This is a genomic window from Salmonella sp. NW645 (genome assembly GCF_051703725.1).
Classification (GTDB): Bacteria; Pseudomonadota; Gammaproteobacteria; order Enterobacterales; family Enterobacteriaceae; genus Salmonella; species Salmonella enterica.
Genome location: NZ_JAMMKR010000001.1, coordinates 1 through 56404, shown reverse-complemented (window position 1 = coordinate 56404; position 56404 = coordinate 1). Strand labels below are relative to the sequence as shown.

At 49.9% G+C, this 56404-nt stretch carries 58 protein-coding genes and 3 pseudogenes; 36 read left to right on the top strand and 25 right to left on the bottom strand.

What is annotated here, in order from left to right; genetic code table 11:
* Positions 1–231 precede the first annotated feature (231 nt).
* Both NA389_RS00305 and NA389_RS00300 read right to left on the bottom strand, forming a co-directional pair.
* Complete coding sequence (locus NA389_RS00305) at positions 232–1212, bottom strand: NAD(P)H-dependent flavin oxidoreductase (protein ID WP_000876799.1); 981 nt, start codon at positions 1210–1212, stop codon at positions 232–234.
* A 173-nt stretch (positions 1213–1385) separates the two neighbouring features.
* Positions 1386–2294 carry a LysR family transcriptional regulator gene (locus tag NA389_RS00300; RefSeq protein ID WP_001176637.1) on the bottom strand — a complete coding sequence of 303 codons (909 nt, stop codon included), beginning with the start codon at positions 2292–2294 and terminating at the stop codon, positions 1386–1388.
* Between the two features lie 387 nt (positions 2295–2681).
* On the opposite strand from NA389_RS00300, the gene NA389_RS00295 reads away from it, so the two are divergent.
* A complete protein-coding gene (locus tag NA389_RS00295; protein WP_001276022.1) occupies positions 2682–2870 on the top strand; it encodes a DUF29 family protein in 189 nt (62 codons plus the stop codon).
* A gap of 275 nt (positions 2871–3145) precedes the next feature.
* On the opposite strand, the gene NA389_RS00290 is transcribed toward NA389_RS00295, so the two are convergent.
* From NA389_RS00290 to NA389_RS00280, 3 genes and pseudogenes are all read right to left on the bottom strand, one after another.
* Positions 3146–3478, bottom strand: a complete 333-nt coding sequence (locus tag NA389_RS00290; protein ID WP_000253078.1) for a DUF1493 family protein — start codon at positions 3476–3478, stop codon at positions 3146–3148.
* A pseudogene (locus tag NA389_RS00285) lies at positions 3472–3570 on the bottom strand (STM2901 family protein); the annotation flags it as partial. The pseudogene NA389_RS00285 and the gene NA389_RS00290, both read right to left, overlap by 7 nt.
* Positions 3564–3683, bottom strand: a pseudogene (locus NA389_RS00280) (type II secretion system protein GspD); the annotation flags it as partial. The pseudogenes NA389_RS00285 and NA389_RS00280, both read right to left, overlap by 7 nt.
* A gap of 151 nt (positions 3684–3834) precedes the next feature.
* On the opposite strand from NA389_RS00280, the gene NA389_RS00275 reads away from it, so the two are divergent.
* The 3 genes and pseudogenes from NA389_RS00275 to NA389_RS00265 all read left to right on the top strand — a co-directional run.
* Positions 3835–4083 carry a type II toxin-antitoxin system Phd/YefM family antitoxin gene (locus tag NA389_RS00275; RefSeq protein ID WP_000885424.1) on the top strand — a complete coding sequence of 83 codons (249 nt, stop codon included), beginning with the start codon at positions 3835–3837 and terminating at the stop codon, positions 4081–4083.
* Positions 4073–4357, top strand: a complete 285-nt coding sequence (locus NA389_RS00270) for a type II toxin-antitoxin system RelE family toxin (RefSeq protein ID WP_000221344.1) — start codon at positions 4073–4075, stop codon at positions 4355–4357. Before NA389_RS00275 ends, NA389_RS00270 begins: the two co-directional genes overlap by 11 nt.
* A 118-nt stretch (positions 4358–4475) precedes the next feature.
* A pseudogene (locus NA389_RS00265) lies at positions 4476–4757 on the top strand (RidA family protein); the annotation flags it as partial.
* Positions 4758–4808: 51 nt separating this feature from the next.
* On the opposite strand, the gene NA389_RS00260 reads toward NA389_RS00265, so the two are convergent.
* Both NA389_RS00260 and NA389_RS00255 read right to left on the bottom strand, forming a co-directional pair.
* Positions 4809–5888 carry an S-adenosylmethionine:tRNA ribosyltransferase-isomerase gene (locus NA389_RS00260; RefSeq protein WP_000954692.1) on the bottom strand — a complete coding sequence of 360 codons (1080 nt, stop codon included), beginning with the start codon at positions 5886–5888 and terminating at the stop codon, positions 4809–4811.
* A 192-nt stretch (positions 5889–6080) separates the two neighbouring features.
* The gene (locus NA389_RS00255) at positions 6081–6569 is read right to left on the bottom strand and encodes a MarR family winged helix-turn-helix transcriptional regulator (RefSeq protein ID WP_001293645.1); all 489 of its coding nucleotides are present in this window, start codon (positions 6567–6569) and stop codon (positions 6081–6083) included.
* Between the two features lie 44 nt (positions 6570–6613).
* On the opposite strand from NA389_RS00255, the gene NA389_RS00250 reads away from it, so the two are divergent.
* The 5 genes from NA389_RS00250 (at position 6614) to NA389_RS00230 (ending at position 13442) form a co-directional block, all read left to right on the top strand.
* Positions 6614–8122 carry an FAD-dependent oxidoreductase gene (locus NA389_RS00250; protein WP_000199418.1) on the top strand — a complete coding sequence of 503 codons (1509 nt, stop codon included), beginning with the start codon at positions 6614–6616 and terminating at the stop codon, positions 8120–8122.
* Positions 8112–9353, top strand: a complete 1242-nt coding sequence (locus tag NA389_RS00245; protein WP_001095740.1) for an MFS transporter — start codon at positions 8112–8114, stop codon at positions 9351–9353. The genes NA389_RS00250 and NA389_RS00245 overlap by 11 nt, the downstream gene beginning before the upstream one ends.
* Before the next feature lie 69 nt (positions 9354–9422).
* Positions 9423–10979 carry a PhoPQ-activated pathogenicity-related family protein gene (locus NA389_RS00240; RefSeq protein WP_000476907.1) on the top strand — a complete coding sequence of 519 codons (1557 nt, stop codon included), beginning with the start codon at positions 9423–9425 and terminating at the stop codon, positions 10977–10979.
* Positions 10980–11155: 176 nt separating this feature from the next.
* Positions 11156–12442 carry an MFS transporter gene (locus tag NA389_RS00235; RefSeq protein WP_000824240.1) on the top strand — a complete coding sequence of 429 codons (1287 nt, stop codon included), beginning with the start codon at positions 11156–11158 and terminating at the stop codon, positions 12440–12442.
* On the top strand, positions 12417–13442 hold the full coding sequence (locus tag NA389_RS00230; RefSeq protein WP_000864934.1) for a zinc-binding alcohol dehydrogenase family protein: 1026 nt from the start codon (positions 12417–12419) through the stop codon (positions 13440–13442). The genes NA389_RS00235 and NA389_RS00230 overlap by 26 nt, the downstream gene beginning before the upstream one ends.
* Positions 13443–13500: 58 nt before the next feature.
* Here the strand turns inward: NA389_RS00230 and NA389_RS00225 are convergent, their stop codons facing one another.
* Entirely contained in the window at positions 13501–14292 is a 792-nt protein-coding gene (locus NA389_RS00225) for a FadR/GntR family transcriptional regulator (RefSeq protein WP_000388417.1), read from the bottom strand.
* A gap of 45 nt (positions 14293–14337) precedes the next feature.
* Positions 14338–15429 carry a choloylglycine hydrolase family protein gene (locus tag NA389_RS00220; RefSeq protein WP_000976505.1) on the bottom strand — a complete coding sequence of 364 codons (1092 nt, stop codon included), beginning with the start codon at positions 15427–15429 and terminating at the stop codon, positions 14338–14340.
* Between the two features lie 417 nt (positions 15430–15846).
* Here NA389_RS00220 and NA389_RS00215 point away from each other — a divergent pair, with 417 nt between their 5' ends.
* From NA389_RS00215 to hypA, 9 genes are read left to right on the top strand one after another with little or no spacing between them, the layout of a single operon-like run.
* Positions 15847–16950 (top strand): hydrogenase small subunit, encoded by a 1104-nt coding sequence (locus NA389_RS00215; RefSeq protein ID WP_001194450.1) that lies wholly within the window; start codon positions 15847–15849, stop codon positions 16948–16950.
* Positions 16951–16952: 2 nt separating this feature from the next.
* A complete protein-coding gene (locus NA389_RS00210; RefSeq protein WP_000331201.1) occupies positions 16953–18755 on the top strand; it encodes a nickel-dependent hydrogenase large subunit in 1803 nt (600 codons plus the stop codon).
* Entirely contained in the window at positions 18706–19449 is a 744-nt protein-coding gene (gene cybH / locus NA389_RS00205; protein WP_000924455.1) for a Ni/Fe-hydrogenase, b-type cytochrome subunit, read from the top strand. The genes NA389_RS00210 and cybH overlap by 50 nt, the downstream gene beginning before the upstream one ends.
* A gap of 5 nt (positions 19450–19454) precedes the next feature.
* Positions 19455–20063 carry a HyaD/HybD family hydrogenase maturation endopeptidase gene (hybD, locus tag NA389_RS00200; RefSeq protein WP_000852658.1) on the top strand — a complete coding sequence of 203 codons (609 nt, stop codon included), beginning with the start codon at positions 19455–19457 and terminating at the stop codon, positions 20061–20063.
* Complete coding sequence (gene hypC, locus NA389_RS00195; protein WP_000334904.1) at positions 20063–20362, top strand: HypC/HybG/HupF family hydrogenase formation chaperone; 300 nt, start codon at positions 20063–20065, stop codon at positions 20360–20362. Before hybD ends, hypC begins: the two co-directional genes overlap by 1 nt.
* On the top strand, positions 20359–20769 hold the full coding sequence (locus NA389_RS00190) for a hydrogenase (RefSeq protein ID WP_000155977.1): 411 nt from the start codon (positions 20359–20361) through the stop codon (positions 20767–20769). The genes hypC and NA389_RS00190 overlap by 4 nt, the downstream gene beginning before the upstream one ends.
* Positions 20770–20786: 17 nt before the next feature.
* Positions 20787–21848, top strand: a complete 1062-nt coding sequence (locus tag NA389_RS00185) for a hydrogenase expression/formation C-terminal domain-containing protein (RefSeq protein ID WP_001016749.1) — start codon at positions 20787–20789, stop codon at positions 21846–21848.
* The gene (locus NA389_RS00180) at positions 21836–22723 is read left to right on the top strand and encodes a hypothetical protein (protein WP_001189395.1); all 888 of its coding nucleotides are present in this window, start codon (positions 21836–21838) and stop codon (positions 22721–22723) included. The genes NA389_RS00185 and NA389_RS00180 overlap by 13 nt, the downstream gene beginning before the upstream one ends.
* Positions 22724–22735: 12 nt before the next feature.
* Positions 22736–23077, top strand: a complete 342-nt coding sequence (gene hypA / locus NA389_RS00175; protein WP_000544772.1) for a hydrogenase maturation nickel metallochaperone HypA — start codon at positions 22736–22738, stop codon at positions 23075–23077.
* Between the two features lie 140 nt (positions 23078–23217).
* Here the strand turns inward: hypA and ompC are convergent, their stop codons facing one another.
* Positions 23218–24336: a porin OmpC gene (gene ompC / locus NA389_RS00170; RefSeq protein ID WP_000758335.1), complete on the bottom strand. Its 1119-nt coding sequence runs from the start codon at positions 24334–24336 to the stop codon at positions 23218–23220.
* Positions 24337–25032: 696 nt separating this feature from the next.
* On the opposite strand from ompC, the gene NA389_RS00165 reads away from it, so the two are divergent.
* Entirely contained in the window at positions 25033–25575 is a 543-nt protein-coding gene (locus NA389_RS00165) for a YybH family protein (RefSeq protein ID WP_000513120.1), read from the top strand.
* A gap of 55 nt (positions 25576–25630) precedes the next feature.
* On the opposite strand, the gene NA389_RS00160 is transcribed toward NA389_RS00165, so the two are convergent.
* The 4 genes from NA389_RS00160 to sad form a co-directional block, all read right to left on the bottom strand.
* A complete protein-coding gene (locus tag NA389_RS00160; protein ID WP_015405950.1) occupies positions 25631–26545 on the bottom strand; it encodes a bestrophin family protein in 915 nt (304 codons plus the stop codon).
* Between the two features lie 256 nt (positions 26546–26801).
* Positions 26802–27161 carry a DUF4186 domain-containing protein gene (locus tag NA389_RS00155; RefSeq protein WP_000992449.1) on the bottom strand — a complete coding sequence of 120 codons (360 nt, stop codon included), beginning with the start codon at positions 27159–27161 and terminating at the stop codon, positions 26802–26804.
* Positions 27161–28087, bottom strand: coding sequence for a glutaminase B (gene glsB / locus NA389_RS00150; protein ID WP_000090081.1), 927 nt, complete (start codon positions 28085–28087; stop codon positions 27161–27163). Before glsB ends, NA389_RS00155 begins: the two co-directional genes overlap by 1 nt.
* Positions 28088–28159: 72 nt before the next feature.
* Entirely contained in the window at positions 28160–29548 is a 1389-nt protein-coding gene (gene sad, locus NA389_RS00145) for a succinate-semialdehyde dehydrogenase (protein ID WP_000178407.1), read from the bottom strand.
* 102 nt (positions 29549–29650) lie between these two features.
* On the opposite strand from sad, the gene ptrR reads away from it, so the two are divergent.
* Together ptrR and NA389_RS00135 are read left to right on the top strand one after the other, a co-directional pair.
* On the top strand, positions 29651–30523 hold the full coding sequence (ptrR, locus tag NA389_RS00140) for a putrescine utilization regulator PtrR (RefSeq protein WP_000366539.1): 873 nt from the start codon (positions 29651–29653) through the stop codon (positions 30521–30523).
* A gap of 115 nt (positions 30524–30638) precedes the next feature.
* Complete coding sequence (locus NA389_RS00135; protein WP_000154621.1) at positions 30639–31829, top strand: sugar transporter; 1191 nt, start codon at positions 30639–30641, stop codon at positions 31827–31829.
* Between the two features lie 46 nt (positions 31830–31875).
* Here NA389_RS00135 and NA389_RS00130 read toward each other — a convergent pair whose 3' ends face one another.
* Positions 31876–32541: a MarC family NAAT transporter gene (locus NA389_RS00130; RefSeq protein WP_000968968.1), complete on the bottom strand. Its 666-nt coding sequence runs from the start codon at positions 32539–32541 to the stop codon at positions 31876–31878.
* Positions 32542–32799: 258 nt separating this feature from the next.
* Here NA389_RS00130 and marR point away from each other — a divergent pair, with 258 nt between their 5' ends.
* The 3 genes from marR to marB are packed head-to-tail and all read left to right on the top strand — an operon-like array spanning position 32800 to position 33881.
* Entirely contained in the window at positions 32800–33234 is a 435-nt protein-coding gene (marR, locus tag NA389_RS00125; RefSeq protein WP_000843434.1) for a multiple antibiotic resistance transcriptional regulator MarR, read from the top strand.
* A 19-nt stretch (positions 33235–33253) separates the two neighbouring features.
* The gene (gene marA / locus NA389_RS00120) at positions 33254–33637 is read left to right on the top strand and encodes an MDR efflux pump AcrAB transcriptional activator MarA (protein ID WP_000091194.1); all 384 of its coding nucleotides are present in this window, start codon (positions 33254–33256) and stop codon (positions 33635–33637) included.
* A 28-nt stretch (positions 33638–33665) separates the two neighbouring features.
* Entirely contained in the window at positions 33666–33881 is a 216-nt protein-coding gene (marB, locus tag NA389_RS00115; protein WP_000783049.1) for a multiple antibiotic resistance protein MarB, read from the top strand.
* Between the two features lie 117 nt (positions 33882–33998).
* Here the strand turns inward: marB and eamA are convergent, their stop codons facing one another.
* Complete coding sequence (gene eamA / locus NA389_RS00110; protein WP_000987754.1) at positions 33999–34901, bottom strand: O-acetylserine/cysteine exporter; 903 nt, start codon at positions 34899–34901, stop codon at positions 33999–34001.
* A gap of 227 nt (positions 34902–35128) precedes the next feature.
* On the opposite strand from eamA, the gene ydeE reads away from it, so the two are divergent.
* Together ydeE and mgtS are read left to right on the top strand one after the other, a co-directional pair.
* A complete protein-coding gene (gene ydeE / locus NA389_RS00105) occupies positions 35129–36316 on the top strand; it encodes an efflux MFS transporter YdeE (protein ID WP_001068050.1) in 1188 nt (395 codons plus the stop codon).
* A gap of 247 nt (positions 36317–36563) precedes the next feature.
* On the top strand, positions 36564–36659 hold the full coding sequence (mgtS, locus tag NA389_RS00100; protein WP_000901531.1) for a protein MgtS: 96 nt from the start codon (positions 36564–36566) through the stop codon (positions 36657–36659).
* A gap of 347 nt (positions 36660–37006) precedes the next feature.
* On the opposite strand, the gene NA389_RS00095 is transcribed toward mgtS, so the two are convergent.
* Positions 37007–37399 carry a YdeI family stress tolerance OB fold protein gene (locus NA389_RS00095; protein ID WP_000775494.1) on the bottom strand — a complete coding sequence of 131 codons (393 nt, stop codon included), beginning with the start codon at positions 37397–37399 and terminating at the stop codon, positions 37007–37009.
* Positions 37400–37825: 426 nt separating this feature from the next.
* Between NA389_RS00095 and NA389_RS00090 the strand changes: the two genes are divergently transcribed.
* A complete protein-coding gene (locus NA389_RS00090; RefSeq protein WP_001235359.1) occupies positions 37826–38353 on the top strand; it encodes a 2-oxo-tetronate isomerase in 528 nt (175 codons plus the stop codon).
* A 119-nt stretch (positions 38354–38472) separates the two neighbouring features.
* Here NA389_RS00090 and NA389_RS00085 read toward each other — a convergent pair whose 3' ends face one another.
* The gene (locus NA389_RS00085) at positions 38473–38655 is read right to left on the bottom strand and encodes a general stress protein (RefSeq protein ID WP_000807642.1); all 183 of its coding nucleotides are present in this window, start codon (positions 38653–38655) and stop codon (positions 38473–38475) included.
* A gap of 344 nt (positions 38656–38999) precedes the next feature.
* Entirely contained in the window at positions 39000–41042 is a 2043-nt protein-coding gene (gene dcp / locus NA389_RS00080; protein WP_000106268.1) for a peptidyl-dipeptidase Dcp, read from the bottom strand.
* A 138-nt stretch (positions 41043–41180) separates the two neighbouring features.
* Between dcp and ydfG the strand changes: the two genes are divergently transcribed.
* The 3 genes from ydfG to ydfZ all read left to right on the top strand — a co-directional run bounded on the left by ydfG (position 41181) and on the right by ydfZ (position 43127).
* Positions 41181–41927, top strand: coding sequence for a bifunctional NADP-dependent 3-hydroxy acid dehydrogenase/3-hydroxypropionate dehydrogenase YdfG (ydfG, locus tag NA389_RS00075; protein WP_000636564.1), 747 nt, complete (start codon positions 41181–41183; stop codon positions 41925–41927).
* Between the two features lie 129 nt (positions 41928–42056).
* Entirely contained in the window at positions 42057–42743 is a 687-nt protein-coding gene (locus tag NA389_RS00070; RefSeq protein ID WP_000215562.1) for a GntR family transcriptional regulator, read from the top strand.
* Between the two features lie 180 nt (positions 42744–42923).
* A complete protein-coding gene (ydfZ, locus tag NA389_RS00065; protein ID WP_000989267.1) occupies positions 42924–43127 on the top strand; it encodes a putative selenium delivery protein YdfZ in 204 nt (67 codons plus the stop codon).
* 66 nt (positions 43128–43193) lie between these two features.
* On the opposite strand, the gene NA389_RS00060 is transcribed toward ydfZ, so the two are convergent.
* From NA389_RS00060 to NA389_RS00040, 5 genes are all read right to left on the bottom strand, one after another.
* Positions 43194–44660 (bottom strand): mannitol dehydrogenase family protein, encoded by a 1467-nt coding sequence (locus tag NA389_RS00060; protein ID WP_001181250.1) that lies wholly within the window; start codon positions 44658–44660, stop codon positions 43194–43196.
* A 143-nt stretch (positions 44661–44803) separates the two neighbouring features.
* Positions 44804–46183, bottom strand: coding sequence for an MFS transporter (locus NA389_RS00055; RefSeq protein WP_000192119.1), 1380 nt, complete (start codon positions 46181–46183; stop codon positions 44804–44806).
* Positions 46184–46236: 53 nt separating this feature from the next.
* Positions 46237–47256, bottom strand: coding sequence for a Zn-dependent oxidoreductase (locus NA389_RS00050; RefSeq protein WP_000836487.1), 1020 nt, complete (start codon positions 47254–47256; stop codon positions 46237–46239).
* A 10-nt stretch (positions 47257–47266) separates the two neighbouring features.
* Positions 47267–48481: a starvation-sensing protein RspA gene (gene rspA, locus NA389_RS00045; protein WP_000706264.1), complete on the bottom strand. Its 1215-nt coding sequence runs from the start codon at positions 48479–48481 to the stop codon at positions 47267–47269.
* Between the two features lie 121 nt (positions 48482–48602).
* Positions 48603–48929 (bottom strand): YnfA family protein, encoded by a 327-nt coding sequence (locus NA389_RS00040; protein WP_000921389.1) that lies wholly within the window; start codon positions 48927–48929, stop codon positions 48603–48605.
* Positions 48930–49081: 152 nt separating this feature from the next.
* Between NA389_RS00040 and NA389_RS00035 the strand changes: the two genes are divergently transcribed.
* Positions 49082–49423: a DUF1283 family protein gene (locus NA389_RS00035; protein WP_001066440.1), complete on the top strand. Its 342-nt coding sequence runs from the start codon at positions 49082–49084 to the stop codon at positions 49421–49423.
* 35 nt (positions 49424–49458) lie between these two features.
* On the top strand, positions 49459–50019 hold the full coding sequence (gene speG, locus NA389_RS00030) for a spermidine N1-acetyltransferase (protein ID WP_000199997.1): 561 nt from the start codon (positions 49459–49461) through the stop codon (positions 50017–50019).
* 40 nt (positions 50020–50059) lie between these two features.
* On the opposite strand, the gene NA389_RS00025 is transcribed toward speG, so the two are convergent.
* Positions 50060–50770 carry a YnfC family lipoprotein gene (locus NA389_RS00025; RefSeq protein WP_000743122.1) on the bottom strand — a complete coding sequence of 237 codons (711 nt, stop codon included), beginning with the start codon at positions 50768–50770 and terminating at the stop codon, positions 50060–50062.
* Between the two features lie 103 nt (positions 50771–50873).
* On the opposite strand from NA389_RS00025, the gene NA389_RS00020 reads away from it, so the two are divergent.
* The 4 genes from NA389_RS00020 to NA389_RS00005 form a co-directional block, all read left to right on the top strand.
* Positions 50874–51182, top strand: coding sequence for a DUF1161 domain-containing protein (locus tag NA389_RS00020; protein ID WP_000975516.1), 309 nt, complete (start codon positions 50874–50876; stop codon positions 51180–51182).
* 156 nt (positions 51183–51338) lie between these two features.
* On the top strand, positions 51339–53783 hold the full coding sequence (gene ynfE, locus NA389_RS00015; RefSeq protein ID WP_001117597.1) for a selenate/tellurate reductase subunit YnfE: 2445 nt from the start codon (positions 51339–51341) through the stop codon (positions 53781–53783).
* Between the two features lie 98 nt (positions 53784–53881).
* Complete coding sequence (gene ynfF, locus NA389_RS00010; protein ID WP_023223296.1) at positions 53882–56317, top strand: selenate/tellurate reductase subunit YnfF; 2436 nt, start codon at positions 53882–53884, stop codon at positions 56315–56317.
* Positions 56318–56327: 10 nt separating this feature from the next.
* Positions 56328–56404 (top strand): 4Fe-4S binding protein (locus tag NA389_RS00005; RefSeq protein WP_023215649.1); only part of this gene is annotated, 77 nt, incomplete at its 3' end.

The window sequence follows — 56404 nt, the reverse complement described above, 5'->3', positions numbered from 1 at the left end:
GATCGTATGCGCCTGTTAGGGCGCGGCTGGTAAGAGAGCCTTACAGGCGCATCAGAAAAACCTCCGGCTATGCCGGAGGATATTTATTACTGGCGCCGGTAGTCACAGGGTAGGGGAGGAATACAGCCTATGGCGTTTCAATGTCTGAAAACACTACCACATCTTGTGTCAGAGGGCCGCTGCGCGCCAGGCCGTTTCGCAAAGTTCGATTATTTTTGCAGTGTTCTGCCCTTAACAAATGGCCAGCTCGTTCACGACCTCAGCTACGCTCTTGATGCTGCGGATATTTCCGATGCCCGTGCCCAGCGCAATGTATCCTTCATCTGTATTACCTTCCAGCATGCCGATACGCAACCCGCGTAAACCTCCCATCGTCTGGGCCAGTTCTTCATTGCTTGCACCAGCTTTATCCATCGACACGAGCTTGTCAGCCAGCTTGCCAGGAAGTGAGCGGTAGTAATCTGGCAGGGTACGGAAAAGCAGCAAATCCAGGCCGTTAGCATTAATGATTTTATCCTTTACTGACTGCGGCACACGGCTTTCTTCTGTCCCAATAAACACCGAACCAGCAAAGACACCCTCTGCTCCCAGCGCATGGGCAGCACGGGCGGTACGACTATCGGTAATCCCGCCTGCAGCCATGACGGGAACACTCTTCACCGAGTCCGCAATCAGCGGCACGATCGAAAAGGTGCCAAGCGCGGTGCCAGGCAATGTGCCACCTTCATCAAAACCTGTTGCAACAATAATGTCGGCGCCGGCTTTTTCCGCTAAACGTGTATTTTCAGGTGTCGGATTAATATCGCGGTAAATAATTGCAATACCCGACGCTTTTAGTTCATTAAACAGCGAAGTGATAATAGCTCCTTCTCCGTAACCGGTATAAACAACAGCTTTTACTCCCTCTTCCTTTATTACCTGTAGGATAGGCGGAGTCCAGATGTCGTTTTCAGGGGTTGGAATAAGGTTCACCCCGAATGGTTTTTCGGTAAGTTTTTTGGTTTTACGAATTTCTTCACGCATTTTTTCTGCTGTTTCATCAGGCGTTGATACAGCAGTTTCCGCTGTTAAGCCCGCATTTGGGCCAAGCACACCCAAACCACCGGCGTTGCTTACGGCTGCAACCAGTCTTGCATCGGTAAGCCAGGACAATGGGCCTTGTATAACAGGTTTTTCGATACCCAGAATCTGGCAGATACGGTTGTACTTCATGACGTAATCTCCTTCGAACAAATTTTCAGCCAGCCTTTTAGGCGACTGTGGTAGTTAATTAATCTGAAGAAGATCTTAAGCCTCTTTATTGTTACGAAAAACCATCCAATCTTTAAAACAGAATTACTGATAAAGTAACAATAGCCAGGTCGGATATGCACGAAAGAGCGTTATCAGAGATGTGCATCCGGACCAAAAACCTCGCACAGCCAGTCGATGAATACACGAACTTTAGGTGCCAGATACCGACGATCCGGGTAAAGCAGTGAAACCGGTTTTGGCGGGGGCGGGAAATCAGTGAGGATCTCTGTCAGCTCTCCACTGGCAATAAAGGGTGCAAGCGACGGACGCAATCCGTGTAGAATCCCCAACCCCGCCAGCCCACATGAAAGAAACGCTTCTGAATTGTCTACCAGGATGCTGGAGGGTACTTTTATTGACGCAATACTGCCATCAACCGTGAATTTCCACTCCATTATCTGCAGGCTGTGATTACTGAAAAAATTTACAGCCCGGTGGGACGTCATCAGCTCATCGATAGAGTGCGGCGTGCCATGCTTCGCAAGATAAGATGGCGCAGCACAGGTCACCATGGCTGCCGTTCCCAGACGTCTGGCAACAAAACTGGAGTCATTAAGCTCACCAAGTCGGATGACGCAGTCCACACGCTCGGCAATCAAATCAATCTTGCGATCGGACGTACCAAGTACAATCTCAATATCCGGGTATCGGTTCTGAAAATCTCCAAGAGCCGGAATGATGACTGCCCGGGCGAGTGTAATAGGGACGTCAAGGCGCAGGCGACCTTTCGGCGGTTGCGTGCGGGAAAATAATCGCCGGACGTCGTCCAGCTCACTTAAGAGCGACAGGCAACGCTGGTAAAACTCTTCCCCTTCATCCGTCATACTGACCTGTCGTGTTGTACGATGCAGGAGCTTAACGCCCAGATCATGTTCCAGATTCTGAACGGCGCGGGTAACAGCAGGGCGGTGCAGTTCAAGCACCTCCGCCGCGCGGATAAAGCTCCCTTGCTCTACCACATTGACATAAATATTCATGGCTTCCAGCATATTCAGCTGCATCTGTTCTTAGTCCTCAACCATTATTTGTGTCGAAGGGGGAAGCTCCTTATAACATTCCTGTCTGCTGGAACATATCCCTTTGTGAGCTGATTGTTTTATCTGGAGTAACATACTGCTATCGATACATGACTTTTACCGGGTGGTTGAGGTAAGACATGTCATTTGTAAAATCGCTACCAATTCTTCGCAACCTTTTTGGATGTTCGGCGGCGTCGTATACAAAAACAAACAGGCCAGGCGATACGGTTACGCATGTGCAGGTCATGCCAGGCGCGACGCTAAAATACGAGCCGATTATGTTTGACCGCCGCCAGTGTAGCGAGTGTGAATGGCAGACAGTGAATAATCAAACCTCGTGAAATGAGGTTCCCATTAATTTTTTAGCCCATGTCAGCGCAGCGCAGGAAAATTGCCCGTCGTCTGGAAAAAAGCCCGTTATTAAAACGGGAACTGTCGGAAATGGCTGTTGAGTCCTACGGCGATGCCGTGTTATCTGCAGCGCGTGAAAAGAGTTTTCCGTCTGAAATGCCGTGGGCGCTCGCTGATGCGCTGCGCGACGATTTCATCCTGGACTGACACACTGACAATGACGAACCGAACACAATAGCCGGTTTTTTTATGCCTGAGCGGCGTGTGCTGCGTGAAATCGTGTGCAGGAATAGCGGGTGCAAATCAACAGAATTCGCTCAGCGTCACGGCAGGGAAGGGATCAAACTTATGGGCCAGAAGTTTTTTGACATGCACGAATCCAGCCGCCTTAACATGTCTTTTAAATGTTCTGGTGCATTTAACATAATATACATTATGCGCATTAGAATAGCAGAGGGCGAAAAGCAGCCCCCCAGCGTGAATCAGTCATACAACCAGCGACCAGACCTGGCAGACGCAATGAGCATACCTATCGTGAACTCCGGCACCTGAGGAATATCGTTTTTGCGAAACGGATTAAGCAAATGCTTTAGCGGTGGTTCTGGCGGATAGTATGTTGTGATCGAGAAATTCCCTTTATCTACATTGAATGTCGTAAAAAAATCATCCATCAATGCCAGTGCTTCATCATCTTCCAACCGTAAATCTGAATCCAAATCTGTTGACGGTGTCAGTTCTTTTTTCTTAAAGAGGTAAATTCCATCATGGCTTCTTACCAGTTCATAAATCCGCTGTTCAAGAGCATCACTTACCATATTTTATCGCTTCCTCTGGCAATACGGTTGTAATCCCTGCCTGTACGATATGCAATCTGCGACACGTCAGAGGCCAGAATAATCCATCCGACTGTTCAGCAAGGCCACCAAGTAAAATAATATCACCATCTGCAAGGCTGACTTCGGTTGTTACATCACGCTTGATAAGGGTTGGCGAGTTATTAACGCCGGTTTCAGTGGTCACAAGTTAGGTTCTGGACATCTGAACTTAGCCTTGAAAAAACCGTCAGCTGCCCGCATCACTGACCGGGCTGGAGCTGAATCCCCTTCGTGAAGGATGCTTTTATTAGTACTATTAAAGGTGCTATATTTAGTCATCAACCAGGAGGTAAATTATGGCATTTCAAATTTTAACGACTACTGCAGCAAGCATTACAGAACTGAAACGTGATCCAATGGGAACTTTCAATGCCGGAGATGGCGCTCCAGTTGCCATTCTTAACCGTAATGAACCGGCTTTCTACTGTGTGCCTCCGGCACTTTATGCTCATCTTATGGATATTCTTGAGGATGAAGAACTCGGTCGTATTATCGATGAGCGTGCGAATGAACGCGTCATTGAGGTCAACATTGATGACTTATAAGCTGGCATTTAACGAATCAGCACTAAAAGAGTGGAAAAAACTGGGTCATACCATACAGGAACAGTTTAAAAAAAAGCTAAGGGAACGGCTTGAAAACCCTCGGGTTCCGGCTTCTCAATTACATGGAAGAAAGGATCAGTACAAAATTAAGCTGCGTGGTGCAGGATACAGACTGGTGTACAGCGTCGAAGATGAAATTATCACGGTAACTGTCATTGGTGTTGGAAAGCGTGAAAATGATGCCGTCTACAAAGTGACACAACACAGAAGCTAATCACTCAGGAAATGCTCTCTTTCCCCGTCAAGCGATACGACAAACAGGCTCAGTTCTTTTATGTGACTGCACCTTGACATATGTCACGTATATGAAACTATGGCCTACGTTGTGTATGGTAGGCAGTCACACAGACGGCACGCCGGAGTCTGATTTTCAAAAACAAGTGAGGCTTGCTTTTGAAAACCTGAAAGCAACACTGACTGCAGCAGGATGCACATTCGATGACATAGTGGATGTCACCACATTCCATACCGATCCAGAGCAACAACTTAACGACGTTATGGCGGTGAAACAGAAGATATTTGCCCATCCCCCTTATCCTAACTGGACCGCTGTTGGCGTTACCTGGCTGGCCGGCTTTGATTTCGAAATAAAGGTTATTGCCCGAATCCCCTGATGCTTATTCTCGGTAAAACCGGTAGCATTATGTGTACCGGTTTTATTTTATTCATCCCTGCCCTTCATCCTGTATGATTAACATGCAATCACCAAACATATCGAACTGACATGACTGGATATCTTCTGAGGCATAGGCCTTCATGAGTAGATCAACCCCAGCAAACTGACCGGTTAACACCATATGCGTCGTTTTTGGCTGATGTAAGTTCGTTAGCAGGCAGTCAACCACTTTCAGTTGATAGCCTGGATGTATATAAAGTTCAGTCCAGCCAGAACTTGCTTTGAGGCAATTGTGCTCCCTCGAATACGCGGATTCCAGGCATCGTGTAACGGTAGTTCCTACGGCAAAAATACGTCCGCCATTTTGCTTCGCAGTATTAATGATATCCGCTGTTGCTTGCGGAACCTCGTAGTATTCTTCGTTGATAGTCACTTCCTCTACACATTTTGTTTGTATTTTTCTGTTGGACAACATTTCTGTTGATGCAACATGTAAAGTGATGAAGGATATTAACCCACCTTTATCTTTGATTTTTTGGATAAGATCCCAGGTAAAATGAATGCCGGCAGAAGGTATTTCCAAAGAACCATACTTTTTAGAAAAAACGGAACGGTAAGCATCTGGATATTTATAAAACAAGCTGGAGTCCACATACTCATCAAGACGCTCACCATGACTGGCCAAATAGCAAATTAAGGCCTCATGATTTTCCACGACGGCTCGGTACTGGCTCTCTTCGCTAAACTTTTGCTCTATCTTAATGGAAATTTCAGGGTTATCAACCAAATAGAAAACATCATTCGCGTTAAGCCTTTCTTTTAAAAGTCCGGAAATAATTACTCTATTATTTGGTAAAAATCCCTCTAAAACAATTTTAATTAACCTATTCTGTCTTGTTTTACAGATAAACATATGGTTTATTATAGTACTGTCGTTAAAACAGATTACATCACCTTCTTTGATATAATCTGTTACTTTACTAAAGTCTACCTTATGAATTTCCCCTTTACTCCGGTTGAGGACAAGCATTTTACACTTTTCCCTGTATGAATCATTGGCTATCCAATGAGGTCTGAGTGGGATAGTCATCTGATCGGTAATGCGAAAATCATATTTTTCGGTAAGCATATATTTACCCTTTGAAAAACCATTGATACGGCGATTGTTATATAGCCGTATTCTGCAGTATACGTTAGCCTTTCAAAGGGTGAAAATTAACTCGATAAATGTTGTTGTTATATTTACTTTGCTGGCTATTTAATCAATGTCAGATACCGATATTAACCTGGACGATCGGATTTGACCGCCCTTTTCTTTTGCTTATTCCGGCATTGGAGCATCGCTATCCATTGCATCGGCAAACTTTTGCATTAACCGAACAAAGACATCAAGTTCATCCTGAGGCCAGTCTTTAAAAACAACTTTGCCCATTTGCTCTCGCGCAGCGTCTATACGCTCCGTCATCGCCTTTCCTGTCCGGGAAATAACGGCCTCGCGTATACGACGATCGATGGCATTATGCTGCCGTATTATCAACCCCAGCTTCTCCAGTTTGGCGACCTGTCGGCTTACCGTCGTATAATCACGACCGGCACGTTCGGCTAACTCAACAACGCCAATCGGCCCTAAACGTTCGATACTAATAAGGATCGAAAATAGCGCACGATCGAGTTGAATCCCCGCCTCTGCAATTAATTTCTCATCATTACGAGGCCGGTTAAGCGCGCTCACCACGCGAATCAACGCACTGTGAAGCACCTTCATTTGCTCGGAAATATGTGTATCTTGCACATTTTTATTTTCTGACATAGCATGCCTCCTCTTATGTGCATAATACACATATCGGAGAGACGATGACAAGATACACCACTACAGATGTACTGATCTGCGGCGCTGGCGTTACCGGGCTTACTTTAGCCATCGAACTGGCGCGTCACGGGGTCTCATTTCGCCTGATTGAGAAAAGAACGACGCCTTTTATCGGCTCCCGCGGTAAAGGTATTCAGCCGCGAACGCAAGAAATCTTCGAGGATCTTGGAATACTCAATAAAGTGGTCGCCGCCGGCGGGCTCTATCCCCGATTACGAACCTATCGTCACGACGGAAGCTATGTAGATTCAGTTATTGCGCATCATACAAAACCGACCCACGCCGAACCCTACCATCTGCCATTGATGGTTCCACAGAACGTGACAGAAACGATTATGCGGGAGCAATTAAAAGCATGGGGACATCGGGTAGAGTTCGGCTGCGAGTTACGACATTTTGCGCAAACCCCACGCACGGTCACCGCGTATGTTGCCGGGCCGGCTGGAGAAGAGGTCATCATCGCGCATTATTTGATAGGCGCGGATGGCGGCGGAAGCTTTGTCAGAAAAAAATTAGGCGTCAGCTTCCCCGGTCATACGTTGGGAATCCATGCGCTTGTGGCTGACGCTTCACTTTCCGGTCTGAACCGGGATGTATGGCACCATTTTAACGATGGCGATATGGCGCGGATGATAACGATTTGCCCTCTCGCCGGCACGCAGCTCTTTCAAATCCAGGCGTTGTTGGCCCCGGACGACTCGCAGAATTTCTCAGCCGACGTGCTCACGGCTTTTCTTACTGAGCGAATCGGGCGGACGGATGTTCGCATCCATTCGATTCCCTGGGTATCGAAGTACCAGATGAATGCGCGCATAGCGGAACATTACCGTGTGGGTAAGGTATTTTTAGCCGGTGATGCCGCTCATGTGCATCCGCCGACGGGTGGGCAAGGGTTAAATACCAGCATCCAGGATGCCTATAACCTGGGATGGAAAATGGCAGCCTCGCTGCGGGGCGCAGGAGAAGAGCTTCTCGATAGCTATGAACAGGAACGCCGCCCGGTAGCCGAATCACTGCTCCACCTTTCTACCCGATTACTTGACTCTCAAAAACAGGGTGGCATCAAACGAGAACGCGACGTTCAACAACTTGACATCCAGTATACCGACTCCCCCTTAGCCCACACGTTGCCCGAACGTCAGCATGGGTTACAAGCGGGAGAAAGAGCGCCGGATGCTCCTCTTTTGGGTGCCGGCGGCCAATCATTACGATTATTTCAGTTACTCCAGGGTCCGGACTGGAATCTGTTGGCCTACGAAACCCACGGTAAGGTCATCGATGCGCGGCGAAATCTGCGTATTCATCACATTGGCGAGCAGGACGAGCTCATCGATACCCTGGGGCACTTCCGGGAGTCCTATCATCTGGCGCCGGGTCAATGCGTGTTGATTCGACCCGATGGCTATGTCGGCGCATTCTTTCACGGCAAACAGAGCAACGATATTGAAAATTATCTCTCTCGTTTTTCCATAGGGATTAAAGATGAATACTAATGTCTATGAGAACACCGACAGCGAAACTATCACTCCGCTCAACAAGCGGCGTATTTTGCCTGTTTTCCTGCTTGTCGGCCTTTACGCCGCCAGTACAGCGGCTGTAATGTCAGTACTGCCTTTTTATATCCGCGAGATGGGCGGTTCGCCGCTTATCATTGGAATCATCATCGCCACTGAGGCTTTTAGCCAATTTTGTGCGGCGCCCCTGATTGGCCACCTTTCCGATCGCGTTGGCCGCAAGCGAATACTGATTGTCACGCTGACTATTGCGGCGATAAGTTTACTATTACTCGCCAACGCGCAATGTATCCTGTTTATCCTGCTCGCCCGCACGCTTTTTGGCATTAGCGCCGGGAATTTGTCAGCCGCCGCAGCCTATATTGCCGATTGTACGCACGTCAGAAATCGGTGCCAGGCAATCGGTATCCTCACAGGCTGCATTGGTTTAGGCGGTATTGTCGGGGCAGGCGTTTCAGGGTGGCTATCGCGTATCAGTCTGAGCGCGCCGATCTACGCCGCCTTTATACTTGTCCTTGGGTCTGCCCTGGCCGCGATTTGGGGGTTAAAAGACCCGTCCACAACATCACGTACCGCAGATAAAATAGCGGCGTTCTCTGCCCGCGCTATTTTAAAGATGCCAGTCCTTCGCGTCTTAATCATCGTAATGCTTTGTCATTTCTTCGCCTATGGCATGTACTCTTCACAATTACCTGTTTTTCTTTCTGACACCTTCATCTGGAATGGGCTTCCCTTTGGGCCAAAAGCGTTAAGCTACCTGTTAATGGCGGACGGGGTTATTAATATTTTCGTTCAGCTATTTCTGTTAGGTTGGGTGAGCCAATATTTTTCGGAGCGAAAGCTAATTATTCTAATCTTCGCCCTTCTTTGTACTGGATTTCTCACTGCGGGTATCGCCACGACCATACCAGTGCTTATTTTTGCTATCGTTTGTATTAGTATCGCTGATGCGCTAGCCAAACCCACTTATCTTGCCGCCTTGTCCGTCCATGTATCGCCTGCCCGACAAGGTATCGTCATCGGAACGGCGCAGGCATTAATCGCAATCGCTGATTTTATATCCCCTGTATTGGGCGGATTTGTCCTGGGTTATGCCCTGTATGGTGTCTGGATCGGTATAGCTATCTCTGTCGCCATTATTGGTCTGGTGACGGCAATGATTTACCTTTCAAAAAGTTCAGTGCTAATAGCGAAACCAGAAACAGAATAATGTGACAACGTCACAAGCATTATTACTCCTTTCTTCCCTTATTTATCAAAAGTATTGTACTTATATTGAATGTTTAAGAGGTATTTATGGAAATTATGCTGGTTGGCATTTGCCCTTGTAAAGCGCGGGGAAAGCATGAAAAAAATATATCTCGTTGTTATCGTACTGTTTTTTATTTCTACAAAAGTTTATACACTACTTCATAACAACATCTTCTTTTGTCGAAACAGCCCGGAGTGTGATTTGTCTCATGTTCTCCCCGACTACCGGGAGAAGATTTCAGGCACACCGCTAAAATATACCTTGATTAGTACAGCTCCATTAGCACAGGTTGTAGTCAGACACTATGAATTATTATCGCAACACTGGTCGCCAGATGACATGGTAACCCCTGCGCAATGGCGACATAACGTTGATATTTATATCCCTGAAACGGCAAAAGAGCACCATGCTTTGGTGGTTGTAAACAACGGAATTAATTATGATAAAGGCGTACAAATCACTGGTAAACCCGGTGATTTCCCCCAGGAAACACTGGCAAGCATCGCCCGTGATACGAATACCATCGTAATATCAGTGAGTGATATACCTAACCAATATTTAACCTTTCAGGATGATAAAAAACCACTGAAAGAGGACGAGAGCGTTTCCCGAAGCTGGGCATTATTTATGGAAGCGCCGGAGCAACGTGAGTTAATGCCCTTAAATATTCCTATGGTCACTGCCCTATCGCAAGCGATGAGATTAGCAAAAAAGGAGTTAACGCAATGGAATATAAATTCCTTTATCATTACAGGTATTTCAAAGCGTGGGTGGACTACCTGGTTGTCAGCTATTGCCGATCCTGATGTTGAAGCAATTGTTCCCTTCGCCATTGATCTACTTGATATTGATGCTTCACTTGAGCATATTTATCAATCATACGGTGGAAATTGGCCCATTACATTCTACCCCTACTACCAGCAAGGCATAGATGAGAAAATAAAATCCCCCACATTTACCCAGCTAAGGCAAATAATAGATCCGTTAAGATATCTCAACACTATTTATCAACCCCGCCTTGCAATACCGAAATATATTATTAATGCAAGCGGCGATGATTTTTTCGTACCAGACAATACTCGCTTTTATTATAGCAAACTCCCTGGCGTAAAATCATTACGTATAGTGCCTAATATGAACCACTACTCAATTAACCAGTTCGCTGAAGAAAGCCTCGTTCCTTTTATTAATAGGTTTCAAAGTAAAAAAACATTACCACAGTTGATCGGCCTTATTCACCACCATCTTCTTACGGTCTATTTCTCAGAAGCGCCGGTAAAAGTCGTTCGCTGGACAGCCAACAATCCAAATGCGCGTGATTTCCGTTATGCCTGTGGCATCCGTTATCAGCCGCTTACAATAGATATTCCCGCCAACAATAAGATCAGTATTACGTTAAATGAACCGAAGACAGGTTGGGAAGCTACCTATATCGAAGCCACTTTTAATGATGGCTATGTCGCCACGAGTCAGGTTTATATTACGCCCGATGAAAAATACCCACAGACAGCACCACCTTCCGTTAACGCCACATGTCAAACGTTACCGGGGCGTGGATTAGGGGAAAACGATAGCCCCGATTGAATTTTCAAGTAATTGTCTGATTTTAAATAATTTTATCCATCACGCTTGCGATGGATAAAAATCCTCTGCGATAAATTTTTGTTATATTGATCACGTTCTAACCACAAGAGAGGTGATTTGAAAATAACCTTAAAATATTGTGGTCAGGCCGCTAGACCACAATAAGAGGATTAATCATGAAAAGAAAAACAATGGGATGGCTTATCGTTTTTCTTCTATTTATAGTTTACATGCTCAACTATATGGATCGTTCAGCATTGTCGATAACTGCCCCCTTGATCGAAAAGGAGTTAGGATTTAACGCCGCGGAGATGGGAATGATCTTCAGCGCATTTTTTATCGGATACGCCCTGTTTAATTTTATTGGTGGCTGGGCCAGCGATAAAGTTGGGCCAAAAACGGTTTTTCTCATCGCAGCGTTACTATGGTCTGTATTTTGTGGCTTAACTGGTTTAGTCACCGGATTGTGGACAATGCTTATCGTGCGCGTTCTTTTCGGTATGGCTGAAGGACCGGTCAGCGCTGCCGGAAATAAAATCATCAATAACTGGATTTCCCGAAAGGAGTCTGCCACGGCGATCGGAATTTTTAGCGCCGGTTCCCCGCTCGGCGGCGCGGTGTCCGGGCCGATAGTGGGCCTGCTGGCGTTATCCTTAGGCTGGCGCCCCGCATTTGGCATTATTTTCTTATTTGGCCTGGTCTGGGTACTACTGTGGTACTTTATCGTTAGCGATAAGCCAACAATGAGTAAACGCCTGGCGCCGGAAGAACGCATTGATTTTGAAAATCATGAGGACGTTATTTTATCTGATGATGGCCGGGCTACGCCTTCACTCGGCTATTACATGAAACAACCAATGGTATGGGCAACAACTCTGGCTTTTTTCAGCTACAACTATATTCTTTTTTTCTTCCTGACCTGGTTCCCAAGTTACCTGAACCATTCGTTACATCTCGATATTAAAGAAATTAGTATCGCCACGGTAATTCCCTGGGTCATCGGCGCCATTGGTATGGTGCTCGGCGGCGTCTGTTCTGATGTAATTTATCGGATTACCGGTAATGCTCTGCTCTCACGTCGACTTATTCTGGGCGTATGTCTGGCAGGCGCAGCGGTATGTGTTGCCGTTTCCGGTACTGTTAGCACTATTGGTAGCGCAATTACGCTCATGTCAGTTTCACTCTTCCTGCTCTATTTAACGGGCCCAATTTATTGGGCGGTTATTCAGGATGTTGTTCATAAAGATAAGGTAGGGAGCGTCGGCGGAGCCATGCATGGCCTGGCTAATATATCCGGCATTATCGGTCCGCTTGTCACCGGTTTTATCGTTCAATTTAGCGGTAAATATGACTATGCGTTCTATCTGGCTGGTGCTATCGCTATCGTTTCAAGCCTGTTGGTCTTCGTGTTTGTAAAAAGTAAAGGATTCAAAGCCAATGAAAGTCAAAGCTGTGTTCATTAATAAGCCTGGTGAAGTTGAAACCCGCTGGGTGGATTATCCCCATAAGAAAGAAAATGAAGTATTAATTAAGGTTGATGCTGCAGGCATTTGCGGATCGGATATCGGGGCTTTTCGTGGAACGAACCCACTTGTTACTTACCCAAGAATTATTGGGCATGAAGTGACCGGAATTGTTCTTCAGGAAGGTACCGGAATGCCGGACAATATTAAAAAAGGCGACCGCGTGATTGTTGACCCCTATATTTATTGTGGTCACTGCTACCCTTGCTCTGTCGGCAGAACTAACTGTTGTGAAAATTTAAACGTCATTGGCGTGCATGTCGATGGCGCAATGCAGGAGGTGGTGACTCATCCCGCACATTTAATTCATAAAATACCAGATAATGTGCCTTCTGAAATGGCGCCGCTGGCAGAACCGCTGACCATCGCTCTGCACGCGCTGCATCGGGCAAACGTTAAGGCCGGGGAATATGTTGCCATCATCGGCGCGGGGGCCATTGGTCTTATGGCGGCATTAAGCGCGCGTCATTACAAGGCAACGCCTATTCTGATTGATATTGTGGAAGAAAGGTTACGCTATGCGCAAAAGCTTGGCGTTCCCTATGTGCTGAACGCCGCTGACGATCAGGTTATCGACGCTATTAAAAATATCACCCACGGCACCATGGCGCAGGTCGTGATAGAAGCTTCCGGCGCAAATAGCGCTATTCGAAATACGCTTGATTTAGCATCGTTTGCTGGTCGTATTTCGTTTACCGGATGGCCAAAACAGGAAACGTCGCTGCCGACGAACCTGATCACCTATAAAGAACTGGATTTACGCGGCTCCCGCACCAGTGCCGGTGAATTTGATGAGGCATTACGTATGCTGTCTACGCTGGAGATTAATCCACAAGATGTTGTCAGTAAGATCGTCAATCTTGATGAGATCCCTGATGCAGTTAAAGAGCTTGATCGCTATCCGGAGCGCTACTTAAAGATTAATGCTGTTTTCCATTGAGTTACGGCGAGTTCTACCGCATGGCATGACCGCCATGCGGTGTTATTCATCGACAAACTTAGCCGCCGACAATCTTTCTCACATAGCGTAAATGTTCCAGAGATCCCTCATAGGCGCTGTCAGCATCAGACTGGCGCATCGCATCCACTATCGCTTTATGCTGTTTGTTGAGATTAAGTAAAACATTTCTGTCTCCAGACTGCTCATCAAGCCCGGCATAAGGGATATTAATCCGTTGTTCCCATAACATACGGGACATATCGAACAACACCCGGTTACGGCTGGCCTCAGAGATCGCAAGGTGAAATTCTTTATCCAGCGAGTAAAAGCCGTGGACGTTATTATCGTTAATGGCTTGATCCATACGATGATAAATCGCCTCTATTTGGTTGATGACGTCAACGTTATCGTTTTGTGCGGCTAAGCGCGCACAATGGCTATCGACCAGCTCGCGAGTAGAGAGAATTTCTTCGATGGTATAGTCGCTGGCAAGGTGTTTTTTATCTGAAACGATAACCCCATTACCGGACTGAATCACGATCCATCCGGAGATCTCCAGTACAATAAGGGCTTCTCGCAAGGAGGCGCGGCTCACGCCAAGCTGTTTTGCCAGTTCGCGTTCTGGCGGTAAAAAAGTTCCCGGGGGAAAAATATTATCATTGATCAGCTTAATGATGAGGTTGGCTATCTTCTGATAGAGCCTCTCCTGCCTGACCTCAGGTATAACCATGCGCCCTCCAATCCATATCCAGGGGATTTTGAATGGATTTAGCATACCATCCTGGCGCTGGTGATCGTGATAATTAATTACCGTGCATGATAAAGAGAAGCAACCGCCGGTAGCCTCCATTACCTTCGCCGAGACTACCGGGGAAACTAAACCGAGATGAGCTATTTATCCTTTGACGTTGATTTTCTCGAACACGGGCGCTGTCGCGTTCTTAAACTGAGAAAGAGACCAGGTTTTATAGTTGATATCATTGTAGCCGCGCACCATCATCTCACCGTGCGTTAAGTCAGACAGCGTTGTCCAGACCGTATATTCTGAGACCGGTTTGCGGGTGGCGTTGCCTTCCCCTTCACTCCCCATATAATCAACCGTAATATTTTTCGGACGATCGAAACGGCTCATAATATGCGCAAGCGTATTCATTGCATCGTGGGCGGATGTCGCTTGCGGCGCATATGTGGTGTAATAAACGCCGCGTATAAAACGGGAAACCGACGTATCGGACGATGGCAAGTCTGCAATAGCAATCCCGCTATCAGGCTGCATCACTTTTATCCCGCCCAGTGTGCCTGAAGAGCGGTCCACATTGGTTAATTGCGTATAGTTATTCAGATTTGTCAGATGCCAGGGGAATGCGGGACCATTTGTCATCACGCGAGTGGGATTGTCATAGACATGGAATTTGCCATTTTCCACTTCAACGACAATGCTTCCTCCTTTCTTGTCGTAAAACGCATAATGAAATGGCGATTTCAGATCGCCAAACCGATGCAGTTCCGGTGACCAGAATTTACCCTCTTTTATTGCCTGTTTTACCTCGCCGACAGTAGCAAAACGGGCCAGCGCCCATTCTCCCAACGAGGTGACAGGAATTGCCTGTTTATATTCACTCGCGGGCAATGGCGGCAACTGCGCATTCATGATCATGTTTTCACTAAATGACAATCCCGCGCTATTCATGCCTTCAAGTATGTCTCTGCTATCGCCATCAGTGATGGTGGAAGTAATGGCCAGTATCGGATATTTCGCCTGATAGCTCACTCCCTGACTGCCATCCGGCGTTTTTTTATCAAACTGTGTTCCCGCCGGATAATACGTTAACCATGAGGGTAAATCCTGCATATATTCCAGCGTACGTCCATGAAAAACATCGCCTTGTTTATCCTGAATAGCAAGGGTTGTGCAGGCCTGTGCAGCCAGGGCGTATGAAAACAACGCCGGAGCGATAAATAACATTGCTTTACTTTTTTTCATCATGCTCTCCTTGTTTGTAAAATGGATTGGATGAATATATTAAATTAAACCTATCAATGGTTATGCAGCACGTAATTAATTGTGATCTTATTTTACAAGCTAATAAATTTAACTGACGGGTTTAAAGGAGAGTTAAACACAGCGAACTAATATGAAACGCGTTATCCGTGTGACCATTTAAAAAAATCCCATCATGTTATAAATAAATCTTATCAACATTAAGAGATACCATCACAACGCTATATTTACTCCACATCACCAATAACATTAAATTAATTTATGTTTTTGAGTAATGTGAGTAGCACACATGTAATCGGTTGTTACGAATTAGAAACATAATTGCTACTAAAACACGTTGAGAAAGACAAGAAATGCAACATATGATGCCCACACTAACTATAGTGGTTTGGGATAAACGTTATGCAAACACAAGATACATTTTATCAAGTTATGCGTAGACACGGCGTGACAAGGCGTAGCTTCCTCAAGTTTTGCAGCCTTACCGCAACGTCTTTAGGCCTGAGCAGTTCGATGATTCCTCAGATAGCTTATGCCCTGGAGAATAAACCGCGTACGCCAGTGATATGGCTGCATGGTCTTGAATGTACCTGTTGTACCGAATCTTTCATTCGCTCTGCGCACCCGTTGGCAAAAGATGCCATTCTGTCGCTCATTTCCCTGGATTATGACGACACCATTATGGCCGCCGCAGGGCAACAAGCCGAGCAGGCGTTGGCGGATGTGATGCGCGAGTACAAAGGAAATTATATCGTTGCCGTGGAAGGTAACGCGCCGCTGAATGAAGATGGGATGTTTTGCATACTGGCTGGTGAGCCGTTCCTGGAGAAGTTAAAACGCGTCAGCGCGGATGCTAAAGCGATTATCGCCTGGGGGTCCTGCGCATCATGGGGCTGCGTGCAGGCAGCCCGTCCCAACCCAACTAAAGCCACGCCGGTTCACAAATTAATTACCGATAAACCCATTATTAAAGTGCCAGGCTGCCCACCTATACCTGAAGTGATGTCCGCCGTTATCACCTATATGCTGGCATTTGATCGCATCCCTCCCCTTGATCGTCTTGGACGACCAAAAATGTTTTATGGCCAGCGAATTCATGACAAATGTTACCGACGCGCGCATTTCGATGCCGGTCAGTTTGTGGAAGCGTGGGATGACGAAGGCGCCAGAAAAGGGTATTGCCTGTACAAGATGGGCTGTAAAGGCCCGACCACTTATAACGCCTGTTCAACCGTTCGCTGGAATGATGGCGTGTCTTTTCCTATCCAGTCAGGTCATGGATGCCTCGGATGTTCGGAAGATGGATTCTGGGATTACGGTTCTTTTTACAGCCGGGCAACGGGCATTCCGCAAACCGGCATTGAGGCTACCGCCGATAAAATCGGAATGGGCGTTGCTGGCGTCGCGGGCGCTGCCGCCATCGCTCACGCCACGGTGAGCGCCATAAAACATGCCCGCAATAAAAACAACACGTCATCAGAAAACGCTCCGGAAGAGAAAAAATAATTATGGCATATCCTTATCAGACTCAGGGTTTTACGCTGGACAATAGCGGACGGCGAATTGTGGTCGATCCGGTTACTCGCATCGAAGGGCATATGCGTTGCGAAGTGAATATCGACAGTAATAATGTCATTACTAACGCCGTGTCGACCGGCACCATGTGGCGCGGCCTGGAGGTTATCCTGAAAGGTCGCGATCCGCGAGACGCCTGGGCATTCGTTGAACGCATTTGCGGCGTCTGCACCGGTACACACGCTCTGACCTCAATCCGTGCCGTAGAAAATGCGCTGGGAATCGCGATTCCGGACAACGCAAACTGTATCCGTAATATGATGCAGGCTACGCTACACGTTCACGATCACTTGGTGCATTTTTATCATCTGCACGCGCTGGACTGGGTTGATGTGGTTGCCGCCCTGAAAGCCGACCCGCATCAGACCTCCGCCATCGCGCAAAGCCTTTCCGCATGGCCGCTATCCTCGCCGGGATATTTCCGCGATTTGCAAAATCGACTGAAGCGGTTTATCGAGTCCGGTCAACTTGGCCCTTTCCGTAATGGCTACTGGGGACATCCGGCGATGAAACTTCCGCCGGAAGCCAATTTGCTGGCGGTCGCCCACTATCTTGAAGCACTCGATTTTCAAAAAGAGATCGTAAAAATTCACACCGTTTTCGGTGGTAAAAACCCGCATCCTAACTGGCTGGTGGGCGGCGTTCCTTGCGCCATCAACCTTGACGAAACGGGCGCGGTCGGCGCAGTGAATATGGAACGCCTGAACCTTGTCAGTTCCATCATCCAAAAAGCTCGCCAGTTCTGCGAACAGGTTTATCTTCCGGACGTCTTGCTGATTGCCAGTTATTACAAAGACTGGGCAAAAATCGGCGGCGGGTTATCGAGCATGAACCTGCTGGCTTATGGCGAGTTTCCGGATAACCCTAACGATTATTCCGCCAGTAATCTTCTGCTTCCGCGTGGGGCTATCATTAACGGTCGTTTCGACGAAATTCATCCTGTCGATTTAACCGCCCCCGATGAGATTCAGGAGTTTGTTACTCACTCCTGGTATACCTATGGTAACGGCAATAACGATAAGGGCCTGCATCCTTGGGATGGTCTGACCGAACCGCAACTGGTCATGGGCGAACACTATAAAGGCACAAAAACCTTTATCGAACAGGTGGATGAGTCCGCTAAATATTCATGGATTAAATCGCCGCGCTGGAAGGGACATGCGATGGAGGTAGGTCCGCTGGCGCGTTATCTGATTGGATATCATCAAAATAAACCGGAATTTAAAGAACCCGTGGATCAACTGCTTAGTGTATTAAAGCTGCCTAAAGAAGCGCTCTTTTCTACATTAGGGCGTACTGCCGCGCGTGCGCTGGAATCCGTATGGGCAGGCAATACGCTGCAATATTTCTTCGATCGTCTGATGCGTAACCTCAAGTCCGGCGATACGGCGACGGCAAACGTCACGCTCTGGGAACCCGATACCTGGCCTACATCGACAAAAGGCGTTGGTTTCAGCGAGGCGCCGCGCGGCGCGCTGGGGCACTGGATAAAAATTGAAAATCAGAAAATCGACAGCTATCAGTGTGTGGTACCGACAACCTGGAATGCCGGGCCACGTGACGATAAAGGTCAAATTGGCGCGTACGAAGCGGCGTTAATGGGGACTAAACTCGCCGTTCCCGATCAACCATTGGAGATTTTACGTACTCTGCACAGCTTCGATCCCTGCCTGGCCTGCTCCACCCATGTTATTGATAATCATGGAGGGGAGCTGGTCAGGGTTCAGGTACGATGACGACGATTCGGAGGTCTCAATGCATCTCAAAGAAATAACCAGCCAGGGGTACTATATCTATGAAGCGCCGGTCCGTTTATGGCACTGGATCACGGCGTTATCCATTGTCGTCCTGGCTGTTACAGGATATTTCATTGGCCACCCCCTGCCATCGATTCAAGGTGAAGCGACCTTTATGTTTTGGATGGGCTGGATACGACTGATCCATTTTACCACGGCGTATATTTTTACTGTCGCGCTGCTGTTTCGTATTTACTGGGCATGTGTCGGCAATGAGTACGCCAGGGAGATGTTTCTGGTTCCGTTCTGGCGCCGCGCCTGGCGCAAAGGCGTTATCAGCGAAATCCGCTGGTATTTTTTCCTCGAAAAAGAGGCCCATCGTTACTATGGACATAATCCGGTAGCGGGACTGGCGGTAATGTTCTATTTCTGGATGTCCGTACTGATGGTGTGTAGCGGCTTTGCGCTCTATGGCGAAGGACTTGGAACAGACAGTTGGGCGTATCAATGGTTTGGCTGGATGATTCGCCTGACTGGCAACGATAGCCTCGCGCTGCATTTCTGGCACCGGCTGGGCATGTGGTTCATTATCGCCTTCGTCATTGCGCATGTTTATACCGCTATCCGCGAAGACATTATGAGCCGACAAAGCGTGATTTCCGTCATGATAAGCGGCTGGCGCTGGTTCAGGTGATAACAATGGCAGAAGTAACAATCTTAGGGCTTGGCAACCTGCTTTGGGCAGATGAAGGGTTCGGCGTCAGAGCGGCGGAAAAGCTGTTTGAACAGTATGCCGATAACGAGAAAGTTGACGTTGTTGATGGCGGTACGCAGGGGCTGGCGCTGCTGCCCTGGCTGCAACAGACCGAAAAACTGTTAATCATGGATGCTATCGATTTTGGTATGGCGCCAGGTTCGCTGGCGATGTTTCGTGATGAACAGGTTCCCGCCTATCTGACGGCGAAAAAACTCAGTTTACATCAGACCAGTTTTTCTGAAGTGCTGGCATTGCTGCAATTAACCGACGGCCAGTTATCGGAGATTGTGCTGATTGGCGTGCAGCCGGAATGTCTGGATGACTATGGCGGGAGTCTTACGCCGCAGGTAAAGGCGCAACTGATGCCTGCGGTCTGTCTCGCGCAGGAAGTGCTGGCGCAATGGGGTATCACCGCCTCTTCAGCGGCCTTGCCCACTGAAAGGCTCAATCATTACAGCCTGTGTATGGAACGCTACGAAGATGAACGGCCAGATGCGCAAAGCGCCTGCCGGGTCGGCGATATTCGGGTGCTACAGAGAGAGAAATCATAATGTGTATCGGCGTTCCTGTGCAGGTTATTTCACCCGGTCAGTGGTTCGCCAAATGCCGCGACCGACACGGCGAGCTTATCGACGTTGATATTCGGCTTGTGGCTCCCCCCTTAGCAGGCGCATGGCTGCTGACATTTGGCGGCGCAGCACGACGAGAAATGGACGAAGCGGAAGCCGCTGAGGTACTGGCGGCGCTGGACTCGCTGGAACAGGCCATGCTTACGCAAAGCGATCCGCTGACCGGTTTTGCCGATTTATTGTCTCGCACGCCTGAATTACCGGAGCATTTAAAAAAATGACTATCTCACCCCAAAATCCTGTTTGTCCACTGGCGGATAAAGGCTTTCTGGTTACCGATGCGCAAACGCTCCCGTCGTTGATTAATGCGCATCCGACTCTGCTGGTTTTGCTGCAAAGCGACCCCAACAAACATCCGGAAGTCGCCGACAGTTGGGTCATTATCCCGGAGATCCTCAAGCAATTTCCGGCGACGTCTTATACCGCGGCATTTGCGGATAGCGAACAGAGTGATCTGATCGCCCGGGAGTATCGCATTCTGAAATATCCGGCGCTGCTTTTCTTTCGCCAGCACCGTTTTGTCGGCAGTCTGGCGGGATTATATAGCTGGCAAGAATACTCTCAGCGGGTGGCCGCATTGCTGACCACACCGGGCTATCGTCAGGATATTCCCGTTATCACGCAATAGAATGAAAGGTAACACACGTGAATCATTCCAGAACTATTCCAGTCGTTAATATTGCCGGACCAGGCTCGCAGCCAGAAGAGGAAGACTTTAACTTTCTTCCTATCCCCGCCGGCATTAATCTACCACTGACGCCGGTTTTACCGGAACAGGCGTTGCCCGCTGAGCTTCGTGTTGCCAGACACATCCTGACTACGCTTATTCGCGATATGGATAACCCGGTGGCAACGCTCCCATTTCCCCTGAGCTATAAGCTGAATGCCACTGAGCAACAGAATAGCGGTTTGTTGGATCAACTGCTCGGCGAAGGTGAAATCTCCGCCCGGGTACTATTATCCGATGGAAAAGAACAGCGTATTCAGGAGACGGTTTTTACGGGTGTCTGGCGTGTGCGTGAATATAACGCTGACCAGCAACGGGTTGCCGATGAAATTATCATTGGCCCGATCCCGGAGAGCATCTGGCAGACGCATCCGCAGCCGACGATTACGCCAGAATTGCCGCCGCAACCGGCGGGACTGATGAATGGCGCCTTTATCGCGCATGAAATAGCCGAGCGCGTAAAACAGCCGGTAAAAGAGCCGCATATCATTAACTTAACGCTGTTGCCAGTAAACGATGCCGATCGCGAGTATCTGGAGCATTTTTTAGGCGAAGGCTGTAGCGCTATTTTTTCACGCGGATATGGTAAATGCCGGATTGTAAGCACGCATTTTCCCGGCGTATGGCGGGTCAATTATTTCAATGATATGAACACATTACTGCAAGATATGATTGAGATAGCAGACATTCCTGATATCGCCGTTGCAGGCATCGACGATATCGAAGATGCCTACGCGGGGCTAAAAAATACGTTGGAATGGCTGAAAGAATACCCGGTCACAGAAAATGAGCCAGTGGTGCGCATGGAGTGCAAAGTATGTTGGTGGGTTTACGACCCTGCGCTGGGCGATGACGTATGGCAAATTCCACCCGGCGTGCCCTTCAGCCAGTTACCTGATTACTGGTGCTGTCCGGTTTGCGAAACCAGTAAGTCCGGGTTTATGGTGATCGATGAAGGTAATAATTCGTGCAAAGATTGACCGTCTATTCTCACCCGCTACGGATTATCTGGCAGGAGGCGCCGATCGGTCGTTTGTTACAGGGCGCAACGCCGGTATACGCAAAAACGCTTATTTCACGTTTGTTTACGTTGTGCGCTCAGGCGCACAGCGCAGCGGCGGCTTTACTGTTGTTTCCTGAAGAGAAGCCAGATATGCAGGCCGCACAACAAGAGCTGGCGCGAGAAACGCTCCGTCGCGCGTTGACCGACTGGCTCCCCCTGTTTAGCCACCGACAGGCAACCGCTGAAGAATGGGCGTTGTTACGTCGCGGAGAGTTATCCCCGCTGGCAAGCACAATCTTTTTTGACGATGATCCTCAGACCTGGCTTGCCGCTGGCGTAAAGGGCTGGGAAGCCTGGTTTTTGCAAGAGCGTTCTGAAACCGCCCGCTGGCTGGCGACATTACAGAATATCATTACACCTACACTACCGATGGCGTCATCCCCGGACCATACGTTAATAACCCCTGGTCCCCTGGATGTCTCGCCTCTGGCTATCGAATATCCGCTACTGTCAGCCTGTTGTCTTAGCGGAAAAATGACTGCGCTACGTCTGCTGGCCCGCTGCGTTACGCTCGCCCGAAGTTTGAGCGCCCTTCCTACCCTGCGCTGGAATCGTTTTGATGATGGCGAATGGAAAATAGCAGTAGTGGAAACCGCGCGAGGATGGTTAGTTCATCAGGCCAGACTGACGACGTCAGGCAATATTCTTGATTACCGTATTATCTCGCCTACCACACGTCACGCCCAATCTGACGGCGTCATTGCTCGCGAACTGGCCACTATTCCACTCTCATTGTGGTCGCAACAGTTACAGGTAATTGATCCTTGTGTCGCCGTAAATATTGTTGAATGAAGGAGCTGGCCCATGCATGAATTAGCCCTGGCGCAAAATATTATCGAATTGCTGGAGGAGCAGGCAGTAAATCACCAGTTCAGCAAGGTAAAGCAAGTCTGGCTGGAGATTGGCGTTATGGCCTGTGTTGAGGTGCCGGCGCTGCATTTTGGCCTGGACGTCGCCGCTCGTCATACCCTTGCTGACAATGCGCGTTTCCACATTACTATCGCACCGGCGCAAGGTTGGTGTCTGTCCTGTAATCAACCCTTCACCTCTCAAACGTCCACACTCTGTTGCCCCTTTTGTCATTCAGGTAAAGTGCAGATAGATGACAGTAGCAGAATGCGCATTCGCGAGATCGAAGTCGAATAGCCAATGAATAGTCAATAAAAAAGGACGCCAGAAGCGTCCTGAAATAATAAAAGGATAAATTAACAATAATAAAGGTTAAGCAGTGACACAGTTTTGGGAAAAGGAGGGTATCCCTAAACTGTCTTAATCAGCAAGTTTTATCAAAACTCGTAGACTAAGCCGAGCGCCACGGTGTTGTCTGTATTAGGATTCGATGGGTTGCCATCTTTTAGCAGATTGATTTTGTAGTCAACATACGCGGACATATTTTTATTGAAGTAGTAATAGGAACCCACATCAATATATTTCACAAGGTCGAACGAACCCAGTCCATCAACATCATTGGCTCTGGATTGCAGGAACGCCAGTGACGGGCGTAAGCCATTATCAAATTGATATTGCCCTACCATTTCCCAGTTATCGGTTTTATGTGCAAAGCCGCCCAATGTATCACCCATATAGGTCATATCATAAGTACGGGTATAGTTTGCCGCCAGGTAAATATTATTGGCATCATACTTCACGCCGCCAGTCCAGGCTTCAGCACGGTCGCCATTGTCGTATTTATCTTGCGTCATCTGATCAAGCGTGCGTTTGGAACTGGTATAGGCTGCCCCCAGGCTCACCCCCATGCCCAAATCATATGTCGCTGATGCCCCGAAACCATCGCCATTCTGGTACGCGATACTTTTTCTGGCATTATTACTTAAAGGATCGCCTTCTTTCGACAGGCCGTCATTTTTACCCTGATACTGCAACGCAATATTCAGACCATCAACCAGACCAAAGAAATCATTATTGCGATAAGTCAGAACGCCATTCGCGCGTCCGGTCATAAAATTATCGGAAGCTTCATACGAATCATTACCAAATTCAGGCAGTACGTCAGTCCATGAACCAATGTCGTATAACACGCCATAGTTACGACCATAATCAACAGACCCCATATCGGCAAATGCCAAACCAGCAAAACCGAGACGCGTCCAGCTTTGCGGGGAACCGCTGGAGTCACCATCTTCCGGACGATTGGCGTTGACCTGATACTCCCACTGTCCAAAACCGGTTAGTTGATCGGTAATTTGAGTTTCGCCTTTAATACCCATACGGATATAAGATTGATCGCCATCCGTACTATGATTACTGGAAAAATAATGCAGGCCGTCGACCTTGCCATACAAATCCAGTTTATTGCCATCCTTGTTATAGATTTCTGCTGCGTTGGCGGCTCCAGCCATCATTACGGCTGCGGCTACCGCAGATAACACCACTACTTTTTTCATTTTATATGCCTTATTTGTCTTATTTTTGGACTTTCCGCAAAACCTGCTCGCGGAACTGTCCAGGACAATATCACTAACAATTACCGTGCGTTAAGTTTCAAAGTGTAATATTAGCTTGCTATGTATTAGTGATGTTAAAATGCAAGTTAAGCATGACTACATCAATGATATGCCCTGTTTTCTGCTGTAATAACAAGGGGGTTACCCGTAGAGAACTGGCTTACGGTCGGGGATGCCAGGGCGAGAATGGCACTGAACACTCGGCTGACATTCGGTAAGACCGAATCATAATCAAGTCAGTTGAGGCCACAGCCCTTCTTATTTTTGTGTATAATTTGTTACGTTTGCATTTATTTTTACAGTACTACTGAAATAGCACTTCTTCGCTTCGTGTATTTTTACTATGGTTAATTATCACATAGCGCAAACGGTCATTTGTGTATCACTATTCATAAGATTAACTATTTACCAGCGGTAATAAATACAAAAACAAATCAAGGGACAACAACAATACTGAAACTCTAAATGTTGATATTTTGAGTCATGCCGTTACAAACAAATACGATATTCTTAATTGCACTACTCCCTTTTCGGGGTAATTTTATAGAAGGATGTTTTTTATTGTTCGTGAGCCATGCTCCTTTAGTATAAAGGTGAACGTAACAGGAAAGATAAAGCGTCTCAAAAACAGACCATATGGGTATAACTATTATGCAAAAAACGTCACTATTGTTTTCGGCCGCCGCAATAACGTTAACTCTGATGGCGTCATCGGCATCAGCGGCAACGCCAACCGCCGCACAAAATGAAGCTACGTCGACCGTTAAACAAGAAATTACAGAAGGTATTAACCGCTACCTTTATTCAATAGATAAGGCAGACCCAACGTTAGGCAAGCAGCTCTTTTATGTTTCACCGGAAACCAGTTTTATTCATCCACGCGGTCACGAACGCGGATGGTCGCAGATCGCTGAAAATTTTTATGGCACCACTATGGGTAAAACCTTCAGCAAACGCACATTAAAACTGGACGCTCCCCCTGCTATTCATGTGTATGGCAATGCCGCCGTTGCAGAGTTCGACTGGCATTTTACCGCGGTACGCCGTGATAATGGGCAGACTCAACACACGGCAGGCCGCGAAAGCCAGGTGTGGGCGAAGATACCAAACACAGGATGGCGAATCGTTCATGTCCACTACTCCGGTCCAGCCAAAACCGGCGTTGGAGAAGGCTATTAAGCTTTGCTCTTCAGGTTATGGCGCAGATGAACATTCTGCGCCAGTTAAGACGATCTCAGGTCAGTTGATAGTGCTTATCCGGTATCCGTTTTGCCGGAATATCCCTTTCATCATTCATTTGCAGTAAATCGATTTCTATCGCATTGCATATCGCATCCAGCGGTAAATCATTATTTTCAGTACCGAACGGATCTTCCAACTCTTCCGCCAACGCATCCAGCGCGATAAACGTATAAGAAATAAGCACCGAAATAAACGGCGTCATATAGTGCAGATCAACCACCAGTGCAAATGGCAACATAATGCAGAAAAGATAAACCGTACGATGCAAAATTAACGTATAGGCAAAAGGCACCGGCGTGTTGGCGATGCGTTCACAGCCGGCCAACACTGACGACATATCATTTAAACGGTTGTTGAGGCTATGAAATAAAATATCGGAAAGCTTTCCGCTGCGGCGGCGAATCGCCAGCCACTCTCCCATCAGCAATAAGATACGATTAGCGGGCGAATGGGAAGCGACAACTTTCTGTAACGCCTCCTGGTCAAGATAGTTGCTCAAAACTTGCGTCTGAGGCTGTCGACGCAATGTCATACGTAAACAGTGGGCAAAAGCGATTTGTAACCGAACAAAATCCTCGATACCGCGTTCATCAGGTAAGGTTGTTTTCACCTCACGCAATATTGAGCGTGAAGCGATCATCAACTGCCCCCACAAATGTCGGGCTTCAACGTAACGCGCATAACAGGCATTATTGCGAAACCCCAGAAAAATGGCGATAGCGACGCCCAGTATGCTAAACGGCGCAAGGGTAAACTTAATACCCAGCATTGTGTACCAGGGCAGCATGATAATAACGGCGATAGAAAGAAGAAAGTTAAGGAGTAGTCGTGAAAAGATTTTAGATAACACGGAACCATGCCAGACAAATATCAGGCGAATCCAGTGCTGTTGTGGTCTAACGATCATGATTATCTTCAGCAGGTGAAAAAGCACTGTCATTAAACGTGATCCAGATCAAGGTTGCAAGCTTCTGGTGATACACGGATCCCCTGCCCTGTAGAACATTTTTTTGCACAGTGCTGACAGGGGTTGAAAAAAAACAATCAACTGTATGTTGTAACTAAATATGCGCTTCAGCGCATGAGATATATGACGGTCAACGGCTGCTATCAGTGGTATGAGGGTAATTTATCAGGGAAAGCGTCAGCAACGACGCGCTGCCCTACCGCTGATTCATTTGTATGACCAGCCAGTAATGGATAACGCTGACAATATACTGTTGCTGCGCTTCGCTCAGAGGTTCTCCCTGAGGTATCTGGTGCCACTTCGCCAGGCACCCGCGACAGCAGGTTGCCGTCGCATGTTGCGCGATAAATACCGGATGGCCCCGCATCGGCGTTTGCTTACCATCATTCGCCGGGTGAGCTGGCGCCAGTCGCTGGGCGATAAAATCGGCGGCGTGTTTATCAATTACCTCCGCGCCTTTATCCCAGCAATATTGTCTTTCTTTTATCCCGAGACGAAAACGCGAACGAAATGTCGATCGCGCCAGGCGGGCAAAGAGCGGTTCAAGCGCATTCATCAGTATACCGAACGTCCTAACGTTTGTGTTAATTGCTCAAGCGCGGCGATACCTGCCAGAGAGTTTCCTGCAGGATCCAGCTCCGGACTCCAGACGGCAATCGCCATTTCATGCGGCACGATGGCGACAATACCGCCGCCCACGCCGGATTTAGCGGGCAATCCCACCCGCCAGGCAAACTCTCCGGCATTCTGGTACATCCCGCTGGTCGCCATTAGCGCATTAATCTGCCGGGCCTGCATGGGGGTAACTACCGGCTCGTCGAGATGAAACGCCTCGCCCTGATTCGCCAGAAAGACAAACGTCCTCGCCAGTTCCATGCAGCTCATTTTCAACGCACAGTAGTGAAAGTAATTTTGCAACACGGTAGGCACATCATGATGAAAATTACCGAATGATTTCATCAGCCAAGCAATAGCGGCGTTACGGGCGGAATGCTCAAATTCAGAGCGCGCGACCGTAGCGTCATACGTAATATCCGATACGCCGCAAAGCGCGCGCACAACTTCCAGCATCCGCTGACGCGGCGCGCTAAGCCGCCCTTGCAACATGTCGCATACCACCAGCGCGCCCGCATTGATAAATGGATTACGCGGGATGCCTTGTTCCATCTCTAACTGAACCAACGAATTGAACGGCGAGCCGGAAGGATCTTTTCCGACGCGCTGCCAGATCTCCTCTTCCGGATAATGACGCATCGCCACCACCAGACTAAGCACTTTCGAAATAGACTGAATAGAGAAGCGTTCGTGCGCATCGCCCGCCTGATAATGCTGCCCGTCCACGGTACAAATCGCTATCCCCAGCTTTGAACCCTCGACGGACGCTAATGCCGGAATATAGTCAGCGACTTTGCCCTGGCCAATGAGGGGGCGAACGCGCTGTAAAATCGTCTCTAAAATTGCATTATCCATGGCCCTGGCCACAACATGCTCCTTGCTCGCAGGTCTGAAAAGGCCTGCGAGTATAGCAGAGGGCGCCACGCGACGTCAGGGCGATTAGACGCGGTTCTTCCAGACGGTCTGCACATTACAAAATTCGTGTAAACCAAAGTGCGAAAGCTCACGACCGAAGCCGCTTTTCTTCACCCCGCCGAATGCCACACGCGCATCGCTGGCGCTGTACCCATTAATGAATACCCCGCCGCACTCAAGACGCGCCGCCATCTCCGCGGCCAGCGTATCGTCGGCGGTAAAGATCGTCGCCGACAGGCCAAACTCACTGTCATTCGCCAGCGCGAGGGCGTGCGCCGCATCTTTTGCAACGGTAATGGCGGCAACAGGCCCAAAAAGTTCCTGACGAAATGCCGTCATGTCAGGTGTGACATCCGCCAGAACGGTCGCGGCATAATAGTTGCCCTCCCCGGCGATTTTCTCGCCGCCCAACAGTAACCGTGCACCTTCGGCGACGGAAGCCTGCACCTGTTGATGGAGTTCATCACGCAGATCAAAGCGCGCCATCGGCCCCAGGTCATTCTCTTCAACCAGAGGATCACCTATCTTTAATGCTGCGGCAGCCGCCACAAAACGATCGGTAAACGCCTGCGCAATGCCCTCTTCGACAATAAAACGTTTGGCGGCGGCGCAGACTTGTCCGGTGTTTTGATAGCGTCCTGCAACCGCGGCTTTTACCGCCAGCTCGAGATCGGCATCATTGAGTACAATAAACGGATCCGAGCCACCCAGTTCCAGTACGCACTTTTTCAGCGCCGCCCCAGCCTGAGCACCAATCGCCGCGCCGGCGCGCACGCTACCGGTCACCGTCACCGCCGCGATTCGCGGATCGTTAATCATCTGACTCACGCCCTCATTATTGGCGTTCACCCATCCATAGACGCCAGCAGGAGTACCGGCTTCCGTCAAGATTCGGGCTATCATCTGCGCGCAACCCGTGACATTGGGCGCATGTTTTAACAAGTAGCTATTCCCCGCCAACAGTATCGGCACTGCCCCGCGTAACACCTGCCATAAAGGAAAATTCCACGGCATTATCGCCAGAATGACGCCCAGCGGACGGTATTCAATCACCGCCTGCTGATTTTCTACCAGCGTAGGCTCAGGATTCAGCATTGCCGGGCCATGTTCCGCATACCAGTCGCATAACGCGGCGGATTTCGTCACTTCCGCACGCGCCTGCTTTATGGGTTTACCCATTTCACGCGTAATACATTGCGCCATCTCTTCTGCATGAGCGCGAAGCGCCTGACCAATATCACGTAATGTTTGCGCCCGTTGCGCTACCGATGTCATTTTCCACTTTTTGAAACCGCTCGCCGCCAGACTCAGCGCATGTTCAATCTCTTGCGCGTTAGCCCAGGGCATTGCCGCCAGCGTCTGGCCGGTCGCAGGATTCACGGATAACGCCTGTGTTGCAGTCATCATGGTCATGTTCTTTCTCTCGTTATCAGGGGAGTTGTACCATCATGACGCCCTTTACCCTTTCTGAAAAATGAATAATATTAACCAGACTATTCACGAATTGAGAAAACCATGGACCTGACGCAACTGGAAATGTTTAACGCTGTCGCTCTGACGGGCAGCATTACGCAGGCGGCGGCAAAAGTGCACCGCGTTCCGTCCAACCTGACCACGCGTATCCGCCAGCTTGAAGCCGACCTGGGCGTCTCTCTGTTTATTCGCGAAAACCAGCGACTCAGGCTGTCACCAGCCGGGCATAACTTTTTACGTTACAGCCAGCAGATCCTGGCGCTGGTCGATGAAGCCCGCATGGTGGTTGCCGGAGAGGAACCGCAAGGACTGTTTTCACTCGGCGCGTTAGAAAGTACTGCCGCCGTACGTATCCCCGCGCTGCTGGCGGGTTATAACCAGCGTTACCCTAAAATTCAGTTCGCGTTAACGACCGGTCCTTCCGGCGCCATGCTGGATGGCGTGCTCGAGGGAAAGCTGAACGCCGCCTTTATTGATGGCCCGCTAATGCATCCGGGGCTGGAAGGTATACCGGCTTACCAGGAAGAGATGATGATCGTCGCGCCACACGGCCATTCCGTCGTTTCGCGGGCCAGCGAGGTGAATGGTTATAACATCTATGCTTTTCGCGCCAACTGTTCTTACCGACGGCATTTCGAAAGCTGGTTTCATGCCGATGGCGCGACCCCCGGTACGATTCACGAAATGGAGTCATATCATGGAATGTTGGCGTGCGTAATTGCCGGCGCAGGTATTGCGCTGATGCCAGCAAGTATGCTCAACAGTATGCCAGGACATCATCAGGTGGAAGCCTGGCCGTTGGCGGAGAAGTGGCGCTGGCTTAACACCTGGCTAATGTGGCGGCGCGGGGCGATGACGCGTCAGCTTGAGGCCTTTATCGAGTTACTTAACGCCCAACTGGCGAGCGTCGACTGAAGACGAAACGGCCTGCGAAGTAAATGAGAAGCAGGTCACAAAATGATTGTCTTTTCGCCAGTAAACGTTTTAAGATCGCGGTCTCACCTTCTCGCAACTAACCCGAAATATTTTTATGACAATCAATCCAGTTTCCCGCAAGGTCGCGTGGCTACGGGTAGTTACGCTTGCTATTGCCGCTTTTATTTTCAATACCACAGAATTTGTGCCGGTTGGTTTGCTATCAGACATTGCTGAAAGCTTTCATATGCAAACCGCGCAGGTCGGCATCATGCTAACCATTTACGCCTGGGTAGTTGCCGTCATGTCGCTGCCTTTTATGCTTCTTACCAGTCAAATGGAGCGCCGTAAGCTACTCATTTGTCTGTTTGTTTTGTTTATTGCCAGCCATGTGCTCTCCTTTCTGGCATGGAACTTTACCGTGCTGGTCATTAGCCGTATTGGCATCGCTTTCGCCCACGCTATTTTCTGGTCGATAACCGCCTCGCTGGCGATCCGCCTGGCCCCTGCCGGGAAACGCGCTCAGGCATTAAGTCTGATAGCGACCGGCACCGCGTTGGCCATGGTGCTTGGGCTGCCGATAGGTCGCGTTGTTGGTCAGTATTTTGGCTGGCGCACCACCTTTTTTGCCATCGGCATGGGCGCATTAATTACGCTGCTATGTCTGATTAAGCTTCTACCGAAATTGCCGAGCGAGCATTCCGGCTCACTAAAAAGTTTACCTTTGCTATTCCGGCGTCCGGCGCTGATGAGCCTCTATGTACTGACCGTCGTTGTGGTGACTGCGCATTACACCGCTTATAGCTATATTGAACCGTTCGTTCAGAATGTCGCCGGGCTCAGTGCGAATTTTGCTACCGTCCTGTTACTGATCCTCGGCGGCGCCGGGATCATCGGCAGCCTCGTGTTTGGTAAACTGGGTAATCGCCATGCCTCGTCGCTCGTCAGTATCGCTATTGCCCTGCTGGTTGTCTGTCTGCTTCTGCTGCTGCCTGCGGCGGAGAGCGAAGCGCATCTGGCCATACTGAGCATTTTCTGGGGCATCGCGATTATGGTGATAGGGCTCGGTATGCAGGTGAAAGTACTGGCGCTGGCCCCGGACGCGACCGATGTCGCAATGGCGCTATTTTCAGGCATCTTTAATATTGGTATTGGCGCTGGCGCGCTGGTAGGCAATCAGGTGAGTTTGCACTGGTCAATGTCGGCCATCGGCTATATTGGCGCTATACCCGCCTGTGCCGCGCTGGTATGGGCTGTGCTCATATTCCGCAAATGGCCAGTGACGCTGGAAGAACAACCGCATTAAGACATTCGTCTGCCGGGAACAGGTTTCCGGCAGACGAAAATGCGCCTTAGTGGTACGTTTTAATAATTTCCAACACGCCGTTGATAATAAATTGCACGCCCATACACACCAGCAGGAATCCCATTAAGCGGGAGATCGCTTCAATCCCCCCTTTCCCCACCAGCCGCATAATAGCGCCAGAACTGCGTAAGCATCCCCACAGGATCACCGCCACGGCAAGAAAAATAATCGGCGGCGCGACCATAATGACCCAGTCGGGAAACTCGCCGCCATGACGCACTGTGGAAGCGGAACTGATGATCATTGCGATGGTCCCCGGTCCTGCGGTGCTTGGCATAGCCAGTGGAACAAACGCAATATTGGCCGTCGGTTCGTCTGCCAGCTCCTCCGATTTGCTTTTCGCTTCCGGCGACTCATGCGCCTTCTGCTGCGGGAAAAGCATTCTGAAGCCGATAAACGCCACGATTAACCCCCCGGCGATCCGTAGCCCTGGAATCGAAATACCGAAGGTGTTCATGACTAACTGCCCGGCATAGTACGCCACCATCATAATAGCGAAGACATAAACCGAAGCCATATAGGACTGCCGGTTGCGTTCCGCACTATTCATATTGCCCGCAAGGCCAAGAAACAGCGCCACGGTGGTTAGCGGATTGGCTAACGGGAGCAGTACGACCAGCCCCAATCCAATCGCTTTAAACAAATCCATCATAATACTATCTCTTACCCATCAGCGTTTCATGAACCGGAAGTATAAAGTGAAATTGCCCAGGCGCGCCATTTCGCCAGTGTGCGAATTAATATCCTCTACAACATATAACCTGTAATTATCAATTAGTTACAAGTTATCACAGCACAATACCCCGGACGCCTTTTAGCAAATCGTGGCATCGGCCAATTCATTTAGTTGACTTATACTTGCCTGAGCAATAGTATCTGAAGAAACTAATTACTTGCCGGGGCAACCATTTTGAAAAGCACCAGTGATCTGTTCAATGAAATCATTCCGCTGGGTCGCTTGATCTACATGGTAAATCAAAAAAAAGATCGCCTGTTAAATAACTATTTATCCCCGCTGGATATCACCGCAACACAGTTTAAAGTGCTGTGCTCGATACGCTGCGCGGGATGTATTACCCCGGTTGAACTTAAAAAAGTGCTGTCTGTCGATCTCGGCGCATTGACGCGGATGCTCGACCGCCTGCTGTGCAAAGGCTGGATCGAAAGACTGCCGAATCCTAATGACAAACGCGGCGTACTGGTGAAGCTAACGCCGGACGGCGCGGCAATTTGTGAGCAATGTCATCAACGACCAGGGCAAGACCTGCATCAGGAATTAACAAAAAACTTAACGGCGGACGAAGTGGCAACGCTTGAGTATTTGCTCAAGAAAATTCTGCCGTAGACAAAAAAGAGGTATGACGATGTCCAGACGCAACACTGACGCTATTACTATTCATAGCATTTTGGACTGGATCGAGGATAACCTGGAGTCGCCGCTCTCACTGGAAAAAGTGTCTGAGCGTTCAGGATATTCCAAATGGCACCTGCAACGGATGTTTAAAAAAGAGACCGGTCATTCATTAGGCCAATACATCCGCAGCCGTAAAATGACGGAAATCGCGCAAAAATTAAAAGAGAGCAACGAGCCCATTCTCTATCTGGCGGAACGCTATGGCTTTGAGTCACAGCAAACATTGACCCGGACGTTCAAAAACTATTTTGATGTGCCGCCACACAAATACCGGATCACCAATATGCATGGCGAATCACGGTATATGCTGCCGCTGAACCATGGCAACTACTAGTTTGTTTATGCGCCACGCGAAGAGCACCATGAAAATGCTGTTTCCCGCCCTGCCGGGTCTGTTACTTATCGCCTCCGGATATGGCATTGCAGAACAAACTTTGTTACCTGTGGCGCAAAATAGCCGCGATGTGATGCTGCTGCCCTGTGTGGGCGATCCGCCAAATGACCTTCACCCCGTGAGCGTGAACAGCGATAAGTCAGATGAATTAGGCGTGCCCTATTATAACGACCAACACCTTTAACCTCTTTGCCCCGTTTTGCGGGGCATTTTTTTAGTACCGTCTGGCTATACGAGTTCGTCGCTATTACCTCGCGGCATAGTCTGAAATTAGCGTTTGTCTTCTTAGTAACATAATGCCTCATCCCCTGACGCGCGCAGTACGGCGCACACGAAATCCAAACACATTGATATAGAGTCCAGCCATAATCAGTACTGCGCCCGCAAGTTGCATCCCGGTCAACGTTTCCCCGAGTAACACCGCGGCGCTCGCCAGCCCGACTACGGGCACCAGCAATGATAACGGCGCCACGCGCCAGGTCTCATAGCGCCCCAGTAACGTGCCCCAGATGCCGTAGCCAAGTATAGTGGCGACAAAAGCCAGATAAAGCAGCGACAATATCGTCGTCATATCGATGGTAATAAGGCTTTGCGTAATGTGCTCCGCCCCCTCCAGTAGCAGCGATGACAGCAGGAACGGCAGGATCGGGATCAGCGCGCTCCAGACCACCAGCGACATCACCGCCGGGCGCGGACTATGTTGCATAATTTTTTTATTAAAGATATTGCCGCAGGCCCAGCTAAATGCCGCCGCCAGTGTCAGCATAAATCCCGACATCGCTATATGCTGTCCGTTGAGACTGGCTTCAATCAATACCAGTACACCTATAATCGCCAGGGCGATCCCCGCTAACTGCTTACGTTGTAACCGCTCACTAAAAACAAACGCCCCCAATGCCATGGTAAAAAAGGCCTGCGCCTGTAATACCAACGACGCCAGTCCTGCGGGCATACCAAACTTTATCGCGCAAAAGAGAAAGGCGAACTGCCCAAAGCTTATCGTCAGGCCATAGCCCAGCAACAGCGTAAGCGGGACTTTAGGCCGGGCGACAAAGAAAATTGCCGGAAACGCCACCAGTAAAAATCGTAATCCTGCCAGCAATAATGGCGGCATATGGTGCAGGCCTACTTTGATGACAACAAAATTGAGCCCCCATACGACAACCACCAGTAACGCCAAAAAACCGTCTTTACGCGACATCATCGGCCCCTGTCATTATTAAAATTTTGTAAAAAGGTAAGTTATCGGAAATCAGTGCGCCATAACAGGACTTTTCTTTTTACCGTGAGCATGGCATTGAACAACACACGATGGGCAAAATCCTGCGTTATGGTATGTTAAGACTACGCTATAGCGTATAGACATCATGCTTTTGCGGGCACGGTAGATTAAAACGTCCCGATACGTAACCTCCATTTCAGGCAGGAAAAATGAATCCAGGATTGAGACGTTCGACGTTGGCTCTACTCGCCTCATCGCTGTTATTGACAATTGGACGCGGCGCCACGCTCCCCTTTATGACCATCTATCTTAACCGTCAGTACGGTTTAGGCGTGGATCTGATTGGCTACGCGCTGACCAGCGCGTTAACGATTGGCGTCATTTTTAGTCTTGGCTTTGGGATTCTGGCGGACAAGTTTGATAAAAAGCGCTACATGTTACTCGCGATTATCGCCTTCGCCTGCGGATTTATCGCCATCCCAATGGTGCATAATGTCGTACTGGTTGTCCTGCTTTTTGCGCTTATTAACTGCGCCTATTCGGTTTTTTCTACCGTCCTGAAGGCCTGGTTCGCCGATAATCTCACCGCGACAACAAAAACACGGATTTTTTCGCTCAACTATACCGTACTCAATATCGGCTGGACGGTTGGCCCGCCGCTCGGCACGCTGCTGGTGATGCAAAGCATCAATTTACCCTTCTGGCTTGCCGCTATCTGTTCCGCATTCCCGCTGGTCTTTATTCAGGTATGGGTGACACGTTCGGTTGCCGCCAGCGAGGGGAAAAATGCCGCTATCTGGTCTCCCTCCGTTCTGCTGCGCGACAAAGCATTATTGTGGTTTACGCTTTCGGCATTTCTGGCCTCCTTTGTGGGGGGCGCCTTTGCGTCCTGTATTTCACAGTACGTTATGGTCGTTGCCGATAGCGGCTTCGCGGAAAAAGTGGTAGCCGTCGTCCTGCCGGTTAATGCGGTTATTGTGGTCAGTTTGCAATACGCCGTGGGCCGTCGACTTACCGCCGTCAATATTCGACCAATGATGACGACCGGCACCGTCTTTTTTATCGCTGGGCTCATCGGATTTATTTTTTCAGGCGACAATCTGTTTTTTTGGGGGCTTTCAGCGGCAGTATTCACGATTGGCGAAATTATTTATGCCCCCGGCGAATATATGTTAATTGACAACATTGCGCCTGCCGGGATGAAAGCCAGCTATTTTTCAGCGCAATCGTTGGGCTGGCTGGGTGCGGCGGTAAACCCGCTGGCCAGCGGCGTCATCCTGACGACGCTTCCCGCCTGGTCGCTTTTCGTTGTCCTGATAATCGCCATTGTGTTCGCCTGGGCACTGATGTTAAAAGGAATGCGGATTACCCCTACGCAACAGGCTATCACCTGTTAATTATCTGCAGCCAGTCATGTGCGCTGTTTCTGGCGCACTGGGTTAACCCTATATATTGCAGGCTAATTATCTGCTGTCACTGCGATAATTCAGGAATATTCCTGGGCGCTGACGAAAATATTCTAATGCTTTACCCTTCCAGTAAAATAAATACGCAACCCAGACTTTGCTTAAGTATAAATTAGTACTATAGTCTGTACGAGGTTTTTTAAAAAAGAGGATGCACGCTAAAATAAGGAGAAACGAGATGTTAGGCAGTATTAACCTTTTTATCGTTGTATTAGGAATTATTTTATTTTCCGGATTTCTGGCCGCCTGGTTCAGTCACAAATGGGATGATTAATGAACGGAGATAATCCCTCGCAGAGCCGGCCCCTTGCTGCATCGTTGCGCAAGGGGCCGCTTTTGTCTGGATGGCAGGCAAAAAAAACCGCCGGTTCACCAGCGGTAAATGCTTGCATGGATAGATTTGTGTTTTGCTTATACGCTACCGGGCAAATTCTTGCGAGGATAACGGATCGCTAACGACTGTAGCACCGTCAATATCAATGAAGCTTAAACGATACGCAACCAGACCTGAATAAGACATTATGGGATCTTTTTGTCCCCCAGGCGCTTTTACAAGACCCATGGTATCAGGCCAGCCGCGTGCCTCGTATGGCTGACCTGGAGATTGCCGGTTAGCGCGCGTTATTTTTGCAGTCGGTTCACGCGAACAAGCGGTTCCTTCGCTTTCTTGTCCAGACTACCGTTAATGTTGATCATTTGATCCGGCTGAACTTCCCGCCCATCAAATACGGCGGAAGGAATTATCACGTTAATCTCGCCGGATTTATCACGAAATACATAGCGATCGTCGCCTTTATGATCAATAAGGTTGCCGCGCAGCGAAACGGTCGCGCCATCATGCAGGGTTTTTGCCTGTTCGATGGTCATTTTTTCTGCATCATCCGTACCGCGATAACCATCCTCAATAGCATGAGGCGGCGGCGGCGCCACGTCTTTTTTTAATCCCCCTTGATCATCCGCTAGCGCGTAAGGCATTATCAGCAAACTTAAAAATGCAGCCACCGGTAGTTTCATGCTCTCTCCTTAATAACGTCTATTTGACGTATTAAGTCTGGCCGCTATTTTTAGTTTTTACAAACATGAATTTACCCGCAGGATATTAAGCAATAAAATCAACCCATCCGGATTAATATGCAACCGATATCAGCGCCGGTGAGCACGAAAGCGTAACGGCGTAATAGTTAACTCGCCACATCGCTGAAGTCATATGCATCAACGTCTTGATAGCAATTCAGAATAATCGGCTTTATTTTTTGAGGATAATGGCCTTACGCATAATCAATGACAGTCATCGCCGCAGAAAAGTAAGCAAGTTATGCAACAGCGGGTTTGTTGGTAACTGGATAAAATAATCATTCACTGACAATGTCATAAAATAAATATGCCATACTTGAGAAGAACGAACATATTTCATTTGTCTCTGTAACGGAAAAATAAACGATGAGATTAGAACAGCACGATATTGTCACCCTTGATGAAGCCGAAACCATCGATAGCCTGACAAAAAAACTTGGTCATTTACTGGTTAACCAGAAACTCCGTCTGACCACTGCAGAATCCTGCACTGGCGGGAAACTGGCTTCAGCATTGTGCGCAGCAGAAGATACGCCCTCATTTTACGGTGTGGGTTATGTCACCTTTACTGATGAAGCCAAAGCAAAAATCTTGCGCGTACAACGCCACAGTCTTGCCGAACATACCGCCGTCAGCGAAGCGGTCGTTACTGAAATGGCACAGGGCGCTAAGGATCAGGCTGAGGTCAATATCAGCATAGCGATCAGCGGCTATGGCGGGCCGGAAGGAGGCGAAGATGGCACGCCGGCGGGCACCGTTTGGTTTGCCTGGAATATTAACAATACAACTTTTACAAGCCGACAACATTTCAACGGAGATTGTCAGGAAGTATTGGAAAAATGCGTACGCTTCGCCCTCGCTGAATTGCTTTTTCTGTTAACGAAGAAAGCATAAAAAATAATTTCATCTGACCGGTCAGAATAACTCCCGGTCAGAATAAAAAAATGCGAGCCTATGGCCCGCATCGTATGCGCAATATTTCAGAATATATTTACGAAATATCAGGAGTAAAATTAATTGCCGGATTTCCGTCCGCCACTGTGGCTATTCTGGCCACCTTTTTTACCCGCTTCAGATGCACGCTGTGGGTCGTTTTTAAAGTTCCCACCGCTATGCTGGCCGCCTTTACGACCTGCTTCTGAGGCTTTCTCTTTATCTTCTGCAAAATTACCGGAACCGCCGCGATGTTCTGCCATAATATAATCCTCATGATGATGTTGCGTTTTAAATATGATATGTCTTCTCATATCATGTGATACAGTTCTAAATCTAGTCGCCCTGTGCGCAGTGTCAAATTCATTTCTGCATTATTTACATAATGCCACTGCATGGCGGAAAATATATTTTCTGAAAACGTTAATAGCGAAGCGGTAATAAATCTTTGGCAATCAAGCCACCACAGGAAAATAAGTAGAAAAATCCGAATGCACGCCCTTGTTATATTCAGACAATTTAACCCCATAAATTTAACTGGCTGTCATCAGAAGTGCAGGATTCATTTTCAGGCGGTTGTTCGACAGTGCCGAACAACCGTATCAGCTTAGCGATCGAGCCCACGATATTGTAACATGGGGTCAATATGCGGTTCATGTCCACGCCAGGCTGAATAAAGCGTTTCTAAATCAGTACTATTCCCCCGGGAAAGGATAGCATCACGAAAACGCTGCCCGTTTTCACGCGTCAGGCCGCCCTGCTCTACAAACCATTGATAACCGTCATCCGCTAACATTTGCGTCCACAGGTAGGCGTAGTATCCCGCTGCGTAGCCGCCGCCGAAGATATGGGCAAAATAACTGCTGCGATAGCGGGGCGGCACTGCCGGTAAATCAAGATGCTCGGCGGCCAGCGCCTGCTGCTCGAACTCAGCGACAGACTGCTCTGCTACGCTCTCCTCCAGCATATGCCAGCGCATATCCAGCAATGCGGCGCCGAGCAATTCAGTCATATCGTAACCTTTATTAAATAAACTCGCCTTGCGCATTTTTTCCTGTAAATCAGCAGGCATTTTTTCACCGCTGTCGACATGACGCGCGTAGCGTTCGAACACACGCGGATGGCTCGCCCAATGCTCATTAATCTGGGAGGGAAACTCAACAAAGTCGCGGGGCGTATTGGTACCTGAAAGCGTGGCATAGCGTTGGACGGCAAACAAACCATGTAACGTATGACCAAACTCATGGAAGAGCGTAATAACGTCGTCCCAAAGCAGTAATGCAGGCTGCCCATCAACCGGTTTCTGATAGTTACAAACATTGTATATAACGGGCCGGGTTTCGTTGAGTGTGGATTGCTCGACAAAATTCCCCATCCACGCGCCGCCGCTTTTCGAGTCCCGCGCGAAGAAGTCGCCATAAAATAACGCCATGCCGACACCATCGGAATCGAAAATCTCCCACACCCGAACATCAGGGTGATACACCGGAATGTCAAAACGCTCGACGAAGGTGATGCCGAATAGCTGGTTGGCGGTCCAGAAAACCCCCTCTTGCAAGACCGTATTTAAGGCAAAATAGGGCTTCAGTTGCGCTTCATCTAACGCATATTTTTCCCGCCGTACCTGTTCGGCATAGAACATCCAGTCCCAGGCCTGAACGGTGTAGCCGCCCTGCTCACCCTCAATGACGTTCTGAATTTCCGCCTGTTCATTGAGTACACGCTGACGCGCTGGCGGCACAATGCCACGCATAAAGCTCAGTGCGGCTTGCGGCGTTTTCGCCATCTGATCGGCCATTTTCCATGCGGCATAATTGGGGAACCCCAGCAGTTTTGCCTGACAGCGACGAATCTCTACCAGACGCTGAACGATAGCGCGGGTATCGTGGGCATCTCCTTTTTCCGCCCGAGTCCATGACGCTGCGAATAAATTTTCGCGAGTCTGGCGATCGCGCAGTGTAGCAAGCGCAGGCTGTTGCGTCGTATTAAGGAGCGGAATGAACCAGCGCTCCTCCAGGCCTTTTTCACGCGCCGCTTCAGCAGCGACGGTCATTTCTTCCGGGCTTAATCCTGCCAGGCAATGCGCGTCATCGACCGCCAGCCCGCCCGCTTTACTTGCCGCAAGCAGACGCTGATTAAACTGACTCATTAAGGTCGCGGATTCAGTATTCAATACCTTCAGTCGCGCTTTATCCTCTTCGGCAAGCTGCGCGCCTGCCAACACAAAACGCTGATGGATCACATCGACCAACCGTAGCGACTCATCATCCAGCCCCAGTGAGTGACGCTGTTGCCAGACGGCATCCACGCGAGCGAATAACGCGCTATTCAGATAAATATCGTTGGAGAGCGCCGCCAGCTCGGCAGAAAAGGCCTCATCCAACCGCTGGAGTTCATCGTTAGTGTGCGCGGCCGTCATCGCGAAAAAAACGCTGGTGACGCGTGACAGAAGCGCCCCGCTTTGCTCCAGCGCCAGAAGCGTATTCGTAAAATCAGGGGCCGCCGGATGATTGACGATGGCCTCGATTTCCACGCGTTTTTGCCGCACGCCCTCATCAAAAGCAGGACGATAATGGCAATCTTTGATCCGATCAAAACGCGGTGCCTGATAAGGCAACATACTCTGGTCTAACAAAGGATTCGTCGACATTTTTCACTCCTGAAAATAGGTTGATCATAAGAGTAAGCTTCCCCCTATGCTGACCGCAACCGTGTTAACCAGGATTACCCTTTCATAAACGCCGCGTGCTATGGTAATACAACACAAAAAGCGTTGAGGAACTGTGTGATGATCGTTTTAGTAACTGGAGCAACCGCAGGGTTTGGCGAGTGCATTGCACGCCGTTTTGTTGAGAATGGACATAAAGTCATTGCCACGGGACGTCGTCATGAACGCCTGCAAGCGTTAAAAGATGAGCTTGGCGAGAACGTATTGACCGCCCAACTGGACGTGCGCAACCGCGCGGCCATCGAAGAGATGATGGCCTCTCTGCCTGCGCAGTGGCGCGATATTGATGTGCTGGTCAATAACGCCGGTCTGGCGCTGGGTCTTGAACCGGCGCATAAAGCCAGCGTAGAAGACTGGGAAACTATGATCGATACTAATAATAAAGGCTTAATTTATATGACCCGCGCCGTGCTGCCAGGAATGGTCGAACGTAATCGCGGTCATATCATTAACATCGGTTCAACCGCCGGCAGTTGGCCTTATGCTGGTGGCAATGTCTATGGCGCGACGAAAGCCTTTGTGCGCCAGTTTAGCCTGAATTTGCGCACGGATTTACACGGCACGGCGGTTCGCGTGACCGACATTGAACCGGGTCTGGTTGGCGGTACCGAGTTTTCCAGCGTCCGTTTCAAAGGCGACGATGAGAAAGCGGGTAAAACTTACGAAAATACCACCGCGCTCACGCCAGAAGACATTACCGAAGCGGTATGGTGGGTGGCCACGCTCCCCGCGCATGTGAATATTAATACCGTTGAAATGATGCCTGTTACCCAATCCTTCGCAGGGCTCAGCGTCCACCGTAGCTAAGAGGTTATACCCGGTCTGCGGGCCGGGTAATCCCTGGCAAACGTATCTGCAACCAGAAACATGATCGGTATAGACCACCACGGAAAAGTGGTAGAGTATCCGGGTCAACCGCCTAAAAAGTAAGAATGAATGACCGTCGAAACGCAGCTTAACCCTACACAGCCTGTCAACCAGCAAATTTACCGTATTCTTCGGCGTGATATCGTGCATTGTCTGATCCCGCCTGGCACGCCGCTATCAGAAAAAGAGGTCTCAACCCGTTTTAACGTTTCGCGTCAACCGGTGCGCGAGGCTTTTATAAAGCTGGCGGAAAATGGGTTGATTCAGATCCGCCCTCAGCGCGGTAGTTATGTGAATAAGATTTCGCTTTCTCAGGTACAGAATGGCTGCTTTGTTCGGCAGGCGATCGAATGCGCGGTGGTCCGCCGTGCGGCGGCGATGATCACCGACAACCAGTGCTATCAACTGGCGCAAAACCTGCACCTGCAACATATTGCCATCGAGCGCAAACAGATTGATGATTTTTTCCAGCTTGATGACGATTTCCACCAAAAGCTGGCGCAGATCGCCGATTGCCAGTTAGCGTGGGATACCATTGAAAATATCAAAGCGACAATCGACCGGGTTCGCTATATGAGTCTGGATCATGTTTCTCCGCCGGAGATGTTGTTGCGCCAGCACCATGATATTTTCTCCGCGCTGGAAAATCGTGACGGCAATGCGGTTGAGAGCGCAATGACCCAGCATTTGCAGGAAATTAGCGAATCCGTCCAGCTTATCCGTCAGGAAAACAGCGGCTGGTTTAGCGAAGACTAACCCCCTTTAACGTCGGGGTGAGACGCCTTCTCCGCTTTCTCACCCTGCACATTCCCGCCTAAAAAGCCGTGAGCTTGATCAAAAACAAAAAAAATTCGCAACGATAAGCGTATTTATATGTCGCCCGTCATGCGGGGAAACCTGCGGGCTTTGGCTGTAAGTTTGAAAGGAGAAAACACCATGATGACATACGATCGTAACCGTAACGCAATCACTACCGGTAGCCGGGTCATGATAAGCGGCACGGGTCATACCGGGATTATTAAAGCCATTGAGAGCGAAGGTCTGGATGCAGGTCAAATTCGCCGCGGCAAAACGGTGATTGTCGAAGGTTGTGAAGGTAAATTCGCGCCGGTCGAACTGATTCGTCTTGGCATGAACTGATACCACTGGCCGCTAAGAACCGCCCCGGCCTTCCCGGTAGCATAATGCTACCGGGTCTCTGTTGCGCTACTTCAACCGCTCGGCATATTTTGCCACGCTCGCTTTCGCGCCATATGTCAGTAAACTGTCATAGGCTTCTTGCACTTTTTGCGTAAACCGCGCCGCCTGCGGCAAATCGTTGCCGAAAATTTCAGCCATTCCCAGCAGCGCCTTAACACGACTTGCGCCTTCTTCACTATTTGCCACGGCGCGCTGAATAACCGGCAATAGCGGATCGCTAATGTCGATCGCCTTGCCCTGTTCATCCACGCCGCCGACGTAACGCATCCACCCCGCCACGCCCAGCGCCAGCAAATCAAAATCGCTATGATTAGCAAGATGCCAGCGAACGGAGTCCAGCATACGCTGCGGAAGTTTCTGGCTGCCATCCATTGCAATCTGCCAGGTACGATGACGCAACGCCGGATTACGGTAACGCGCAATCAACTGATCGGCATAACGCTGTAAATCTACCCCCTGGACTTTCAGCGTGGGCGCCTGCTCGCGTAACATTAACGCCTGCGCGGTCAGACGATAGTTGTCGTCAGCCATGCAGTCATTAATATGCTGATAGCCGGCAAGATACCCCAGATAAGCCAGGAAAGAATGACTGCCGTTAAGCATTCGCAGTTTCATCTCTTCAAACGGAACCACGTCGGCGACCAATGTCGCGCCCGCGTTTTCCCACTGCGGACGACCCGCCACAAACGTATCTTCTATCACCCACTGGCGAAACGGTTCACAGGCAACGCCCGCCGGATCGCGCACGCCGGTCAGTTGTTCGATTTTATCCAGCGTCTCCGGCGTGACCGCAGGGACAATCCGATCAACCATGGTTGACGGAAATGTCACGTTTTGCTCGATCCATATCGCCAGTTCCACATCCACCTCCCGGGCGTAAGCCGTCACAACCTGACGCGTCACATGCCCATTTTCCGGCATGTTATCGCAGGACATCACGGTAAATGCCGGTAAGCCTGCGGCTTTACGACGCGCTAACGCTTCGACAATAATACCCGGTGCCGTTAGCGGTTGATGAGGATTTTGCAGGTCGGCGGCAATCATGGGATGTTCCAGCAGAAGTTGGCCCGTGGCTGGCGAATGACAATACCCTTTCTCGGTAATGGTCAGAGACACAATCGCTATTTGCGGTTCGCACATCGCCGCCAGCACACGTTCCAGACCATCAACCTGGGCATGCAACGCCGCCTTGACGACGCCCACCACACGCGCCGTCCAGGCTTCCGCCGACATCTCCGCCACGGTATAGAGGTTATCCTGCTGCTTTAGATCGGCAATCTGCTGTTCGCCGCCAATAAGGTTAACCTCATAATAGCCCCAGTCGCTATGCTGCTCCGCAGCCAGAATATCTGTATAAACCCCCTGATGCGCGCGATGAAACGCGCCAAAACCGAGATGGACCATCCGCGCCGCCAGCGCCGCACGATCGTAATCAGGAAGCGTCGCCTTTGCCGATAAAAGCCTGTTTTGCATTTTATAACCTCTATATTCTGAAAGCGGAACAGTCGCAGAGTAACGCCTGCCCTGGTGCATTTGGATTTACGCTAATTAAACAAAAGTGACCGTACAGCATGGCCGAAACCGCATTAGCGTTCCGGCCATACCGTCGACACGATTTAACTCGTCTGGGTTGCGGAGTGGCGTAACTTCTCTGCCGCTGTCGCTTCCGCCGCATCCTCAGGCAAACTCAGGTCGCGATCTCTGACCTCCGGCATCAACAGCGCAGAAATCAGACCAATACACGAGTAGAGCACCAGCATAATTAAGATGGGCAGCCAGGAATCGGTCATGTTACAAAAGATTCCTGCGAGGACGGGGCCAAAACCGACCGCCACCAGCCCCCCTGCCTCTTTTGAAATCGCCATCCGGGTGAAGCGATTACGCGATCCGAAAATTTCCGCCATGGTAATGTTTTCCAGCGCAAATAATCCCAGCACGGCAAAGTTATGAATAACAATGAGCGCTGCCATAATAACGCCAGGGCTATACGTTTTATCTACCACAATAGACAGCATCGGCCAGGCGAGGATAATCGCGGAGATATTCAATATTATATACGGCAGCCGACGACCGTATTTATCGGACAACCACCCTAATAGTGGGATAGTGATAAAACCAATTACGGAACTTATCATTAACGCATCGGTTGGGATAGATTTGTTAAATAATAACGTCTGAACTAAATATCCGGCAAGGAAGGTTTGAATAAGCCCCGAATTCCCCGCTTGTCCAAAACGTAAACCGGTGGCCAGCCAGAAAGATTTGCTGGTAAACATCGCGCCCAATGTATTTTCTGACGCAGACGTTAACGCTGGCGATTTTTCGCCTTCGCTTACTTTTTCGAATACCGGACTTTCTTTCAGATTCATTCGCAGCCAGATCGCGAATATCATGACAACGACGCTCGCCAGGAAAGGAATACGCCATCCCCAGGCGATCAGTTGTTCGCGTTCAAGCGCAAAGAACATCACCGCCCAGATCGCCGTCGCGCTCAACGTACCGCAGTTGGTGCCCATCGCGACCAGCGAGGAAATGATGCCACGCTTTCCTTTCGGCGCATACTCGGCCAGCATAGTACCCGCGCCGGAAATTTCCGCCCCGGCGCCCAGCCCCTGTATAATTCGCAATGTCACCAGTAATACTGGCGCAAAAATGCCGATTTGCGCATACGTCGGCAGTACGCCAATCAGCGTGGTGCAGATCCCCATCATGGTGATGGTAATAAACAATACTTTTTTTCGTCCGATGCGGTCGCCCATTTTACCAAAAACAAAGGCGCCGATAATTCTGGCTATATAACCTGCACCATAGGTGCCCATTGCCAGAATAAGCGCCATCGCGGCAGACTGTTCCGGGAAAAATATCTCATGGAAGACCAGAGCCGCGCCTAGTGAATATAACTGAAAATCCATAAATTCAAGCGCGGTGCCTAACCAGCCAGATACGGCAGCGCGCACTAAATCCTGAGTCGATCGTTCATGCTTTATTTGTGTCATATAGGCAATCTCTAAGAGGTAAGATGCGTACCACTTACTCGCAATTATTTATATTATTTCGCAAACGTGAGTAAGACTTTGCAGCATTGACGCTGGTCTTTCTCGAAAAGCTCAATCGCGTCGGTGACATGTTGATAATCAAATGTATGCGTTATCAGCTTATCCGGATCAATAAGCCCTTTATTCAGCCAGTCAATCACGACCGGGAATTTATTGGCATTAAGACGCGATGAATAAATAGCCAGCTCTTTTCCGGTAATACCCTGCTGTACAATCTCACACGGGTCGCTGGAAAATCCCATCAGGACAATGCGTGCCGCAGGCGATGCAAGTGTAATCGCCTCTTGCAGGATAGCGGGATGACAGGCGGCATCGACAATCAAGGTCGGCTTTAGCGCCTTCTGCTGTAGAAATTCCGCCAGTGAATGTTGACCATTATTGAGGGTCCAGTCAGCGCCGCTCTGCTTCGCCATCGCTAAACGCTCTTCAATGCGATCAACGACTATGACCGTTTTAACCTGATAAACCCCCTTCAGCGCCTGTACGGTCGTCAGTCCCATCGGGCCAGCGCCATAGATAAGCGCCACGTCCTGCTCGGTTGGATTCACCTGCCCCGTCACATTTGCCGCAATGGTAAACGGCTCAACCATGACGGCATGATGATCTGCGATGTTGTCCGGTATGCGATGAGCATTACGGGCCGGCGCCACCGCATACTCGCTGAAACCGCCGTCACGATGCACGCCCAGCACCACCAGCGAGGTACACACATTGGGTTTACCGACTGAACAAGGGTAACAATGCCCGCAACTGATCACCGGATCGACGGATACCCGTTCTCCTATCCGGTCGTGATTGACGTTGTCGCCTACCGCGTCGATGACACCGAAAAATTCATGGCCTATGACACGGGGATATTTTGCAAAGGGATTATGTCCCCGATAAATATGACTGTCGGAACCGCAGATACCCGCCAGTTTCACTTTAATACGAACTTCACCCGGCGCAGGCTGAGGAAGCGCGCGCGTTTCGATAGTTAATGTATTCGGTTTTTCGATTACGATGCTTTTCATTTTTCGCTCCTTACCAGTTCCACAGTGTGCCGTCTTCCAGGCGGGCCACCGGCAAATAGGCTGGATCGTACGGATATTTCGCCGCCAGTTTTTCATCAAACTCAATGCCCAGTCCTGGCTTGTCGCCCGGATGCATATAGCCGCCCTCGAACGTCCAGTTATGCGGGAAAACCTCCAGCATTTGTTCGGAGTAGCCCATAAACTCCTGCACACCAAAGTTAGGCACCCACAGGTCGAAATGTAATGCCGCGGCCATACAAACCGGCGACAGATCGGACGGCCCATGCGAACCGGTACGCACCTGGTAGAGCGAGGCAAAATCGGCAATGCGGCGCATCCCGGTAATACCACCGGCATGGGTAAGCGTGGTGCGGATATAGTCAATCAATTGCTCTTCAATGAGCTGTTTGCAATCCCAGATACTGTTAAAGACTTCGCCTACCGCAATCGGCGTGACCGTATGCTGGCGGATGAGGCGGAAGCACGCCTGATTTTCAGCCGGCGTCGGGTCTTCCATCCAGAACAAACGATAGTCTTCAATACATTTGCCAAAGCGGGCAGCCTCAATAGGCGTCAACCGGTGATGCATATCGTGCAGAAGATGTTCATTAAAACCGAACGTATTACGCACGGCGTCAAACAGCTTTGGCGTAAAATCGAGATACTTTTCCGTTGACCACAACTGTTCTTCCGGCCACTGGCCTTTTGTCGCGGGCTCATAGGCCAGCCCCTTGCCTTTCGCCATGCCGTAGGTGGTTTTCATCCCCGGAACGCCGCACTGCACGCGGATTGCTTTGAACCCTTGCTCTTTATGACGCGCGTAGTCTTCCAGCACATCGTCGATGGTGTGGCCTGTGGTATGGCAATACACCATGACGCCTTCACGCGAAGCGCCGCCGAGTAACTGATACAACGGCATATTGGCGGCTTTGGCTTTAATATCCCATAGCGCCATATCAACCGCGGAAATGGCGGACATGGTGACAGGGCCACGGCGCCAGTACGCGCCTTTGTAGAAGAACTGCCAGATATCTTCGATGCGGCGAGCATCCCGCCCGATGAGCTGTGGGCACAGGTGATCGGTAAGGTACGAGGCCACCGGGAGCTCGCGTCCGTTCAGGGTGGCATCCCCCAGACCGGTGATCCCGTCTTCCGTGGTTATCTTTAAGGTGACGAAGTTACGCCCTGGACACGTAACAAAAACTTCAGCCCCTACAATCTTCATTTTTATTCCTTACATCGCATTATGGGATGCAGGAAATTTACCCAACTGATCTACTACCATACAAGTATATTGATGTAAAAAGCGCTGCCAGATCACAAAATGTTCTGGTCGCGCGGCAATGTTACGTACGTCCCCATCCGACGACGATAATCAGCATTCCACACAGCGCGATCAGCGCGCCGCACCAGTCATAAACCGTGAGCCGGACGCCATCGACAACACGTAACCACAGGAGCGCAGTACAGACATATACCCCACCGTAAGCCGCATAAACCCGCCCACTCGCCGCCGGATGCAAGGTCAAAAGCCAGACGAATAACGCAAGTGACGCGGCGGCGGGCAGAAGCCACCACACGCTGGCGCCGCGCTTAAGCCATAGCCAGGGAAGAAAACATCCAATGATTTCACAGAGGGCGGTGACAAAGAAAAGCAGAGTCGTCTTTAGCATGAGATTCATTTGGTTACGAAATGATAAGTGATAATACAACAGAATATCGTTACGGTTATCCGGCCATTCTTGTGTATATGCCAGGCATAAGGATTGGTGTAGAATTTACAGGTGGTTTACCGCTTTTTCCCCTCTAATGAAAGGATGTTGTGATGAACAATACGCTGAGCAAACGCCTGTGCCTGACGGCAATGCTTACGTTGGCGGCCGTTGTATATACTACTTCCGCATTCGCTGAAACCAGTAAACTGGTGATTGAATCGGGAGATAGCGCACAAAGTCGTCAGGAAGCGGCGATGGAAAAGGAACAATGGAACGACACTCGCAGTCTGCGCCAGAAAGTGAATACCCGCGCAGAAAAAGAGTGGGACAAAGCCGATGCCGCCTTTGATAACCGCGATAAATGCGAGCAAAGCGCCAACATCAACGCCTATTGGGAACCCAATACGCTGCGGTGTCTGGATCGTCGTACAGGTCGCGTTATTACGCCCTGATGCAGGATAACTAAAAGGAAGTGTAAGGATACAGTATGACAAGTGACTACAAGGTCAGACTGCGCCCGCTTGAGCGTGAAGATTTACGATTTGTCCACCAGCTTGATAATAATGCCAGCGTTATGCGTTACTGGTTTGAAGAGCCGTATGAGGCTTTTGTCGAACTGTCGGATCTCTACGACAAACACATCCACGACCAAAGCGAACGGCGCTTTGTCGTCGAATGCGATGGTGAAAACGCTGGGCTGGTAGAACTGGTGGAAATTAACCATGTGCATCGGCGGGCGGAATTTCAGATTATTATTTCGCCGGAGTACCAGGGAAAAGGCCTGGCGTCACGCGCGGCCAAACTGGCGATGGATTACGGATTTACCGTACTCAATCTCTATAAATTGTATTTGATCGTCGATAAAGAGAATGAAAAAGCGATTCACATCTACCGTAAACTCGGGTTTAGAGTAGAAGGCGAGCTGATTCATGAGTTCTTCATTAACGGCGAATACCGTAACACCATCCGCATGTGTATCTTCCAGCAGCAGTATCTGGATGAACATAAAACGTCCGGTTCTACGCTCCTGAAACCCACCGCGCAGTAAACGTGGCGCAGTAGTCACGGAGAGTCGCACCGCGCCCGGTTTAGTAGTAATCGATACGATTTTTAATGGTGTAATGGTGGGACACTGCCGGCTTAACGCTCTCATCGACGATAACAAGCCGGCAGTCAACAGGGTTCGCGTACGCATCATATTCGCAGCTCTGTGTGACATTGCCAACCTGTCGATCATCCACCCGGCTGACTGCCGTATAGTCCAGCTTTTTACGCGGGTCCGCGGAGGGTTTTGCCGTCACAGAGAGCGTATTCTGCGAGTTTATGGTTGTCTTACCTAGCGGATAACCTTCGCTATCATAGCGGTACTCGACTTTCATCTCTTTGCCCGTCGCCGATACCACAAAACCGTTGTCGTCCGTTTCCCAGGTCACGCCCGCCGAAGGCAACGCCGCCAGCTGGCACTTCCCCTGTAACTGCACCTTTTTTTCCAGCGTCTGAGCATCCCGGTAATAATTGGCATCCAGCACGAGCGCCAGCCCCGTATTATTCTCCAGATCGTGTAACTCAAGCGTATCAAAACAGCCTTCCTGTGAAAGCGTACCGGTGACCTGCTTCGCCACTTCGCCATTCTCACTCATCAACGTCTGGCTGAAATCCTTTACCGGACCACGTAATGGATCAAAATCAAATTCGTTCGAAAAACTGGCCATTTCCGGCGTAAAAGACTCAAGGGATTTCGGGTTATCACAACCTGCCAGTATCATGCACAATAACGTCAGTAAAAGGGGTTTCTTCACGCGTGTCACCAGGATGAAAAGATATTTATCATCATATTAGCAAATACAGTTATTTACACGAAAAATGCTAAGCTTAGAACATCGTCATTAATCACAGGAGTTCATGATGAAAATCGCAACTGCAATAGCCGCTCTGGCGTTAGTTAGCGCCCCCTCGCTGGTGATGGCGGCACCGGGATCGTGCGAGAGAGTAAAAAGCGATATTGAACAACGTATCATCAATAACGGCGTGCCGGCGGATAATTTTACGCTCACTATCGTTCCTAACGACCAGGCCGATCAGCCGGACTCACAGGTGGTGGGCCATTGCGCGAACGACACGCATAAAATTCTTTATACCCGCACCAGCAGCGGCAATGCGCCAGCCAATACCTCTCCCGCTCAGGACGGTTCATCCGCCGAACCGCAATAACCTCCTCCTGCCCTCCGGGTCCGGAGGGTAACGCTCTTTGACATGGATTAATAATCCTTACTCCCAAAGGGGTAAACTCATTACATCATTAGCATGTTAATAATTTCGTTATAGTTATCAATATATAGCGAAATAATAACGACAATGGAGTGAGTGATGCCCGGAGAAAAGCAACAAACAGGCGTTAGCCGCAGGACGTTAGTGAAATCAGCGGCGCTTGGCTCACTGGCGCTGGCTGCCGGAGGCGTATCTTTACCGTTTGGGATGCGTACCGCGGCCGCGGCCGCGGCAGTGCAGCAGACCATGCGCAACGAAGAAGATAAAATCGTCTGGGGCGCCTGTTCGGTCAACTGCGGCAGTCGCTGCGCCCTGCGTCTGCATGTAAAAGATAATGAAGTCTGGTGGGTTGAAACTGATAATACTGGCGACGATGTCTACGGCAATCATCAGGTTCGTGCCTGTCTGCGGGGCCGTTCAATCCGTCGGCGCATTAACCATCCGGATCGCCTTAACTATCCCATGAAACGCGTTGGCCGCCGCGGCGAAGGCAAATTTGAACGCATTAGCTGGCAGGAAGCACTGGACACCATTAGCGCCAGCCTGAAAAAGACCGTAGAGACCTACGGCAATGAAGCCGTTTATATCCACTATTCATCCGGCATCGTAGGCGGCAACATAACCCGCTCGTCGCCTGCCGCCTCGCCGGTGAAGCGTTTGATGAACTGCTACGGCGGTTCGTTGAATCAATACGGCTCATACAGTACCGCACAAATTTCTTGCGCCATGCCCTACACCTATGGCTCCAACGACGGCAACAGCACGTCTGATATCGAAAACAGTAAACTGGTGGTCATGTTCGGCAATAATCCGGCTGAAACACGCATGAGCGGCGGCGGCATTACCTGGTTTCTGGAGCAAGCGCGTGAACGCTCAAATGCGCGCATGATCGTGATAGATCCGCGCTATACCGATACCGCTGCCGGACGTGAAGACGAGTGGATACCGATTCGCCCCGGCACCGACGCCGCGCTGGTGGCGGGAATTGCCTGGGTATTGATTAACGAAAATCTCGTTGACCAGCCTTTTCTCGACAACTATTGCATCGGCTACGATGAAAAGACCCTTCCGGCTGACGCGCCCCCCAATGGCCATTATAAGGCTTATATTTTGGGCCAGGGGGATGACGGTATCGCCAAAACGCCGCAGTGGGCATCACATATTACCGGCATCCCCGCCGATCGGATTATCAAACTGGCGCGCGAGATAGGCAGCGTCAAGCCGGCCTACATCTGTCAGGGTTGGGGGCCGCAGCGTCAGGCGAACGGCGAACAAACCGCTCGCGCCATCGCCATGTTACCGATTCTGACCGGCAACGTCGGCATTCATGGCGGTAATAGCGGCGCACGCGAATCCACTTACACCATTACCATTGAACGTTTGCCGGTCCTGGAGAATCCCGTTAAAACCGCCATCTCCTGCTTTAGCTGGACGGACGCCATTGCGCGCGGCCCGGAAATGACCGCCCTGCGCGACGGCGTACGCGGCAAAGATAAACTGGATGTTCCGATCAAATTTCTATGGAACTACGCTGGCAACACCCTGATTAATCAGCATTCGGATATTAATAAAACCCATGAAATTCTTCAGGATGAAGCGAAATGCGAAATGATTGTGGTCATCGACAATTTTATGACCTCTTCCGCGAAGTACGCCGATATTTTACTGCCGGATCTCATGACCGTCGAACAGGAAGATATCATCCCCAATGATTACGCCGGCAATATGGGATATCTGATTTTTATCCAACCGGCGACGACGCCTAAGTTCGAGCGCAAGCCCATCTACTGGGTACTCAGCGAAATCGCCAGACGCCTCGGCGACGATGTGTATCAGCGGTTTACCGAAGGCCGAACACAGGCGCAATGGCTGCAATATCTGTACGCCAAAATGCAGGCAAGAGATCCGGCATTGCCCGCGTATGACGAGCTGAAAAAAATGGGCATCTATAAACGTAAAGATCCCAACGGCCATTTTGTCGCCTATAAAAAATTTCGTGAAGATCCGCAGGCCAATCCGTTAAAAACGCCGTCCGGCAAAATCGAAATCTACTCGAGCAAACTCGCTCACATCGCCAGTACCTGGGAGCTGGCGGAAGGCGACGTGATAAGCCCACTGCCGATTTATACCCCTACTTTTGAAGGATGGGACGATCCGAAACGGAACACCTTCCCGCTACAGCTGTTTGGCTTTCACTATAAATCCCGTACCCATTCAAGCTACGGCAATATTGATGTTCTGCAGGCCGCCTGTCGCCAGGAGGTGTGGATAAATCCGCTCGATGCGCAAAAACGCGGTATCGCGAATGGCGATAAGGTTCGCGTCTTTAACGATCGTGGAGAGGTGCGTCTACCCGCCAAAGTCACGCCGCGTATTCTGCCCGGCGTCAGCGCGATGGGTCAGGGCGCATGGCATAATGCGGATATGGCTGGCGATAAAATTGACCACGGCGCCTGCATCAATACGCTCACGACGCTGCGTCCTTCCCCCCTGGCAAAAGGGAATCCTCAACATACAAATCTGGTGGAAATCGAAAAAATCTAAGCCGCCTGCTCCGGGACGTTTTTACGCGCCCGGGGCTCCCCGTTTTGCGAACACAACAACATTTAAAACTCTTTTTTGGATGAGCATAGTGAGCTGTTATGAAAATCACCAACCCTGAGGCATTAATGGCGGCCAGTATCAGCCGACGAAGCCTGGTGAAAACCTCCGCTATCGGTAGCCTTGCGCTTGCCAGTAGCGCTTTCACCCTTCCGTTCTCCCGCATCGCCCACGCCGCAGCAGACCTCGCATCTGGCAATGTGGCAGAAAAAGCGGTCTGGAGTTCATGTACCGTTAACTGCGGCAGCCGCTGTCTGCTACGCCTGCACGTAAAAGATGACACCGTATATTGGGTTGAATCAGATACCACGGGCAACGATGAATATGGCAACCATCAGGTACGCGCCTGCCTGCGCGGTCGTTCCATTCGTCGCCGGATGAACCACCCCGATCGCCTGAAATATCCGATGAAACGCGTTGGTAAACGTGGAGAAGGCAAATTCGAACGTATCAGTTGGGATGAAGCGTTGGATACCATCGGCGATAACCTGAAACGTATCCTCAAGGACTACGGCAACGAAGCGGTACATGTGCTTTACGGTACCGGCGTGGACGGCGGCAATATCACCAATTCTAACGTACCGTATCGCCTGATGAACGCCTGCGGCGGCTATCTCAGCCGTTACGGTAGCTACAGCACCGCCCAAATCAGCGCGGCCATGAGCTATATGTTCGGCGGCAACGACGGCAACAGTCCGGATGATATCGCCAATACAAAACTGGTGGTGATGTTTGGCAATAACCCCGCGGAAACACGTATGAGCGGCGGCGGCGTGACATACTATGTCGAACAGGCGCGCGAACGCTCCAACGCCCGGATGATCGTCATTGACCCGCGTTATAACGACACTGCCGCCGGCCGCGAAGACGAGTGGCTGCCGATTCGCCCAGGTACCGATGGCGCGCTGGCGGCGGCAATCAGCTGGGTGCTGATTACCGAAGATCTTATTGATAAACCGTTTCTGGATAAATACTGCATCGGCTACGACGAAACCACTCTGCCCGCCTCGGCCCCGCGTAACGCGCACTATAAAGCCTATATTTTGGGTCAGGGCGAAGACGGTATTGCTAAAACGCCGCAATGGGCCGCGCAGATTACCAGTATTCCGGCGGAAAAAATCATTCAACTGGCGCGGGAAATCGGCTCGGCGAAACCGGCTTACATTTGCCAGGGCTGGGGACCGCAACGCCACTCTAACGGGGAGCAGACCGCACGCGCAATCGCCATGTTGTCTGTACTCACCGGTAACGTCGGCATAAATGGCGGTAATTCCGGCGTACGCGAAGGCACCTGGGATCTGGGCGTCGAATGGTTTTCTATGCTGGAGAACCCGGTAAAAACCCAGATTTCGGTCTTTACCTGGACCGACGCTATCGATCATGGCGCGGAAATGACCGCCACACGCGACGGCGTGCGGGGAAAAGACAAGCTCGACGTGCCGATCAAATTTTTGTGGTGCTACGCCAGTAATACGCTGATCAATCAGCATGGCGATATCGCCCACACCCACGAGGTGCTTCAGGACGACAGTAAATGTGAAATGATCGTCGGCATCGAGCACTTTATGACCGCGTCGGCAAAATATTGCGACATTCTGCTGCCTGATTTAATGCCGACCGAGCAGGAAGATCTGATTTCCCACGAATCCGCAGGCAATATGGGCTATGTCATTCTTGGTCAGCCCGCCACCTCGCCGAAATTTGAAAGAAAGCCCATTTACTGGACGCTCAGTGAAGTGGCTAAACGGCTTGGTCCGGACGTATACCAGACCTTCACAGAAGGCCGCACGCAGCATGAGTGGGTCAAATACCTGCACGCAAAAACCAAAGCGCGTAACCCGGAAATGCCGGATTACGAAGAGATGAAACAGACAGGGATTTTCAAGAAAAAATGCCCGGAGGAGCACTACGTCGCTTTCCGCGCCTTCCGCGAAGACCCTGCCGCCAACCCACTGAAAACGCCGTCCGGTAAAATCGAAATCTATTCCGAGCGTCTGGCAACCCTCGCCAACACGTGGGAGCTGAAGAAAGATGAGATTATCCATCCTTTACCCGCCTATACGCCAGGCTTTGACGGTTGGGACGATCCGCTTCGTCAGCGCTACCCGCTACAGCTAACCGGCTTCCACTATAAAGCGCGTACCCACTCCAGCTACGGCAATATCGACGTCCTGCAACAGGCATGTCCGCAGGAGATCTGGATCAACCCGATTGATGCGCAAGCGCGCGGCATTCAGCACGGCGACACCGTGCGGGTCTTTAACCAGAACGGACAGATGCTCATTCCGGCAAAAGTCACGCCGCGCATATTGCCTGGCGTCACCGCTATCGGCCAGGGCGCCTGGTTAAATGCCGACATGTTTGGCGACAAAGTCGATCGCGGCGGCTCCATTAACATTCTGACGTCGCACCGGCCTTCCCCACTGGCGAAAGGTAATCCGTCACACAGTAATCTTGTTCAGGTTGAAAAGGCGTAAGGAGTAACCCATGACAACCCAGTATGGATTTTTTATTGATTCCAGCCGTTGCACCGGTTGCAAAACCTGCGAACTGGCCTGCAAGGA

What these genes read in the sequence shown, in the direction of transcription:
- speG (WP_000199997.1), top strand. Translation starts at nt 49,459, where the DNA reads ATGACAAGTGACTACAAGGTCAGACTGCGCCCGCTTGAGCGTGAAGAT.
- NA389_RS00085 (WP_000807642.1), bottom strand. Translation starts at nt 38,655, where the DNA reads ATGGCAGAACATCGCGGCGGTTCCGGTAATTTTGCAGAAGATAAAGAG.
- NA389_RS00250 (WP_000199418.1), top strand. Translation starts at nt 6,614, where the DNA reads ATGACAAGATACACCACTACAGATGTACTGATCTGCGGCGCTGGCGTT.
- NA389_RS00305 (WP_000876799.1), bottom strand. Translation starts at nt 1,212, where the DNA reads ATGAAGTACAACCGTATCTGCCAGATTCTGGGTATCGAAAAACCTGTT.
- ydfZ (WP_000989267.1), top strand. Translation starts at nt 42,924, where the DNA reads ATGATGACATACGATCGTAACCGTAACGCAATCACTACCGGTAGCCGG.
- NA389_RS00135 (WP_000154621.1), top strand. Translation starts at nt 30,639, where the DNA reads ATGACAATCAATCCAGTTTCCCGCAAGGTCGCGTGGCTACGGGTAGTT.
- cybH (WP_000924455.1), top strand. Translation starts at nt 18,706, where the DNA reads ATGTTATTGATAATCATGGAGGGGAGCTGGTCAGGGTTCAGGTACGAT.
- sad (WP_000178407.1), bottom strand. Translation starts at nt 29,548, where the DNA reads ATGACCATGATGACTGCAACACAGGCGTTATCCGTGAATCCTGCGACC.
- mgtS (WP_000901531.1), top strand. Translation starts at nt 36,564, where the DNA reads ATGTTAGGCAGTATTAACCTTTTTATCGTTGTATTAGGAATTATTTTA.
- eamA (WP_000987754.1), bottom strand. Translation starts at nt 34,901, where the DNA reads ATGATGTCGCGTAAAGACGGTTTTTTGGCGTTACTGGTGGTTGTCGTA.
- NA389_RS00275 (WP_000885424.1), top strand. Translation starts at nt 3,835, where the DNA reads ATGGCATTTCAAATTTTAACGACTACTGCAGCAAGCATTACAGAACTG.
- rspA (WP_000706264.1), bottom strand. Translation starts at nt 48,481, where the DNA reads ATGAAGATTGTAGGGGCTGAAGTTTTTGTTACGTGTCCAGGGCGTAAC.
- ydeE (WP_001068050.1), top strand. Translation starts at nt 35,129, where the DNA reads ATGAATCCAGGATTGAGACGTTCGACGTTGGCTCTACTCGCCTCATCG.
- hypA (WP_000544772.1), top strand. Translation starts at nt 22,736, where the DNA reads ATGCATGAATTAGCCCTGGCGCAAAATATTATCGAATTGCTGGAGGAG.
- NA389_RS00215 (WP_001194450.1), top strand. Translation starts at nt 15,847, where the DNA reads ATGCAAACACAAGATACATTTTATCAAGTTATGCGTAGACACGGCGTG.
- marA (WP_000091194.1), top strand. Translation starts at nt 33,254, where the DNA reads ATGTCCAGACGCAACACTGACGCTATTACTATTCATAGCATTTTGGAC.
- NA389_RS00235 (WP_000824240.1), top strand. Translation starts at nt 11,156, where the DNA reads ATGAAAAGAAAAACAATGGGATGGCTTATCGTTTTTCTTCTATTTATA.
- NA389_RS00210 (WP_000331201.1), top strand. Translation starts at nt 16,953, where the DNA reads ATGGCATATCCTTATCAGACTCAGGGTTTTACGCTGGACAATAGCGGA.
- NA389_RS00295 (WP_001276022.1), top strand. Translation starts at nt 2,682, where the DNA reads ATGTCAGCGCAGCGCAGGAAAATTGCCCGTCGTCTGGAAAAAAGCCCG.
- NA389_RS00060 (WP_001181250.1), bottom strand. Translation starts at nt 44,660, where the DNA reads ATGCAAAACAGGCTTTTATCGGCAAAGGCGACGCTTCCTGATTACGAT.
- ynfF (WP_023223296.1), top strand. Translation starts at nt 53,882, where the DNA reads ATGAAAATCACCAACCCTGAGGCATTAATGGCGGCCAGTATCAGCCGA.
- NA389_RS00070 (WP_000215562.1), top strand. Translation starts at nt 42,057, where the DNA reads ATGACCGTCGAAACGCAGCTTAACCCTACACAGCCTGTCAACCAGCAA.
- NA389_RS00270 (WP_000221344.1), top strand. Translation starts at nt 4,073, where the DNA reads ATGACTTATAAGCTGGCATTTAACGAATCAGCACTAAAAGAGTGGAAA.
- NA389_RS00130 (WP_000968968.1), bottom strand. Translation starts at nt 32,541, where the DNA reads ATGATGGATTTGTTTAAAGCGATTGGATTGGGGCTGGTCGTACTGCTC.
- NA389_RS00160 (WP_015405950.1), bottom strand. Translation starts at nt 26,545, where the DNA reads ATGATCGTTAGACCACAACAGCACTGGATTCGCCTGATATTTGTCTGG.
- ynfE (WP_001117597.1), top strand. Translation starts at nt 51,339, where the DNA reads ATGCCCGGAGAAAAGCAACAAACAGGCGTTAGCCGCAGGACGTTAGTG.
- NA389_RS00155 (WP_000992449.1), bottom strand. Translation starts at nt 27,161, where the DNA reads ATGAATGCGCTTGAACCGCTCTTTGCCCGCCTGGCGCGATCGACATTT.
- NA389_RS00095 (WP_000775494.1), bottom strand. Translation starts at nt 37,399, where the DNA reads ATGAAACTACCGGTGGCTGCATTTTTAAGTTTGCTGATAATGCCTTAC.
- NA389_RS00165 (WP_000513120.1), top strand. Translation starts at nt 25,033, where the DNA reads ATGGGTATAACTATTATGCAAAAAACGTCACTATTGTTTTCGGCCGCC.
- ptrR (WP_000366539.1), top strand. Translation starts at nt 29,651, where the DNA reads ATGGACCTGACGCAACTGGAAATGTTTAACGCTGTCGCTCTGACGGGC.
- NA389_RS00190 (WP_000155977.1), top strand. Translation starts at nt 20,359, where the DNA reads ATGACTATCTCACCCCAAAATCCTGTTTGTCCACTGGCGGATAAAGGC.
- dcp (WP_000106268.1), bottom strand. Translation starts at nt 41,042, where the DNA reads ATGTCGACGAATCCTTTGTTAGACCAGAGTATGTTGCCTTATCAGGCA.
- NA389_RS00035 (WP_001066440.1), top strand. Translation starts at nt 49,082, where the DNA reads ATGAACAATACGCTGAGCAAACGCCTGTGCCTGACGGCAATGCTTACG.
- NA389_RS00040 (WP_000921389.1), bottom strand. Translation starts at nt 48,929, where the DNA reads ATGCTAAAGACGACTCTGCTTTTCTTTGTCACCGCCCTCTGTGAAATC.
- NA389_RS00090 (WP_001235359.1), top strand. Translation starts at nt 37,826, where the DNA reads ATGAGATTAGAACAGCACGATATTGTCACCCTTGATGAAGCCGAAACC.
- NA389_RS00300 (WP_001176637.1), bottom strand. Translation starts at nt 2,294, where the DNA reads ATGCAGCTGAATATGCTGGAAGCCATGAATATTTATGTCAATGTGGTA.
- ompC (WP_000758335.1), bottom strand. Translation starts at nt 24,336, where the DNA reads ATGAAAAAAGTAGTGGTGTTATCTGCGGTAGCCGCAGCCGTAATGATG.
- ydfG (WP_000636564.1), top strand. Translation starts at nt 41,181, where the DNA reads ATGATCGTTTTAGTAACTGGAGCAACCGCAGGGTTTGGCGAGTGCATT.
- NA389_RS00220 (WP_000976505.1), bottom strand. Translation starts at nt 15,429, where the DNA reads ATGATGAAAAAAAGTAAAGCAATGTTATTTATCGCTCCGGCGTTGTTT.
- NA389_RS00020 (WP_000975516.1), top strand. Translation starts at nt 50,874, where the DNA reads ATGATGAAAATCGCAACTGCAATAGCCGCTCTGGCGTTAGTTAGCGCC.
- marB (WP_000783049.1), top strand. Translation starts at nt 33,666, where the DNA reads ATGAAAATGCTGTTTCCCGCCCTGCCGGGTCTGTTACTTATCGCCTCC.
- NA389_RS00050 (WP_000836487.1), bottom strand. Translation starts at nt 47,256, where the DNA reads ATGAAAAGCATCGTAATCGAAAAACCGAATACATTAACTATCGAAACG.
- hybD (WP_000852658.1), top strand. Translation starts at nt 19,455, where the DNA reads ATGGCAGAAGTAACAATCTTAGGGCTTGGCAACCTGCTTTGGGCAGAT.
- NA389_RS00260 (WP_000954692.1), bottom strand. Translation starts at nt 5,888, where the DNA reads ATGCTTACCGAAAAATATGATTTTCGCATTACCGATCAGATGACTATC.
- NA389_RS00245 (WP_001095740.1), top strand. Translation starts at nt 8,112, where the DNA reads ATGAATACTAATGTCTATGAGAACACCGACAGCGAAACTATCACTCCG.
- NA389_RS00255 (WP_001293645.1), bottom strand. Translation starts at nt 6,569, where the DNA reads ATGTCAGAAAATAAAAATGTGCAAGATACACATATTTCCGAGCAAATG.
- NA389_RS00230 (WP_000864934.1), top strand. Translation starts at nt 12,417, where the DNA reads ATGAAAGTCAAAGCTGTGTTCATTAATAAGCCTGGTGAAGTTGAAACC.
- NA389_RS00225 (WP_000388417.1), bottom strand. Translation starts at nt 14,292, where the DNA reads ATGGAGGCTACCGGCGGTTGCTTCTCTTTATCATGCACGGTAATTAAT.
- NA389_RS00290 (WP_000253078.1), bottom strand. Translation starts at nt 3,478, where the DNA reads ATGGTAAGTGATGCTCTTGAACAGCGGATTTATGAACTGGTAAGAAGC.
- NA389_RS00240 (WP_000476907.1), top strand. Translation starts at nt 9,423, where the DNA reads ATGTTTAAGAGGTATTTATGGAAATTATGCTGGTTGGCATTTGCCCTT.
- NA389_RS00055 (WP_000192119.1), bottom strand. Translation starts at nt 46,183, where the DNA reads ATGACACAAATAAAGCATGAACGATCGACTCAGGATTTAGTGCGCGCT.
- hypC (WP_000334904.1), top strand. Translation starts at nt 20,063, where the DNA reads ATGTGTATCGGCGTTCCTGTGCAGGTTATTTCACCCGGTCAGTGGTTC.